Genomic DNA, 43,135 nt, shown 5'->3' with positions numbered 1-43,135 from the left:
TCTCCACCCCGTTATAGGTGACCTTCGACCCCGGATCCATCACCAACCCGGCCCGCGACGCCACCATCGTCAACTTCACCTTCGGCGTGAAGCCACCCCGGAACTGCACGTACACCAACACCAGAATCACCGCACACACCAGCAGCACGGCGTAGGTGATCAATCTGTACGGCGGGGTGCGGGCAGAATTGAACTGCACAGGCGACGACATGGCCTCTACACCGTAAGTCGGACAGGCGAACCCCACAATTCCTACGGCGCGTGACATACACCTCGCTGGGGGAGAGCGCGCCCCGCGCTTATCCGGCGGTGCGCTCGCGGTGCTTGCAGCCCGGCCAGCAACAGGGCCGTCGCTTGCCTTCCTCCAGCTCCTCCTGGGTTCGGCGGATGCGGCGCTTTCGGGTCGTCTCTTGTTTGGCGTCTTCCACCCAACAGATGAACTCGTTGCGCGCCAAGGGCGTGATGTCTTTCCACGCAGCCAGTGCCGTGGAATTGGCGGTCAGCGCTTCGCACAAATCGGCGGGCAGCTGGTGGACGACCCCGCCGGGCATTCGCTCGTTGCTCACGGAGCTAGGGTAAGGCGACCCGGCCGCGGGAGGCAGCAGTGAGCGAACACGAAATACGGATGATCGTCTTGTCGACCGACGACCTGGACGAATCGATACGGTTCTACAGCGAGACCCTCGGGATGCCGCTGAAGTTTCGCGACGGAGCCCATTTTGCGGCCCTCGACGGCGGCCCGGTCACCGTCGCGCTCGCGACAGCGGTCGACCATCCCATACACGGCCAAGTCGTGGTCGGTATCAAGACCGCTGACGTCGACGCCGCGGCGAAGGCTGTCGAGGCCAGCGGTGGTGGCATCGTGCAAGGCCCCTACAACGATGCACACGAACGGCGCGCCGTGGTCTACGACAACAAGGGCAACGGCTTGGTTTTCTATAGCCCGTTGCCGCGCTGAAAGCTGTGCCGCAACACCGACATTCGGTCTGAGGCATACCGGCTCGCTTCGAGTGGTGCCTCCCGCGCGATGCGCATGTGAGCGACGTGGCCATGGCCGTGGGCTCGAAGAACCGCTCTTGGTGGGCGAAGGGGGACTTGAACCCCCACGTCCCGAAGGACACTGGCACCTGAAGCCAGCGCGTCTGCCATTCCGCCACTCGCCCGGACGAACAACCGATGGACCATACCACTCTAATGGCCCTGCGCCGCAATCGCCTCGGAGGCTTCCGCGGGCCGTTCCCGCCCGAAGCACGCCTCCGGCCCAGGCCTCTGACCTGCATCGATGCGATTCTCAGAATTCCGTAGGTGCCGCAGCGTCGCGGTGTCCCGATAACATGCTGGGGTGATACGACACGCGGGCGGCTCGTTTGCCTCGCGCCCGCGACACACCACGACAACTGCGGGCGAGCGCTGAAAGATGGGTAGCCAAAAGGGGCTCGTTCAGCGCATCGAGCGCAAGCTCGAGGCGACGGTCGACAACGCGTTCGCCCGGGTATTCGGGGGATCGATCGTCCCCCAAGAGGTTGAAGCTCTATTGCGCCGGGAAGCCGAGGACGGTGTCCGCGCACTCCAGGGAAACCGCCTTTTGGCGCCCAACGAATACATCATTACCCTCGGTATGCACGACTTTGAGAAGGTGGGCGCTGATCCGGATCTCACGTCGAGCGCCTTCGCGAGGTACTTGACCGACTATATCTATGAACAGGGGTGGCAAACGTATGGTGATGTCGTCGTCCGGTTCGAGCGGTCGTCGAGCTTGCATACCGGCCAGTACCGCGCCCGCGGTGCTGTCAACCCCGACGTCGAGCCCCGCCCGACGGTCAACCATCCGCTCCGGCCACAATCAAATCACGCGTTCGGCGCAGAACGAGGAGTAGCAGCAATGACTGACAATTCGAGCCACCGCGGGGGTCAGGGGCAAGGTCGGCCCGGCGACGAGTACTACGACGACCGCTACGGGCGTCCGCAAGACGATCCGCGCGGCCCCGAACCGCAGGGCGGACCGGGCCCCCAGGGCGGCTACCCACCCGAGCAAGGCGGCTACCCACCCCAGGGCGGCTACCCACCGCCTCGCCATCCCGAGCAGGGCGGCTACCAAGGCCAAGGTGGCTACCCAGAGCAGGGCGGTTACCAGGACCAGCGCGGCGGCTACCCCGAGCAGGGTGGCTACCCGGACCAGGGTGGCTACCCGGGCCAGCGGGGCGGCTACCCCGAGCAGGGCGGCTATCAGGACCAGCGCGGCTATCAACCGCCCGGGTACCAGGAGCCGGGGCGCGGCTACCCCGACCAAGGGCAGGGCGGCTACCCGCCGCCGCCATATGAGCAGCGACCGCCTGCTGCGCCCGGCGGATACGGCGGAGAGGGATACGACCAGGGCTATCGCCCGGGCGGCGGCTACGGCGGTCCCGCCGGTGGTCAGCCCGCCGGCGGCCAGCCGGGCTACGGCGGCTACGGCGACTACGGTCGTGGGCCGGCCCGCCCGGACGAGGCTGGCTACGCCCCACCGGCCCCGCCCGAGCAGCCGCGGCCGGCCTACCCCGAGCAGGGCGGCGGTTACGACCAGGGTTATCAGCAGGGCGGGGGATACGGCCAGCAGGAGTACGGCGCCGGCGACTACACCCAATACGCCGAAAGCGTTCCCGGCGGGGGCTATGGGCCCCAAGGCGGCGGATACCCCGAAACCGCCCACCGCGACTACGAATACCAGGGGCCCGAATACGGCCAGCCGGCCGAGTACGGTCAGCCGGCCGACTACGGCCAGCCGGCGGGCGGCGGCTACGGCGGTTACGGGCAGGGCGGCTACGGAGCCGCCGGAACGTCGGTGACCCTGCAGCTCGACGACGGCAGCGGCCGCACCTACCAGCTGCGCGAGGGCTCTAATATCATCGGCCGCGGCCAGGACGCCCAGTTCCGGTTGCCCGACACCGGTGTGTCGCGCCGCCACCTGGAGATCCGCTGGGATGGGCAGGTCGCGCTGCTTTCCGACCTCAACTCCACGAACGGCACCACCGTCAACAACGCACCGGTCCAGGAGTGGCAACTGGCCGACGGCGACGTGATCCGGTTGGGCCACTCGGAGATCATCGTTCGCATTCACTGAACGCACGACCTTAAAGCTGCCGTGGCTGCGCCCCGCGTCGACCACCGTCAAAGTATCGTGACGTTGCTGTGCTCGGAGTCACGGGCGCGACAGGTGCGGCGCCAGGACGGAAAGGACGCCAGATGCAGGGACTAGTACTGCAGCTGACGCGTGCCGGATTTTTGATGTTGTTATGGGTCTTCATCTGGTCCGTCTTGCGGATATTGCGGACCGATATCTACGCACCCACCGGCGCCGTCATGGTTCGGCGCGGCCTGGCCTTGCGCGGCACGCTGCTGCCCGCGCGCCAGGAACGCGACGCCGCGCGCTACCTGGTGGTGACCGAGGGGGCGCTTACGGGCGCCCGCATCACGCTCAGCGGGCAGCCGGTGTTGATCGGACGCGCTGACGACTCGACGCTGGTGCTGACCGACGACTACGCCTCGACACGGCACGCCCGGCTATCCCAGCGCGGCTCGGAATGGTACGTCGAGGATCTAGGATCGACCAACGGCACTTACCTTGACAGGGCGAAGGTGACGACTGCGGTACGGGTCCCCATAGGAACGCCGATTCGGATCGGCAAGACGGCAATCGAGCTGCGCCCGTGACCCGCGCCGACGACGATGGTGCCGGCCCGGCAGGTTTTCGGGCCGGGATCAAGGAGTGGCGCTCGTGACCCTGGTCCTGCGATATGCCGCCCGCAGCGATCGCGGCCTGGTGCGCGCCAACAATGAAGACTCCGTCTACGCCGGCGCACGGCTATTGGCCTTGGCCGACGGCATGGGAGGTCACGCCGCCGGCGAGGTGGCGTCCCAGTTGGTGATCGCCGCGCTGGCCCACCTCGACGATGACGAGCCCGGCGGCGACCTGCTCACCAAGCTCGACGCGGCGGTGCGCGCCGGCAACTCCGCAATCGCCGCGCAGGTCGAGATGGAGCCCGACCTCGAGGGGATGGGCACCACACTGACGGCAATCCTGTTCGACGGCAACAGGATTGGGTTGGTGCACATCGGCGACTCGCGGGGCTACCTGTTGCGCGATGGCGAGCTGACCCAGATCACCAAGGACGACACGTTCGTCCAAACCTTGGTCGACGAAGGGCGGATTACGCGCGAAGAGGCGCATAGCCATCCGCAGCGTTCACTGATCATGCGGGCGCTGACCGGCCACGAGGTGGAGCCCACCCTGACCATGCGCGAGGCGCGCGCCGGCGATCGCTACCTGCTCTGCTCCGACGGGCTGTCGGACCCGGTGAGCGACGAAACCATCCTGGAGGCCTTGCAGATCCCCGATGTATCCGAGGCTGCCTATCGCCTGATCGAGTTGGCGCTGCGCGGAGGCGGCCCGGACAACGTCACCGTGGTGGTCGCCGACGTCGTCGATTACGACTACGGCCAGACCCAACCTATCCTCGCCGGCGCCGTGTCCGGTGACGACGACCAGCTGACGCTGCCCAACACCTCCGCCGGCCGCGCTTCGGCCATCAGGCCCCGTGATGATGTCGCCAAACGCGTTCCGCCACAAGAGGAGACACCGCGACAGTCGCGATGGTCGCGACGGCGGATGGCGGTCGTTGTCACGCTGGTGGTGCTGCTGGTGCTCGCCGGGCTGGGCATCGGCCGAGCCATCATCCGCAGCAACTACTACGTCGCCGAATACAACGGCATGGTGTCCATCCTGCGCGGAATCCAGGGGTCGCTGCTGGGCATGTCCCTGCACGAGCCCTATCTGATCGGCTGCCTGAACGCCCGCAACGAGCTATCACTGATCAGCTCCAGCCAGACCGGCGGTCACCTCGACTGCCGGCTGATGCAACTGCAGGATCTGCGCGCTCCCGAACGCGCCCAGGTTCAGGCCGGCCTTCCGGCCGGCACCCTGGATGACGCCATCGGGCAGTTGCGCCAACTGTCGGCCAACTCCCTACTGCCGCCATGTCCGCCGCCCCGCGCCACCTCGCCGCCCGGCCCCCAGACCCCGTCGACCACCGGCGGGACAACGGAACCCAACGTCACAGCGCCCCCGAGCTCGTCCAGCGCCACCCCGCCAGCCACCAGTTCGACCAGTGCCCCCGCAAGCACCACTCCCGCAGCGCCGGCGACCACGTCGCCCACCACTTCCCAGACGGTGACTGCGCTCCCGCCACCCCCACCGCAGCCGGGCATCGACTGCCGGGCGGTTGCATGACGACACAACTGCAGCCGCCGGTCGCGGTCACGCCTCCGCTGCCCACCCGGCGCAACGCCGAACTGCTGTTGCTGTGCTTCGCCGCACTCATCACCGTCGCGGCCTTACTCATCGTCGAAGCCAACCAGCAGCGCGGCGTGCGGTGGAACCTGGTCAGCTACGGGCTGATCTTCCTGACCGTATTCGGCGCCGCACACCTGGCCATCCGGCGTTTCGCCCCCTACACCGACCCGCTGTTGCTGCCAATTGTGGCTCTGCTCAACGGGCTTGGTTTGGTGATGATCCATCGGCTCGACCTCGTCAACAACGAACTGAGCGGCCGCCGTCATCCCAGCGCCACCCAGCAGCTGCTGTGGACCGTCGTCGGGGTGACCGCCTTCGCGCTGGTGGTCACCTTTTTGAAGGACCATCGCCAACTTGCCCGCTACGGCTACATCTGCGGGGTAGCGGGCCTGCTTTTCTTGGCGATCCCCGCGCTGCTGCCCGCCTCGCTGTCCGAGCAGAACGGCGCCAAAATCTGGATTCGCTTGCCCGGCTTCTCAATTCAGCCCGCCGAATTCTCTAAGATCTTGTTGCTGGTCTTCTTTTCGGCGGTGCTGATCGCCAAACGCGGATTGTTCACCAGCGTGGGCAAACATTTCATGGGCATGACCCTGCCCCGGCCGCGAGACCTCGCGCCGCTACTGGCGGCGTGGGTGATCTCGATCGGCGTGATGATCTTTGAAAAGGACCTTGGCACTTCACTGTTGCTTTACGCGTCGTTCCTGGTGGTCGTCTACCTCGCCACCCAACGCTTCAGCTGGGTCGTCATCGGGTTGGCGCTGTTCGCCGCAGGAAGCGTTGCCGCGTACTTCATTTTCGACCACGTCCGCCTCCGTGTGCAGATGTGGTGGGACCCGTTCTCCGATCCCGACGGCGGCGGCTATCAACTGGTGCAGGCCATGTTCAGCTTCGCCACCGGCGGCATCTTCGGCACCGGCCTCGGCAACGGCCAGCCCGACACCGTGCCGGCGGCCTCGACCGACTTCATCATCGCCGCGTTCGGCGAAGAACTCGGATTGGTCGGCCTGGCAAGCATTTTGATGCTCTACACCATCGTCATCGTCCGCGGCCTGCGCACTGCGATCGCGACGCGGGAAAGCTTCGGCAAGCTGCTGGCCGCCGGCCTGGCGTCGACCCTGGCGATCCAATTGTTCATCGTTGTCGGCGGCGTGACCCGCCTGATTCCGCTGACCGGATTGACCACACCGTGGATGTCTTACGGCGGGTCGTCACTGCTGGCGAACTACGTGTTGCTGGCTATCCTGGCGCGCATTTCGCACAGTGCCCGGCGGCCTTTGCGCACCCGGCCGCGTAAGACGTCGCCCATCGCGGCGGCCAGCACCGAGGTGATTGAGCGGGTATGAACGCCTCTCTCCGCCGGATCTCGGTGACCGTGATGGCGTTGATAGTGCTGCTTCTGCTCAACGCCACTATGACGCAGGTCTTTGCCGCTGACGGCCTGCGTGCCGACCCGCGCAACCAGCGGGTCCTGCTCGATGAGTATTCGCGCCAGCGAGGCCAGATCGTCGCGGGCGGCCAGCTGCTGGCCTACTCGGTGGCCACCGACAGCCATTTCCGTTTCCTGCGGGTCTATCCCAGCCCCGCGGTGTACGCGCCGGTGACCGGCTTCTACTCGCTGCGCTACTCCAGCTCTGGCCTGGAGCGCGCCGAGGACCCGCTGTTGAACGGGTCCGACGAGCGGCTGTTCGGGCGGCGGTTGGCCGATTTCTTCACCGGTCGCGATCCGCGCGGCGGCAACGTCGACACCACGATCGTTCCGCGGGTCCAGCAGGCCGGCTGGGACGCGATGCAACAGGGCTGCGGCGGCCCGTGCAAGGGCGCTGTCGTGGCCCTGGAGCCGTCCACCGGCAAGATCCTGGCCATGGTGTCGTCGCCGTCGTATGACCCCAATCTGCTGGCGTCGCACGACCCCGAGGTGCAGGCGCAGGCCTGGCAGCGGTGGCGCGACGACCCGGACAACCCGCTGACCAACCGCGCCATCTCCGAGACCTATCCGCCGGGTTCGACGTTCAAGGTGGTCACCACCGCGGCGGCGCTGCAGGCCGGCGCGACCGAGACCGAGCAGCTGACCGCGGCGGCCTCCATTCCGCTGCCCGGCAGCACCGCAACGCTGCAGAACTACGGCGGCACGCCATGCAGCAACGAGCCGACGGTGTCGCTCAGCGAGGCGTTCGCCAAGTCCTGTAACACCGCTTTCGTCCAGCTGGGCATCCTCACCGGAGCCGACGCGGTGCGCGCCATGGCGCACTCGTTCGGGCTGGACAGCACACCCAGCGTGATTCCGCTGCAGGTCGCGGAGTCGACCGTCGGGATCATCCCGGACGCCGCCGCACTGGGGATGTCGAGCATCGGTCAGAAGGACGTGGCGCTGACACCGCTGGAAAACGCGCAGATCGCCGCGACCATCGCCAATGGCGGGGTGACGATGCAGCCCTACCTAGTCGACAGCCTCAAGGGACCGGACCTGTCCAACATCAGCACCGCCGTGCCCTACCAACAGCGCCGCGCGGTGTCCCCGCAGGTCGCCGCTAAGCTAACAGAGCTGATGGTTGGCGCCGAGAAGGTCGCGCAGCAGAAAGGGGCCATTCCCGGCGTGCAGATCGCATCCAAGACCGGTACAGCAGAGCATGGCACCGACCCGCGCAACACTCCGCCGCACGCGTGGTACATCGCGTTCGCGCCCGCGCAGGCGCCGAAGGTTGCCGTGGCCGTGCTGGTGGAGAACGGCGGCGACCGGCTGTCCGCGACCGGCGGCGCCCTCGCCGCGCCGATCGGGCGGGCCGTGATCGAGGCCGCGCTACAGGGAGGACCATGAGCCCGCGAGTTGGTGTGACGCTGTCTGGCAGGTACCGCCTGCAGCGCCTGATCGCCACCGGTGGCATGGGTCAAGTGTGGGAGGCGGTGGACAGCCGGCTGGGCCGGCGCGTCGCGGTCAAGGTGCTCAAGCAGGAGTTCTCCCAGGACCCCGAGTTCATCGAACGGTTCCGCGCTGAGGCGCGCACCACCGCGATGCTGAACCACCCGGGAATCGCGCAGGTGCATGACTACGGCGAAAGCCAGCTGGACGGGGAGGGACGCACCGCGTACCTGGTGATGGAGCTGGTCAACGGCGAACCGCTGAACTCGGTGCTCAAACGCACCGGCCGGCTATCGCTGCGCCACGCCCTGGACATGCTCGAGCAGACCGGCCGGGCCCTTCAGGTGGCGCACGCCGCCGGCTTGGTGCACCGCGACGTCAAACCGGGCAACATCTTGATCACGCCGACCGGCCAGGTGAAGATCACCGACTTCGGTATCGCCAAGGCCGTCGACGCCGCGCCGGTGACCCAGACCGGGATGGTGATGGGCACCGCCCAGTACATCGCCCCGGAACAGGCGTTGGGCCATGACGCCACTCCCTCCAGCGACGTCTACTCGCTGGGAGTGGTTGGGTACGAAGTGGTTTCGGGTAAGAGGCCGTTCACCGGTGACGGCGCCTTGACGGTGGCGATGAAGCACATCAAGGAGCCCCCGCCGCCGCTGCCCGCCGAGCTGCCGCCCAACGTGCGCGAACTCATCGAGATCACGCTGGTCAAGAATCCGCAGATGCGCTACCGCAGCGGCGGGCCGTTCGCCGACGCCGTCGCCGCCGTGCGGGCCGGCCGCCGGCCGCCGCGACCCAGCCAGTCGCCCCCGCCCGGCCGGGCCTCGCCGGCGGCCATTCCGTCCAGCCCCCAGGCCCGGGCGCCGGTCGCGCCCAGCCGAACCACCGCGGCCCGCCGCTCCCGGCCGGCGACGGGCGGTTCCCGCGCCCCGGCCCGGCGGACCTTCTCGTCGGGTCAGCGCGCGCTGCTGTGGGCCGCCGGGGTGCTCGGAGCGCTGGCGATCATCATCGCGGTGCTCATCGTGATCAATTCCCGCGCGGACACCGAGCAGCCGGCGCCCCCGACGGTCACCGATACCGGCACCCCGCCGGCGACGGCGCCGCCGGCCAGCAAGACGCCCAGCGGAGCCGCGCCCGGGTTGCGGCTTGATTGGACGGATGGCGGGGCCATAGGGAATTCTGGACTTCAGAGCAGGCCGCCCGAACCCAGCTGGGTGAATCCCCTGACGCCCAGCCCCTCGCCGGCCCCACACGAGATACCGCGATGACCACCCCGCAGCACCTGTCCGACCGCTATGAACTCGGCGAAATCCTCGGTTTCGGGGGTATGTCCGAGGTTCATCTGGCCCGCGACGTCCGATTGCATCGTGACGTTGCGGTCAAGGTGCTGCGCGCTGACCTGGCCCGTGATCCCAGCTTCTATCTACGCTTCCGCCGCGAGGCGCAAAACGCCGCGGCCCTCAATCACCCGTCGATCGTCGCGGTGTACGACACGGGCGAGGCGGAAACCCCCACCGGTCCGCTGCCCTACATCGTCATGGAGTACGTCGAGGGCGTCACCCTGCGCGACATCGTGCACAACGACGGCCCGCTCCCGCCCCGGCGGGCCATCGAGATCATCGCCGACGCCTGCCAGGCGCTGAACTTCAGCCACCAGGCCGGCATCATCCACCGCGACGTCAAGCCGGCCAACATCATGATCAGCAACACCAACGCGGTGAAGGTGATGGACTTCGGGATCGCGCGCGCGATCGCGGACAGCGGCAACAGCGTCACCCAGACGGCGGCGGTAATCGGGACCGCCCAGTATCTGTCGCCGGAGCAGGCTCGCGGCGATCCGGTCGACGCCCGCTCGGATGTGTATTCGCTGGGCTGTGTCCTGTACGAAATCATCACGGGCGAACCACCTTTCACCGGCGATTCACCCGTCGCGGTGGCTTACCAGCACGTGCGCGAAGACCCGATCCCGCCGTCGAAGCGGCATGAGGGCATCTCCGCCGACCTTGATGCCGTCGTGCTCAAGGCGCTGGCCAAGAATCCGGACAACCGCTACCAGACCGCCGCGGAGATGCGCGCCGACCTGGTTCGGGTGCACAACGGTCAGACCCCCGAGGCGCCCAAGGTGTTCACCGACGCCGAGCGCAGCTCGCTGCTGTCGTCCGCGTCGCCGAACCTGGGGGGTTCGCGCACCGACCCGCTGCCACGCCAGCGCCTTGACGCGACGGACGGCGATCGCGCCGGTAGTTCGATCGGTCGCTGGGTGGTCGCGGTCGCCGTGCTCGCGGTGCTCACGATCGTCGTCGTCATCGCCTTCAACACGTTCGGCGGCACCACCCGCGACGTACAGGTGCCCGACATGCGCGGCCAAGTGTCCGCCGATGCCATTGCGGCACTGCAGAATCGGGGCTTCAAGACGCGCACCCTGCAGAAGCCCGACTCGACGGTTCCGCCCGACCACGTCATCAGCACCGACCCGGGTGCCAACGCTTCGGTGAGCGCCGGCGACGAGATCACCATCAACGTCTCCACCGGACCCGAGCAGCGCGAGGTGCCCGACGTCTCCTCACTGAGCTACAACGACGCCGTCAGCAAGCTCAAAGGAGCCGGGTTCAGCAAGTTCAAACAGGCCAACTCGCCGTCGAGCCCGGAAATGTTGGGCAAGGTGATCGGGACCAACCCGCCGGCCAACCAGACGTCGGCGATCACCAACGTGATTACCGTCATCGTCGGCTCCGGGCCGGAGACCAGGCAGATTCCCGACGTGGCGGGCCAGACCGTCGACATCGCGCAAAAGAACCTGACCGTCTACGGCTTCAGCAAGTTCAGCCAGGCGCAGGTGGACAGCATGCGCCCGGCCGGTGAGGTGATCGGCACGAATCCGCCCAAGGGCCAAACGGTTCCGGTGGATTCGGTGATCGAGCTGCAGGTGTCGAAAGGCAACCAATTCGTCATGCCCGACCTGTCCGGCATGTTCTGGACGGATGCCGAACCGCGGTTGCGCGCGCTGGGTTGGACCGGGTTCCTGGACAAGGGGCCCGACATCGACGCCGGTGGTTCCCAGTCCCACCGTGTGGTGTATCAGAGCCCGCCGGCGGGTTCCGCGGTCAACCGGGACGGGGTCATCACGCTGAAGTTCGGTCAGTAACCGGCGGCGCTGCGCCCGTCTCCGAAGCCGGAACATACGGTCGGACCGCGGCGCGGACCTCGTTCTCCAGCCGGCGGACCAGCGTGTCGTTGCGCGTCCACCCGCAAAAGGTCAGCCAGTTCGCCAGCATGCGATGGCCGCCTTCGGTCAGGATCGACTCGGGGTGGAACTGGACCCCGTGAATCGGCAATTCGGTGTGCCGCACGCCCATGATGACGCCGCTGCGGGTGCGGGCGGTGACCTCCAGCGCCGCCGGCAGCGACTCCGGCAGGATCGTCAGCGAGTGGTATCGGGTCGCCGTGAAGGGATCCGGAAGTCCTTGCAGCACACCGACGTTGGTGTGGAAGACGCTGCTCGTCTTGCCGTGCAGCAACTCCGGGGCGCGGTCCACGGTGGCGCCGAATGCGACGCCGATGGCCTGGTGCCCCAGGCAGACTCCCAGCAGCGGAGTGCGCTCGCCGGCACAGGCGCGGACCAGGCCGATCGACGAACCCGCGCGTTCCGGCGTGCCCGGTCCCGGGCTGAGCAGGACGCCGTCGAACTGCGTCGCGATGGCCGCCTCATCGGACAGCCGCTCGTCGTCGTTGCGCCACACGTCGGCCCCGACGCCGAGCTGGCCGAGGTACTGCACCAGGTTGAACACGAAGCTGTCGTAGTTGTCGACAACCAGGATCCGCATCGTGTCAGGTTACCGTCCGGCCGTCGGCGGGGACGCCGCTCAGTACCCCAGCGGGCCGGCGGGCTGCGCGAAGTGCGTGCGCACGGGTTCGGAATGGCCGACGATCTGCACGTCCGGCTTGACCTCTTCGTGGTAGCCGAGGCCGAATCGGACGACGTACTGCTTATAGAGGGTCACCATCGGAGCGGCGGCCAGAGCGGCCTGCATGGCCGCCGCGTTGCCGATCGCGGTGATCGTGTAGGGCGGGCTGTAGGTGCGCCCGTTGAGCAGGAGCGTATTGCCCACACAGCGCGGCACCGAGGTTGCGATGATCCGCTGGTCCTGCATCTGGATCGCCTCCGCGCCGGCGCTCCACAGCGCGTTGATGACGGCCTGGATGTCTTGCTGGTGCACGACCAGATCGTCGGGCGACGCATCGCGCGGAAAGCGGCCGTTGGCGTCGCGCTGCGCGTCCTGCAGGGTGACCACGAGGCCCGGGCCGTGGACGGGGTCGAGTCCCGCCTCGGCGGCCAGCTCGGCGGACCGGCGCACCATCGCCGCCAGCGCGGTATTCGCGGAGCGGCCGTGGGTCGAATCTATCTTGCGGACCAGTTCGTCGCGTTCGGCGCTCAGGCGATTCACCGATGCCTGCGCCTCGCGGACCAGATCGACCAGACGCGGCGCGTCGCTGCGGCGGATCTCGGCGCCGCCGGACACCCCGTGCGTGGCGGCGAGCAGCAACCCGGCCAGCAGGCAAACCAGCGGGACGCCGAAGCGCCAGGGCGAGCGGCGCCTGTCCATCATCGACTCTCCATTTTCCTGGTCTGCGGGCCAGGTGAGTTAGTCTCGTAGCCGAGCTATTCGTGCAGCTGCCATCGTTATCGTCGCATCCCGCCCCGCACAAAGCGTTGTTGAGTCAACCCAGAGCTATCACCCGAGGAAATCATGCCCAAGTCCAAGGTCCGCAAGAAGAACGACTTCACCGTCAGCGCGGTCAGCCGCACGCCGGTCAAGGTGAAGGTCGGACCGTCCAGCGTGTGGTTCGTGTGTCTGTTTGTCGGCCTCATGTTGATCGGGCTCGTCTGGTTGATGGTCTTTCAATTGGCTGCCGTCGGAAGCCAGGCGCCGGCGGCGCTGAACTGGATGGCCCAACTCGGCCCGTGGAACTATGCCATCGCGTTCGCTTTCATGATCACCGGCTTGTTGCTCACCATGCGCTGGCACTGACCAAGATCAAAACCGTAATGAATTCATCTTGCGCTCGGTTTTTAACTGGCCCAGCAACGTTGCGAACACCCAATCACACGCGTGTGATTTATCCCCACTGTTGATAGCGCTTGTGGATAACTGCATAGGCAGTGGTGGGAGGGGTTAGATAGCGCATGCAGCAAACACAATGGGAGCCGCGCGCGACGGCAATCGCTGGTTGTGGGGTCGCCGGCGTTTTAATGGCTATCGCAGGTGTGACCCTGGTCACAGACCCGCCGGGCCGCATTCTCGCAGGGATTGCCGCAGCGGGTCTGATCTTGTTTGCGGGGCTGACCTGGCGCGCGCGCCCGAAGCTGGCAATCACCCCCGACGGCCTGGTGCTGCGGGGCTGGTTCCGGACGCAGCTATTGCAGCGCTCCGACATCAAGATCATCCGGATCAGCGAGTTCCGCCGCCACGGCCGTAACGTCCGGTTGCTCGAGGTGGAGACGGTCGAGGGGGGGCTGACGATCTTGTCGCGTTGGGACCTCGGGACGAACCCGTTGGAGGTGCTCGACGTGCTAACGGACTTCGGCTACACGGGGCGCAACCGGGCCTGACCGCCGCCTTTAGGAGATCGTGATCGACTCGATGACGACCGGGTCGGTGGGCCGGTCGTTGGCGTCGGTCGCCGTCGTCGCGATCGCGTCGACGACCTTCTGGGAATCGGGGTCGGTCACCTCGCCGAAGATCGTGTGGCGCCTGTTCAGGTGCGGGGTCTGGGCCACCGTGATGAAGAACTGCGAGCCGTTGGTGCCCGGGCCCGCGTTCGCCATCGCCAGCAGGTACGGCTTGTCGAATTGCAGCTCGGGGTGGAACTCGTCGGCGAACTTGTAGCCCGGACCGCCGCGGCCGGTGCCGGTCGGATCGCCGCCCTGGATCATGAAGCCCTTGATTATCCGGTGAAAGACCGCGCCGTCGTAGAACGGGCCGGAGGGACCACCCGATGCATTTTGGGTCGAGTACTCCTTGGTGCCCTGCGCCAAGCCAACGAAGTTGGCGACAGTCTTGGGCGCGTGGTTTCCGAACAGGGCAACCTTGATGTCCCCGCGGTTGGTGTGCAGCGTTGCGGTGGCGGTCTGAAAGGGGCTGTTAGTCACGGCAGCCAAGTCTGCCATCACGCGTGGGCGCGCCCGCAGCGGGTGTCACTCGCCAGCGGCCGGGCGCCGTAAAGACTGGGTCCACCCGATAGTCCCTTGCGCGTTGCATTGGTGGCAGGCTGATGAGGCATCGGACGGGCGGCACAGAAAGGCGGCAGATGAGCGCGAAGACGGACAACCGACTGACCCCGCGGGCGCGACTGACCCGAGGCCTGGCCTATACGGCGTTGGGGCCCGTGGACGTCGCACGGGGAGTGGTCGGGCTCGGTGCGCACTCCGCGCAGTCGACCGCCTCGGAGCTTCGTCGCCGGTACCGGGAGGGCCGGCTGGCCCGGGAGCTGGCCGCGGCGCAGGAGACGCTCGCGCAGGAGCTGGCCGCCGCGCAGGAGGTGGTCACCAATCTGCCCCAGGCGCTGCAGGACGCGCGCCGCAAGCAACACCGCTCCAGGCGCCCGTTCATCATCGCGGGTGCCGTCGCCGTCGTGCTGGGCGGTGGCGCCGCCGCATTCAGCATCGTCCGGCGGTCAATGCGTTCCGATCGTGAGGAGTCGTCGCCCCGGCCGCCGAGCGTCGAGGTGCAGCCGCGGCCGTAGAGCCTGCGCCGAGATTGCCGCGTGGGCTGTACTTCCGGTTCCATCACAACCGTGGCGGCTATCCCGATGAAAAGTTTGTGGAGCCTAGGGGAATCGAACCCCTGACACCCGCCTTGCAAAGGCGGTGCTCTACCAACTGAGCTAAGGCCCCTCGTCGTTACTGGGTGTGTCGACCACGGCCACGTGCCAGACCTCGACCCCGCGTCGTGACCGCACCACCGCTGCCGCGACAGCGATCAGCGCCAATGGCAACGCGAGCCTCACGCAACGTCTTGACGGGCACATGGTTGTGGGCCTGGGAGGACTCGAACCTCCGACCTCTTCGTTATCAGCGAAGCGCTCTAACCGCCTGAGCTACAGGCCCGCAGTCGCGTAGGGCCGAGCGACGAGATTACCGCACTCGCCGCCCGACCCCCAAAACCGGGTGATCCGCGCTAGTCGCGGTCCGCGAGTGTGACTTCGATGCCGCCGATCAGATCGGTGGTCAGGTTGTAGACGAACGCGGCGATGGTGGCCATCGCGGTCAGCAGCACGATGTTGACCAAGCCGATCAGCACGGCGCCGCCGAAGATGGTGCCGCTGGAGACCAGTTCGCCGCTGCTGCCGCTGGTGTTGTTCAGCAGGTCGCCGACGTTGCTGTTGAGCTTGGCCCACACACCCATGCCGCCCAGCACGAGATACAGGAACGCCACGGCGATCATCCACACGAAGAACAACGCCACCGACAGCAGCAGCGACACCTTCAGCGTGCTCCACGGGTCGATCCGGCGGATCTGCATGCTGGCCCGAACCGGGCCGCGGGTGCGCCGCGAGATCTGAACCCGGTTCTCGCGTGCGTCCCGAATTTCTCGGCTGTCGGACCTGTCGGACGTTGTCGAACGGCTCGACCCCGTCGTGCTCGCCGTCTCCGGGGGGCGGTCGGGCGTGGCCTTGCGCTGCGGGGGCCGCGGGAGCGGGCCGGACAAGTCCGGTAATTCGCTGGCGTAGGCCTCGGCGGGCGGGCCGTCGCCGCGCGACGGCGGCGGGTCGAATTCGTACGGCGGCTTCTTGGGATGCGCGGGCGCGCCGGCGCCGGCTCCCGGTGCGGAGTTGCCTGAGATGAAGCGGTTCAGCCGGGCGTCGGCGCCGCTGGCTGGGGCGGGCGGCCGCATCTCGCCGTGTGGTTCGGCGGGGTGATGAGGCGCAGGCCGAGGTCCGCCCCGAGGCCAGGATGGCGCATCCCCGGCATCCTGAAGGCGGCCGGTCTGTGGCGGCGTCGCGCGGTGCGCACCGGCACGCTCGGCCGAACCATCCCCATTAGGGCTGTCGCCCGTCTTGGGGGCGCCCGGCTCGTTCGGTGAGGTCACCCCGACTCCTTAGATCTCCTACCACGGCCGCCTGCGGGGTGGCAGTCGCATTATGTGTGATCGGGCCGAGTCTATGCCCGGCTGATACCCGAACCCTTCGAGGACCGTCTGGCTGAGTGTATTGCCCAGCTCCTAGCCTTCCGAATCCCCAGCACCATCGGCCTCCGCCACGGCTTCTTCGGCGGCTTCCTCGGCGTTGCGCGCGATGGCTAACAGTGTGTCTCCCTCACCGAGGTTCATCAACCGCACGCCCTTGGTCTGCCGCCCCGCCTTGCGGACCTGGCGCGCGGCCGTGCGGATCACGCCACCGCCCGACGTGATGGCGTACAACTCGCTGTCGTCGTCGACGATCAGCGCCCCGACCAACCTGCCGCGTCGACGGTCGTACATGACGGTCAGCACGCCCTTGCCGCCGCGGCCCTGCACCGGGTACTCCTCGATCGCGGTGCGCTTTGCGTAGCCCCCGGAGGTGGCGACCAGCAGATAGGTGCCTTCCTGAATCACGTTGAGCGACAACAGATAATCGTCGGCGTTGAACCGCATCCCTTGCACACCGGAGGTGGCCCGGCCCATCGGGCGCAGCACGTCGTCGGTCGCCGAGAACCGGATGGACTGGCCGTTGGCCGACACCAGCAACAGGTCTTCGTCCGACGAGCACAGCACCGCCCCGACCAGCTCGTCGCCGTCACGCAGGTTGACCGCCACGATGCCGCCGGACCGGTTGGAGTCGAAGTCGGTCAGCTTGGTCTTCTTGACCAACCCGTTACGGGTGGCCAGCACCAGATACGGCGCATCCTCGTAGCTCTTGATCTGGATCACCTGGGCAATCCGCTCCTCGGGCTGGAAGGCCAGCAGGTTGGCGACGTGCTGGCCCCGCGCGATCCGCGACGCCTCGGGTAGTTCGTACGCCTTGGCCCGGTATACCCGGCCCTGGGTGGTGAAGAACAGGATCCAATCGTGGGTCGAGGACACGAAGAAGTGCGCGACGATGTCGTCCTGCTTGAGCCCGGCGCCCTGCACGCCCTTGCCGCCGCGTTTCTGGCTGCGGTACAGGTCGGTCTTGGTGCGTTTGGCGTAGCCGGTTTCGGTGATGGTGACGACGACGTCCTCGCGGGCGATCAGGTCCTCGTCGCTGACGTCGCCGTCGGCGGCGATGATCCGGGTGCGACGGTCGTCGCCGTGCTTGTCGACGATCTCCTTGAGCTCTTCGCGCACGATCGCGCGCTGCCGTTCAGGCTTGGCCAGGATGTCTTCCAGGTCGGCGATCTCGGCCTCGATCTTGGCCAGATCGTCGACGATGCGCTGACGTTCCAGGGCCGCCAACCGGCGCAGCTGCATGTCCAAGATGGCCTGGGACTGGATCTCGTCGATGTCCAGCAGCTCGATCAGGCCGGCGCGCGCGATGTCGACGGTTTCCGACGCCCGGATCAGGGCGATGACCTCGTCGAGCGCGTCGAGCGCCTTGACCAGGCCGCGCAGGATGTGGGCGCGTTCGTTGGCCTTGCGCAGCCGGTAGGTGGTGCGCCGCACGATGACGTCGAGCTGGTGGTCGACGTAGTGGCGAAGCATCTGGTCGAGTCGCAGGGTGCGCGGCACCCCGTCGACGATGGCCAGCATGTTGGCCCCGAAGCTGGTCTGCAGCTGGGTGTGCTTGTAGAGGTTGTTGAGCACCACCTTGGCCACTGCGTCCCGCTTGAGCTCGACGACGATTCGCACGCCGACGCGGTCGCTGCCCTGGTCTTCGACGTTGGAAATGCCGTTGAGCTTGCCGTCGCGGACCTGCTCGGCGATCGAGGTGATGAAGTTGTCGTGGTTGACCTGATAGGGCAACTCGGTGATCACCAAAGAGGTTCTGCCCCTTGCCTCTTCGACCTCCACCACGCCGCGCATGCGGATGGAGCCGCGCCCGGTCTTGTAGGCGTCTTGGATGCCCTGGCTTCCGACGATCAGCCCGGAGGTGGGGAAGTCGGGCCCCTTCACCCGCTGCATGACGGCAGCGAGCGTGGCTTCTTCGTCGGCCTCGTGGTTGTCGAGGCACCAGAACACCGCCTCGGCCAGCTCGCGTAGGTTGTGCGGCGGGATGTTGGTCGCCATGCCGACCGCGATGCCGCCGGAGCCGTTGGCCAGCAGGTTGGGGAACCGGCTGGGCAGCACCGTGGGTTCCTGCACCCGGCCGTCGTAGTTCGGGATGAAATCGACTGTCTCCTCGTCGATTTCGCGCAGCATCTCCATCGCCAGCGGGGTCAGCCGCGCCTCGGTGTTGTGGCTCACGAAGCCGTTGGTCAGGAAGGCGTGGTCTTCGGTGTCGACGCGGAGGCTGTACACCGGCTGCACGCCGGCTTCAGTCACAGAGGCGACTTTGGCGTAGTAGAACCGACCGTCCGTGAGGTCGGTCGCGATGGCACGGACGTCAGGATCGGCGATGTGTGCCAGGATCTCGGCGCCGCGGGTGCGCCAGCGTTGGATGCAGTCGACGCTGTGGCGGTTCAGCCAATCTCGGTCGGTCCACCGGCCACCCGCGTGCTTACGAATGAATCCCGCCAGTCCCGGAACGTGGTCGTCGTCGCGTCCGGCGCACGTCGGCATCGAACGCAGGATCTTCGCCAGCTTGGCTTGCTTCGCGCCACCGAAACCGACCTGCACCGCGAACAATTCGGCCTGCGCGCGGTTGGTGATGACGACCTTATACTCACCTACCGCGAAACGATAACGCCTCGAGATGACACCGAATTCAAGCAACATCTGCTGAACGTCGGCGGCCAGCTGCTCACTACGCGTCGAGTAAGAAATTTGGATTGTGTTGCGCGGCAATGCAGAGCATGAGCCATCGCCTTCGAACAATGCCTGAAGGAAAGCTCGCTTCACCGCGGCCGGGGATTGCCACAGCCACTCGGGAACCGCTTTGGCCGCCGATCGTTGCCCACATAGGTCACCGAGCCGTGTCTTCTTCAGTTGAGTGAGATTGTGAACATCTAGCTCATGCAGCATCGAGCCAGACGCGATCGTGCGAGACGACACGTAGCGTCGGCCCCCGACGATGGCGTCATAGGCGCCGAGGACAATGTCGAAGTAGTCGCGGTCGCAGTTGTTGAATCCGGCACATGTCTCGGAGACAAAGCCCTCGCTGATGAACGCGCCCACCAGAAGCGCTTCCAGGACGTCGCGCCAGTCCGCTGGACCCAATTCCACCGGCGGTGTGCGCTGCAAGATGACATGGTCGCCGGGACGGACCTCTTCGATCAGCTTCCACAACAATGTGGGCACGCCGCCGACGTCGACCAGGCACAGCAAGGGGTGGTTCGGCGTGCCGGTGACTTCATAGCCTTCGGCGGTGCGGACTTTGTACGTTTGGTGATCGCCCGAGTGGAACAGTCGATTGGCGACGACGGGGTTGCCATGCCGGTCCAGGACCTTCAGTTCGACCGCATTGTCCGAATTGGCCTGCGCGCCCGGAACCACGTCGCTGATTCGCACCGATTGCCCAAAGGGTAACCGCACCAACGCATCTCCGGTGGTGCAGTACCTCATCGCGGCCGGTGGGTCGTTGCCCGGTGAGCCGAAGTTGCCCTGCCCGTCGACGAGCGGATACCGCAGCGACCACGGCTGCGCCATGCGCACCAACGTGTCGTAGATCGAGGCGTCGCCGTGCGGGTGGTAGTTACCCATCGTCTCGGCGACCGACCGCGCCGACTTGGCGTGGCTGCGGTCCGGGCGGAACCCGGAGTCGTACATCGCATACAGCACGCGGCGGTGTACCGGCTTGAGGCCGTCACGCACCTCGGGCAGCGCGCGGCCGACGATCACGCTCATCGCGTAATCGATGTAGCTGCGCTGCATCTCGTGCTGAATGTCAACCGGTTCGATCCGGTCGCCGGCTTCGCCACCCGGCGGCAGCGTGGTGTCAGTCATCTAGTCCTCTTTGTCTAGGCGTGTGCACTCGTCAGACATCCAGGAAACGAACGTCCTTGGCATTACGCGTAATAAAGCTTCGGCGCGCCTCGACGTCCTCACCCATCAGGATGGAGAACAATTCGTCCGCGGCCGCGGCATCGTCGAGGGTGATTTGGCGCAGTACCCGCACCGAAGGATCCATGGTGGTTTCCCACAACTCCTTGGCGTCCATCTCACCCAGACCCTTGTAGCGCTGGATGCCGTCTTCCTTGTTGATCTTCCGGCCGGCCTTCAAGCCCGCCTCCAGCAGGCCGTCGCGCTCGCGATCGGAGTAGGCGAACTCGGGATCGCTGCGCTGCCACTTCAACTTGTAGAGCGGCGGCTGCGCCAGGAACACGTGGCCGTTTTCGATCAGCGGCCGCATGAACCGGAACAGCAGCGTCAACAGCAGCGTCGAAATGTGTTGGCCGTCAACGTCGGCGTCGGCCATCAGCACTATCTTGTGATACCGCAGCTTGGTGATGTCGAACTCGTCGTGGATCCCGGTGCCCAGCGCGGTGATGATCGCCTGGACTTCGGTGTTCTTCAATACGCGGTCGATGCGCGCCTTCTCGACGTTGATGATCTTGCCCCGCAACGGCAGGATGGCCTGAAACATCGAGTCGCGGCCGCTCTTGGCCGAGCCGCCGGCCGAATCGCCCTCCACCACATATAGTTCCGACTTACGCGGGTCGGTGGAGCGGCAGTCGGCGAGCTTGCCTGGCAGCCCGCCCAGGTCGGTGGCGCTCTTGCGGCGCACCAGCTCCCGCGCCTTACGCGCCGCGATTCGCGCCTGCGCGGACGAAACCGCCTTGTTAACAACCACTTTGGCGTCAGCCGGATTGGCCTCGAACCAGTGCGTGAGCTGCTCGTTGCAGATCTTCTGCACGAACGACTTGACCTCGGTGTTGCCGAGCTTGGTCTTGGTCTGGCCCTCGAATTGCGGTTCGCCGACCTTGACGGAGATGACCGCCGCCAGGCCTTCGCGGATGTCGTCACCGGTGAGGTTGGGGTCTTTGTCCTTCAGCAGCTTCTTGTCTTTCGCGTACTTGTTGACCACCGACGTCAACGCGCTGCGGAAGCCCTCTTCGTGGGTGCCGCCCTCATGGGTGTTGATGGTGTTGGCGAAGGTGTGCACCGACTCCGAGTAGCCGGCGTTCCACTGCATCGCGATTTCGACTTCGTGGCCGGGCCCCTTGCCGGAAAAGTCCACGATGCTGCTGTGGATCGGGCTCTTGGTGCGGTTGATGTGCTTGACGAAGTCCACCAATCCGCCCGGATAGTGGAACGTGCGGCGCTTGACCTTGTGGTGCCCGGTCGATTCGGCCGCCTTTTCCCCCGCGGACTTGGGCGCCTCGGCGGTATCGCTGACCACCTCGTCGACGACCTCTTCGTCACTCACCCGCTCGTCAGTGAAGTTGATCGTCAAACCCTTGTTCAGGAAGGCCATCTCCTGCAGCCGGCGCGCCACCGTCTCGAAGTCGTATTCGGTGGTCTCGAAGATGTCGGGATCGGCCCAGAACCTGACCCGCGTCCCCGTCTTCTTGGTGGCTTCGCCTTGTTTGAGGGTGCCCGGCACGGCGTGGTCGTAGAACTGCGACCACTCATACCCGTCCCGGGAGATGTCGACCTCGAGCCGGGTCGATAGCGCGTTGACCACCGACACGCCCACACCGTGCAACCCGCCACTGACGTTGTAGCCGCTGTTCTCGCCGCCGAACTTGCCGCCGGCGTGCAGCTGGGTCATCACCACGTCGATGGTGGGGATGCCGGTGGAGTGGGTCGCGACCGGGATGCCGCGCCCGTTGTCGGTGACCTCGACACCGCCGTCCTCGAGCAAGCGCACATCGACCTGGTTGGCGTAACCGGCCATCGCCTCGTCCACGGCGTTGTCGACGACCTCCCAGATGAGGTGGTGAAGACCGCGTTCACCGGTGGACCCGATGTACATCCCGGGGCGTTTGCGGACGGCCTCCAGGCCCTCCAGGACGGTGATCTGCGCGGCTCCGTATTCGTCTTGTGATTTCTTCTTTTGGGCAGCCACAGTCGGGATGCTCTCCTTGGGGTTGCATGCGAGCGGTCCAGTCACCGCAGCAGTCGTCCCTCCACTCTACCGTGATCGGGGGTTAGGACCGATTTTCTGGGCGCGTTTCTGCCTATCTGACCGCGCCGTGTGCTCAATATCTTCCATCGCGGCGCGTCCCGACGTTTGCCGAGCTGGTCCGTTTCGTCCTGGTGGCTCTCAGACGCTTGTTAGCCGAGTCCCAACTGGGGATGATCGCGGGCTTTTCAGCGCCTCAACCATAGGTGTCGCGCGGGCCGCGGCCGGCGATGTGGCGCGGCCCCTTGCGCCACGACGGCGCGGCCGGTCCGGTGATTTTCAGCGAGGTCACCACGCCGTTGCCGACGGCGGCGGCGATCTTGGCCAACAGTTGGCTCTGCATCATCCGCAGCTGAGTGGCCCAGGCCGTCGATTCGGCCGCCACGCTCAGCACCCCGTCTTTCAGCGCGGTGGGGGTCGCGTGATCGGCGATCTGGTGGCCGACCACCGACGGCCAGTGACCCAACACGGTCCCTTCGGCGACGTGCGCCGACCAACCGCGTTTTTTCGCCAGGTCGCGCGCCAACCTGCCCAGCGGTTGCGGGTCACGCACGTCGGGCCCCGGACCCGACCAGCTTCGCCGCTGCCCCGCAACACGGCGCGCACCGGGCGGCATACTCCGCCCCCGGCCGGCGTCCTTGCCCTGCGCGCGGGCCGCGGCGCGCGCCTCCTCGAGGGTCCGTCGCACCAGATCGATACCGCTCAACCCGCCCAGTTTATCGGGGTCTTTCCCGTCGCCGGGGCCCGTCATGACAGCACCACCGACACCCGGCCGGCTTCGTCGTCGTCACGCAAATCGATGTGCACCCGTCTAGCGTCCCAGTCGGCCGGAATGTCTTCCGGCACCGCCGCGGTCACCAGCACCTGTTCGGCCGATTCCGCAACCGTGGCCAACGCGCGCCGGCGCGTGGCGTCGAGTTCGGCGAACACGTCGTCAAGCAACAGCACGGGCTCGCCGCCGTCTGACCGCAACAGCTCATATGCCGCTAGCCGCAGCGCTACCGCAAAAGACCACGATTCCCCATGGCTCGCAAAGCCTTTCGAGGGTTGATCGCCGAGCCGCAGCTCCAGGTCGTCGCGATGCGGGCCGACCAGACACATCCCGCGCTCCAATTCCGCGTCGCGGCGTGCCGACAGGGCGGCCAGTAGAGCGGCCTCCAGAAACGAGCGGTCGGCGCCGTCGAAACCTTCCGCGCTTTCGGAACCCAAGCTGGCCCGATAGGCGATCGACGCCGGGCGCGATCCCGGCGCCAGCAGCTGGTAGGCCTTCTCCACCTCCGGCGCCAACTGGTTCACCAGATCGAGGCGGGCGGCCATCAATTCGGCGCCGTGCTCGGCCAGTCGGCTGTCCCACACGTCGAGGGTGTCCAGGGCGCCCCGATCGCCTCGGTACCGGGCCCCCGAAACCGACTTCAACAATGCCGTGCGCTGCCGCAAAACCTTGTCGTAATCGGCGCGCACGCCGGCAACCGCGGGCCGGCGGACCGTCGCCAGCTCATCGAGGTAACGCCGCCGGTCGGACGGGTCCCCGCGCACCAGGGCCAGGTCTTCGGGGGCGAACAAAACCGCACGCAACACGCCTACCACCTCGCGCGTGCTGCGCACGGGCGCACGATTCAGCCGGACCTTGTTGGCCCGCCCCGCGGCGATCTCCAGGTCGATCGCACACTCCCTGCCCTCGTTGACGACGATCGTGGACACCACCGCGCGGGCGGACCCGGCTCGGATCAACGGCTGGTCGGTGCCGACTCGGTGTGATCCCAACGTCGTCGAATACCACAGTGCCTCAATCAAATTCGTCTTCCCGAAGCCGTTTGGACCGACGAACACCGTCCGGCCCGGTTGCAATTCGAGGTCGGCGAGTGCCCAGGACCGGAAATCGCGCAGTCCCAAATGCCGGACGTACACCTACCCGGGCAACCGAACGGGCATCAGCAGGTACACGTAGTCCGTCGGCGACGCGGAAAACGGGCCATCGCCGGTCGGCAGGCTGTCATCGTCGAGCGCCGGGCGCAGGAGCGCCGGCTTGCCCGGGGTGGTGAAGCCGAACGACACCCGCTCCGAATGGACCGACGCGAGTCCGTCCGTGAGATAGGTCGGGTTGAACGCAATCGTCAACGGTTCGCCGACAAAATCGACCGGAAGGTCTTCTTCGGCTCGACCCACATCGTCGGCGCCGGCGGACAGCCGCAGCATGCCGTCACCGAATTCCATCCGTACCTGCGCCCCCCGGTCGGCCACCAGCGCGACCAACTTGATGGCCTCGGTCAGCTCGGCCACGTTGATGGTGGCCACGGCGGTGTGCTCGGCGGGCAACAACTGACGAAACTTGGGAAACTCCGCGTCGAGCAGGCGGGTGGTGCTGCGCTTGCCGTTGCCGCTGATCCCGAGGAGCCCTTCTTTTCCGACCCCCGAACCGGCGCCCAACGACAACCGCACCTCGGAGCCGTCCGCGCCGGCCTTCGCGGCCTCAGCCAACGTCCTGGCGGGTACGAGCACTGCGGCCTCGATATCGGGTGACAACGCCGACCATGTCAGCTCGCGAACCGCCAGACGGAACCTGTCGGTGGCGGCCAAAACCACGGTGTCACCCGAAATCTCGACGCGGATGCCGGTCAACATGGGCAACGTGTCGTCGCGCCCGGCCGCGATCGCCACCTGGCTGATCGCCTCGGCGAACAGATCCGCCGGCAGCGTGCCGGTGCCTTCCGGCAAGGCGGGAAGCGTCGGGTAATCCTCAACCGGCATCGTCGGCAGCGAAAACCTGGCATTTCCGCAGGTCAGTGCGACCCTGTTGCCGTCGACATAGAAGTCAACGGGCTTGTTGGGCAACGCCCGGGTGATGTCGGACAACAACCGCCCCGACACCAAAACACTTCCAGGAGAAGCGATTTCGGCCGCTACCTGGGCCTCGGCGGAAACCTCGTAATCGAATCCGGAGATCGTCAGGCCGCCGTCGTCCGAGCCGGACAACAAAACTCCGGACAGGACCGGCACCGCGGGCCTGGTCGGCAGATTCTTCGCCACCCACGACACCGCGTCGGCGAAAGACTCTCGCATCAGACGAAACTTCAAGTCGAGGCCAGCTGTTGTCGTCGCCGCGTCCATAGCGTCCCTTTACCTGCCGAGTGATCGAAATAGGTGTGGCTAGCCGCCCGTCGCTAGCACGGGCCCCCGCAACGAACGTCGGTGACACGTACTGCGCCACGACGCCGCAACGGCAGTCGAAGAACAACCGTAGATCTTCTGCGGCCATCTTGAAAGCTAATCGCCGAGGCCGACAAACCGCGTCGACGACGGGTTTCACCCCGCCCGCGCAACGACCGTCCCCAACGCTGTACTTCAAAGAAGAACCAACGGAGATAGCTCAGTAACAGTAATAAGTGCTGTGCATTCTGGGGACAGCGGGGACTTGGCGCAGCTAGGGGAGTGGGCCGGGTTGTGGATGACACCGTTGACAACTGTGTGGGCCTGGGGGAGGCGGTGGGGATGGGGCAGGGATGTGCACGCACACTCGATCCCTGCACCGGTTTGTCGCCGCGTTGTACACAGTTCCGCGCACAGCGCCCAGCTGTGACGGGTGTGACAGGGGTGTGGGAAGTTTTTTGAAAAAAAGTGATTCGAAGGCCGGAAAATCAGCGCTTGGACCGCTGGCGGATGCGGGTGGTGAGTTCCTTGACGTGATCGAACACCTCACGGCGCTCGGCCATCTCGGACAAGATCTTTCGTTGGGCGTACATCACCGTGGTGTGGTCGCGGCCGAACGCCTGACCGATCTTGGGCAGTGACAGATCGGTCAACTCGCGGCACAGATACATCGCGATCTGGCGGGACTGCGCCAGCGCGCGGGTCTTGCCGGGGCCGCGCAACTCTTCCACGGTCGTGTCGAAGTACTCGGCGGTCGCGGCCATGATGGTCGCCGCGCTGATCTGCATAGTGCTGGCGTCAGCGATCAAATCGCGAAGCACGATCTCGGCGAGCGATTTGTCGATCGGTGTCTTGTTCAATGACGCGAACGCGGTCACCCGGATGAGTGCGCCTTCGAGCTCGCGGATATTGCGTTCAATGCTGCTGGCGATGAGCTCGAGGACGTCGTCGGGCACCGCCAGTCGCTCCATTTGCGCTTTCTTGCGCAGGATGGCGATGCGCGTTTCCAGCTCGGGGGGCTGCACGTCGGTGATCAGTCCCCACTCGAACCGGGTCCTCAGTCGGTCTTCGAGCGTGGCGAGCTGTTTCGGGGGCCGGTCGGATGAGATGACGATCTGCTTGTTGGCGTTGTGCAGGGTGTTAAAGGTATGGAAAAACTCTTCCTGGATACCTTCCTTGCCCTCGATGAACTGAATGTCATCCACCAGCAGCACGTCGACATCGCGGTAGCTGCGTTTGAAGGCGACCTTGCGGTCGTCGCGCAGGGAGTTGATGAAGTCGTTGGTGAATTCCTCGGTGGAAACGTACTTGACCCGCATACCGGGGAACAGTCGCTGGGCGTAGTTCCCGGCGGCATGCAACAGGTGCGTCTTGCCCAGGCCGGACTCGCCCCAGATGAAAAGCGGGTTGTAAGCGCGCGCCGGGGCCTCGGCGATGGCCAGCGCCGCGGCATGGGCGAACCGGTTGGAGGCGCCGATGACGAAGGTGTCGAAGGTGTAGCGGCGGTTGAGGCTGGTGCCGCCGGCGGCGGCCGGGTCCGCGGCATGCGGACGCTCGGTGAAGTAGTTGGGCCAACTGTGCTCGGCGCCGGCCGCGGCCTCACCGTTTTCGTATCCCTCGTCGCCATCAGCTGACGGGTCCAAGGTGTCGTCTTCGGTCAGGGCGTCGGCGGGGGCGAACGTGTCGCGCTGGGCGAAGCCGCCGTCGTCGACGTCCTCGGAGGGTGGCGCGATGCGAACCCCGAGCTGGATCTGCTGCCCGAGCCGGCGGCTGAGCGCGTCGGTGATCGGTGCGCGCAGGTGCCGTTCGATCTCGTTTTGGACGAAGCTGCTCGGCACCGAGAGCAGCGCAAACCCCTCGACAATGGTGAGCGGCTGCACCAGGTTCAGCCACGCCCTTTGCTGAGGGGTCAGCGGCGTGACGAGTGTGGTGCGGTTGGCGGCCATGCCGTCTGGGGGAGCCTCGCCGTTGAGCTCGGAGACGACGGCATTCCACACTGTCGTAAAACCTGAACCGGGGTCATCGGTCAACGACGTATCTCCCTGGTCCGACCTCGAGGTGTAACCACGCTTGGCGATAAAGCAACTGTCCACATACTTATACACAGGTGTGGACAGGATGATCGTAAACGAGCCACAGCCTACCGGCGACGGCTCGCGATCTCCGTGCTGGTGACAACCCGTGCAGGTCGCCTAGACAGCTAGTTGATCCGCCATCCTCGCTTTGTCGTCGAGCGCCGTTCCACGCTGAAACGGCATTGCCCGAAGCTAACAGTTTTCCGTGCGGCTGCCAACCGTTCTGCTGCATTCCAATCGGCTTCTTTAGGGTTCGTTGGGGCTGTTTGCCTTTCGCTTCCGACATCGTGCCGCAGCGCCGCCGCCGAGAGCGCATATTTTCGCCGAAGTGTGAGTTGGCTCCGTTGGGGCAGACCAAGTTTGACCCAGCGAAGGCTCATCAGTACCCTCAAACAGTCGCCCGAAAGTCGGCGATACGGCTGCGACCGAGGCTTAGGCGCCTGGGGACCGCGCCGGCCAGCAGCAGGACTCACCTCCGGACGACCCGCGGAAGCGCGAGCGGCCGGACGCCATGCCAGAGACAACGAGGAGAACGCCGTGGCCAAGGGCAAGCGGACATTCCAGCCGAACAACCGGCGCCGAGCCCGCGTGCACGGCTTCCGGTTGCGGATGCGTACCCGCGCCGGGCGCTCGATCGTGTCCACCCGGCGCCGCAAGGGCCGCCGCGCGTTGACTGCCTGATCGCAACGTCAGGTCTTTCGGCGGTGCTTCCCGCACGCAACCGCATGAGGCGGTCAACGGAATTTGACGCCACGGTGAAGTACGGGTCGCGCACGGCGCAGCCCGACGTCGTCGTGCATGTGCGGCGAGCGAGCGAAGGCTGCGACGCCGGCGGTCCGCGGGTCGGATTGATCATCGCCAAGTCGGTGGGATCGGCAGTGGAACGCCACGGGGTGGCGCGCCGGTTGCGCCATGTCGTCCGAACGATGCTCAGCGATCTGGATGGCTCCGATCGGGTGGTGATCCGGGCCCTGCCGAGTAGCCGGCAGGCGTCGTCGGTCCGGCTCGAGGAGCAGCTGCGGCGCGGCTTGCGCCGGGCGTTTCAGTCGGCGGAGACCCGCCGGTGAGTCCGTCGGCGCGGGCGCGCGCGGTAATCGGTGGCGCGGGCGCGGCCGCCGCTCGAGGACTGATCTTCCTGATTCAGCTGTATCGGCACATGGTGTCGCCGCTGCGACCGGCGACGTGCCGCTTCGTTCCAACCTGTAGCCAGTACGCCGTCGACGCTCTCACCGAGTACGGCGTAATTCGCGGAAGCTGGCTGTCCGCGGTCAGGCTCGCCAAGTGCGGTCCGTGGCATCGGGGAGGATGGGATCCGATACCGGACCGACACGGATGCCGGATGGACGCCGACGGCGCCGGCGACACGCGTGGCCACGCGGCCAAGCAACGGGAGAGTGAGTCTTTTGTTTGATTTTTTCAGCCTCGACGTCATCTACTACCCGGTGTCGTGGATCATGTGGGTTTGGTACAAGCTGTTCGCATCCGTGCTGGGGCCGTCGAACTTCTTCGCCTGGGCCCTATCGGTGATGTTTCTGGTCTTCACCCTGCGGGCGCTGCTGTACAAGCCGTTCGTCCGGCAGATCCGCACGACCCGGCAGATGCAGGAGTTGCAGCCGCAGATCAAGGCGCTGCAAAAGAAGTACGGCAAGGACCGCCAGCGCATGGCGCTCGAGATGCAGAAGCTGCAACGCGAGCACGGCTTCAACCCCATCCTGGGCTGCCTGCCGATGCTGGCGCAGATCCCGGTGTTCCTCGGGCTCTATCACGTGCTGCGGTCGTTCAACCGCACAACCGGAGGATTCGGCCAGCCGCACCTGTCGGTGATCCAAAACCGAATGACGGGCAACTACGTCTTCACGCCGGCCGACGTCGCGCACTTCCTGGACGCGAACCTCTTCGGCGCCCCGATCGGCGCGTTCATGACGCAGCACTCCGGGTTGGATGCGTTCACTCACTTCAGCCGGCCCGCGGTGATCGCGGTGGGTGCGCCGGTGATGATCCTGGCCGGTGTGGCGACCTACTTCAACAGCCGCGCGTCGGTGGCCCGGCAGAGCGCGGAAGCGGCCGCCAACCCGCAGACCGCGATGATGAACAAGCTTGCGCTGTACGTGTTTCCGCTCGGGGTCGTGGTCGGCGGCCCGTTCCTTCCGCTCGCGATCATCTTGTACTGGTTCGCCAACAACATCTGGACGTTCGGGCAGCAGCACTACGTATTCGGGATGATCGAGAAAGAAGAAGAGGCCAAGCGGCAGGAGGCGATTGAGCGCCGGGCCGCCAACGCGCCGGCGCCCGGCGCCAAACCCAAGCGCAACCCGAAGACAGCACCCGCGGCCGGGAACGGTTCGTCGACCGCCGGCGGTACGGACAGCGAGTCCACGGCCGGCTCGGCCGGCTTGGCCGGGTCCGATGGGTCCGACAGTGATGTGGCCGGGGCGAAAACCGGCAAGGCGCAACCGGAGACCCCTGACTCGGCCGGACGCAACAGCATCGCGACCAACCGCACCCCGCGGCCGGGGGCGCGCCCCAAGAGGCGCAAACGCTGACAGGGCCCAGCTTGAGCCGGGTCGCATCGGTTGAGCGACCAACGGACAGGGACCCGCGGATAAGGGAAGGAAAAGACATGACAGAAGCCGACACCACCGAACGCGACTTCGATGCCGACCTGTCGGCAGAGGAAGCCCCGGAGGACGCGGCGGCGCCCGACGCCGACGCCGACGCCGAGGCCGGCGGGGACCAGGTTGACGACGTGGAGGATCGACTGGTCGCCGAGGGCGAGATCGCCGGGGATTATCTCGAAGAGCTGTTGGACCTGCTGGACTTCGACGGTGACATCGACCTGGACGTCGAGGGCGACCGCGCCGTCGTGAGCATCGACGGCAGCGACGACCTGAACAAGTTGGTCGGGCGCGGGGGAGAGGTGCTCGACGCGCTGCAGGAGCTCACCCGGCTGGCGGTGCACCAGAAGACCGGTGTGCGCAGCCGGTTGATGCTCGACATCGCTAGCTGGCGGCGGCGGCGCCGCGAGGAATTGGCGGCGTTGGGCGATAAGGTCGCGCGGCGAGTGCTGAGCACCGGCGATCGCGAAGAGCTGTCGCCGATGACCCCCTTCGAGCGCAAGATCGTCCATGACGCCGTCGCGGCGGTGCCGGGCGTGCACAGCGAGAGCGAGGGCGCGGAGCCGTCGCGCCGAGTCGTCGTCCTACTCGACTAGCGGTGCAAGTCACAGCCGTGTAATTCGCGGGCCCACCGGCCGGAGAGATCGAGGATGTTTCACGTGAAACAGCGCCGAGAGATGTTTCACGTGAAACACGAGCGCACGGTGGAGCGCTCGGCCGCACCTGAACCGGTGGAATTCGGCGACGCGGTGTCCGCCGTGTTTGGGTCGCGGCTCGACATCGCTCGGCGCTATGCCGGGCTGCTCGCTGGGCCCGGCGTGGAGCGCGGACTGCTGGGCCCGCATGAGGTGGACCGATTATGGGAACGCCATCTGCTTAACAGCGCGGTCGTGGGCGAGCTTCTCGAGCCGGGCGAACGGGTGATCGATATCGGCAGCGGCGCCGGCTTACCCGGCATACCGTTGGCGATCGCGCGGCCCGACCTCGAGGTGGTGCTCCTCGAGCCGCTCTTGCGCCGCAGCGAGTTTCTCAACGAGGCGGTCGCCGAACTAGGGTTGGCGGTCGAGGTGGTGCGCGGCCGCGCCGAGGAACCCGACGTGCGACGCCGGTTCGGCGACAGGGACGCGGCGGTCTCGCGAGCGGTGGCGGCGCTGGACAAGTTGACGAAGTGGAGTATGCCGTTGCTACGGCGAGGCGGGCGAATGGTCGCGATCAAGGGGGAGCGCGCTCCCGACGAAGTGGAAGCACACCGGCGTGTGATGGAGGCATTGGGCGCCGTTGATGTCAGGGTGGTGACATGTGGCGCGAACTATTTGCGTCCGCCCGCAACCGTGGTGTTAGCGCGGCGTGGAAGCCGGGCGCGTCAGCGGCCGGCCCGTCAAGCAGACAGGGGGACACCATGAGTTCTCCGCACGACCCGCCCTCGGGATTCCCGCCGACCGTTGCGCACACCTCGGCCCCCGCGGTGGCGCCGCCGGCGCCATCCGCGCCCTCCGAGGACGGGGACGCCGTCGGGAATGTTTCACGTGAAACGTCCGCCGAGTGCGACACCCCGATCGGTGCGGCCGCCGAGCGGGCGATGCGTGTACTGCACACCACCTACACCCCACTGCGCCGCCCCCGCCACCGACGCGTCCTCACCGTGGCGAACCAGAAAGGCGGCGTCGGAAAGACGACCACCGCCGTCAACCTCGCCGCCGCGCTGGCGGTGCAAGGACTGAAGACCCTCGTCCTCGACCTCGACCCCCAAGGCAATGCGAGCACCGCGCTCGGCATCCAAGACCGGCAAGCGGGCACGCCCTCCTCATACGAGGTCCTCATCGGGGAGGTCTCGCTGCGCGACGCGTTACGGGTCAGCCCGCACAGCCCACGGTTGTTCTGCGTACCGGCGACCATCGACCTCGCGGGCGCCGAGATCGAATTGGTCAGCATGGTCGCGCGCGAGAACCGGCTGCGCACCGCCTTGGCCGAACTGGACCAGTTCGACTTCGACTACGTCTTTGTCGACTGCCCACCGTCACTCGGCCTGCTGACCATCAACGCGCTCGTGGCCGCGCCCGAGGTGATGATCCCGATCCAGTGCGAGTACTACGCGCTTGAAGGGGTGTCACAGCTGATGCGCAACATCGAGATGGTGAAGGCGCACCTGAATCCGCAACTCGAGGTGACCACGGTGATCCTCACCATGTACGACGGGCGGACCAAGCTTGCCGACCAGGTGGCCGAGGAGGTGCGCCGTTATTTCGGAACCAAGGTGCTGCGCACCGTGATCCCGCGCAGCGTGAAGGTGTCGGAAGCGCCGGGCTACAGCATGACGATCATCGATTACGACCCCGGCTCGCGTGGGGCGATGAGCTATCTCGACGCGAGCCGCGAACTCGCCGAGCGCGATTGACCACCACCGCTGAAGGGACGACCATGACGCAGCCATTACGCAAGAAAGGCGGCCTCGGCCGGGGCCTGGCTTCGCTGATCCCGACCGGCCCGGCGGAGGCGGACTCGGGGCCCGCGACGCTCGGGCCGCGGATGGGGGACGCCGCCGCAGACGTCCTGATCGGGGGACCGGCCACGGGCGCCGCCGCGGTGGGCGCGGTCTACCGCGAGATCCCGCCGGCCGACATCGAGCGCAACCCACGCCAGCCACGCCAGGTGTTCGACGAGGAGGCGCTGTCCGAGCTGGTGCACTCGATCCGCGAGTTCGGGCTGCTGCAGCCGATCGTCGTGCGGGCGGTGTCCGGATCGGCGAGCGGCGCGCGGTACCAGATCGTGATGGGGGAGCGGCGTTGGCGGGCCGCCCAGCAGGCGGGCCTGGCCACCATCCCGGCGATCGTGCGCGAGACCGGCGACGACAACCTGCTGCGCGACGCCTTGCTCGAGAACATCCATCGGGTCCAGCTGAACCCATTGGAAGAGGCGGCGGCTTACCAGCAGCTGCTCGACGAGTTCGGCGTCACCCACGACGAACTGGCGTCCCGGATCGGGCGATCGCGCCCGCTGATCTCCAACATGATCCGGTTGCTGAAGCTACCCATCCCGGTGCAGCGCCGCGTGGCGGCCGGGGTGCTGTCCGCGGGGCACGCGCGCGCGCTGCTGTCGCTCGAGGCGGGCCCAGAGGCGCAGGAGGAGCTGGCCAGCCGGATCGTCGCGGAGGGCCTGTCGGTGCGCGCCACGGAGGAGGCGGTCACGTTAGCCAACCGCGGCGACGCGGCCACGCCGGCACCGCAGCGCCGCAAGCCGATCCAGATGCCCGGTCTTCAAGACGTTGCTGAGCGGCTGTCGAACACCTTCGATACGCGGGTGACGGTGAGCCTCGGCAAACGCAAGGGTCGCATCGTGGTCGAGTTCGGCTCGGTGGACGACCTCCAGCGAATCGTCGACGTGATGACCCCGCCCAAGGCGTGACCGTCCATACCGTGTAATTACGTCACTGTGACGCCGCGCCCCGCGCGCGGGCCGCAACCCGACCCTGCCATGACGGAGTTCCCGTGTGCCTCAAACCATTTCGGTCATTACTCGAGCGTTACCCCGGCCCGTCGACCGGTTCGGCCCGCCGACCCACGTGGCGCGTCAAACACTGGTCTGATGGCGACCACCTCTCCTATCCTGGAGGGGTTGCTGGTGGTCCGATACTTTGACGGCTGCAGTACCGCACGGAAGCCAGGAGGCTAGTGTCCGCTCGAATCACGCCGCTGCGGCTCGAGGGTTTCGAGCAGCTTCCCAAGCATGCGCGCCGCTGCGTCTTCTGGGAGGTCGATCCCGCGACCCTCGGTAACCAGGACCACCTCGCCGACCCCGAATTCGAGAAAGAAGCGTGGCTGTCGATGGTCATGCTGGAGTGGGGCTCCTGCGGTCAGGTCGCGCTCGCCGTCCCGGATGACGAGCGCAGTCATATCGAGCAGCAGTGCTTGGGGTACGTGCTGTACGCACCGCCGCGGGCGGTTCCACGGGCGCAGCGTTTTCCCACCGCGCCGGTTTCGGCCGATGCGGTGCTCCTGACGTCGATGAATATCGAGCCCGGGCAGACCGCCGAGGATCTACCGCACGGGCTGATCGCGCGGGTGATCGACGAGATGGTGAGGCGCGGCGTCCGCGCGTTGGAAGCGTTCGGCCGCACACCTGCCGCGTCCGAGTTGCAGGATCCGCGTGCGGTGGCACCGGATGTGCGGCCGGTGTTGGAGGCGCTGGGGGATTGCTCGGTCGAACACTGCATCATCGACGCCGAGTTTTTAAGGGACGTGGGATTCGTTGTGGTGGCACCGCATACGTACTTCCCGCGGCTGCGGCTGGAGCTGGACAAGGGTCTTGGCTGGAAGGCCGAAGTCGAGGCGGCGCTGGAGCGGCTACTGGCCAACGCTCAGCTGGAACAGCCGGTCGGGGCGGGGTCTTCGGTGGGGCAATGCGCTGAAAATCAGCCAGGACGGTTAGGAACCGCCCAGCCGGGTGGTCCGCTCCACCGACAATTCGTGGGCCAGCAGCTCGGCGAACGTGAAAGTGCCAGTGGGCCGGTCGTTCTTACCGAGTAGATAGAGTCGCTTGACCGCGGCGAGGATGCCCTCGGCGATGGCGTCCCGGGTCTGGGTCGAGATCAGCATCGCCCGATCGTGCGGGTTGGTGATGTAGCCAACGTCGACCTGAACGGTCGGCATCCGGGTCAGTCGCAGCAGGTCCCACGTTCGGCCATGCGTCCGGCAATCACGTAAACCGGTGCGCGCCACCACTTCTCGCTGAATGAAGTCGGCGAGATTACGTCCGATGGTGGACACCGATCCGTGCGAGTTGCCGAAGTGGAACGAGGCCACGCCGTTGGCCGATGGGCTGCGCTGGGATTCGCAGCGCAGGCTGATCATCAGGTCGGCGCCTACGTTGTTGGCCGTCGCCGCACGTTCGGCGTCCGACGGGCTGCGATGGGTGGGCCGCGACAGGAAGGTCTCCATGCCGATGGCGGTCATCCGTCCCTCGAGCCGACTCCCCAAGTCCCACAAGATGTCCGCTTCGCTGATCGGTCCGGCCGGACCGTGGGCGATCAAGCCGTGGTCGTCGCCCCCGCGGCCCGGATCGATGATGATGCGCTTGCCCGACAGTTTGGGACCCGATCGGCGGACCAGCTCCTCCTCGCGGATGGCGTGCGGCGAGCCGCCCGTCACCCGCGAACTCAGAAAGTACAACGAGCGCAAGGTTTCTGGGCCGCAGATACCGTCGGCGGCCAGCCCGTATTCGCGTTGATACGACATCAACGCGTTGTGAGTCTGCAGACCGAAGTAGCCGTCGACCAGGCCGGTGTAGAAGCCGAGGTCCTGCAGCCGCGCCTGGAGGGTGGCCACGTCGTCGCCGTAAAGCGGAGCCCCGAACTGGTGATACAGGGTGCGCGCGCCGAGGCGATACGATGCCTCCTTCAACGCACGGTAGGTGGCCTCGCCGACGATGCCGTCCACGAGCAGCCCGCGATTCTGCTGGAAAGCGCGCACCGCGTGGTCGAGCTCGGCATCGAAGACCTCGGGGGCCATGTGCTGACCGGTCGCCAGGTCATCCTCGGCATTGTCCAGCAGCCCCACCGCGGCCAGCGTTGCCCGGATCTCGGTCACAGCAGCGCCGCGGTCCCCATAGCGCAGCGCGCCGCCGTCTTCACGGCGCGGATCCGACATACCAAGGGCCCTCCGGTAAAAGGCTGATACGGGCAGCAGCTAACGGTTATTGTCGCAGACGCTTCTCAATTTCCGGAAAACCCCAGGCTAAGCGCGGGGCACGGCGTGGCGAGGTGCGGAAGGCTCAGCTGAGGTTGGGAACCGCATCGGACAGCTCGCGCAGCAGCGCGGCCTTGCCCTTGGCGCCGACGATCCGCTTCACCGGTTGGCCGTCCTTGAACAGGATCATGGTGGGAATCGACACCACCTGAAAATCGCGCGCCGTTTCCGGGTTGGCGTCCACGTCCAGCTTGGCGACGGTCAGCTGCTCGCCGCGCTCGCTGGCGATTTCCTCGAGCACCGGCGCGACCATCTTGCACGGCCCGCACCAAGTGGCCCAAAAGTCAACCAGCACAGGCTTGTTGCTAGACAGCACATCCGTCGAGAACGATGCGTCGGAGACTTCTATTGTGGCGCCAGGCTTTTCGGCGTTCGTCATCGTGGTGCTCCAATCAATGTGTCGGTATCTGCGGCGTTTCCATGGGCCGCGCCGTCGGCGGGCGCCTCTGATTCGTGCTCGGCCAGCCACCGCTCGGCGTCGATGGCCGCGGCGCAGCCGCTGCCCGCGGCGGTGACCGCTTGCCGGTAGCTGCGGTCCACCAGATCACCGGCCGCGAACACGCCGTCCACCGAGGTGCTTGTGGTGCGTCCCTTCACAAGTACGTAGCCGTCGGAGTCGACGTCGACGACATCGCGCACCAGCGCCGAGCGCGGCTCGTGGCCGATCGCGACGAAGACACCGGTCACCGCGAGGGTCGATTCTTCGCCAGTTATGGTGTCGCGCAACCGCAATCCGGTCACCGTGGTGTCGCCCTCGACGGCGACGGGGACGGCGTTGGTGACGAACTTGATCTTGTCGTTGTTGCGGGCGCGGTTCAGCATGATCTTGGATGCCCGGAACTCGTCGCGCCGGTGCACCAGCGTCACGGTGCTGCCGAAGCGGGTCAGGAACAGGGCCTCCTCCATCGCGGAGTCACCGCCGCCGATGACGGCGATGTCCTGGTCGCGGAAGAAAAACCCGTCGCAGGTGGCGCAGGCGCTCACCCCTCGGCCCAGCAACTCCTGTTCGCCCGGGACCTGCAGGTAGCGTGCCGCGGCACCCATGGCCAGGATGACGGCCCGCGCGCGGTGGGTCTCACCGTCGGCGGTGACGACCGACTTGACCGGTCCCTCCAGGGACACCGACTCGACGTCTTCCATCCGCAGATCGGCGCCGAACCGCAGCGCCTGCTCGCGCATCTCCTCCATCAATTCCGGGCCGGTGATGCCGTCACGGAAGCCGGGGTAGTTCTCCACCTCGGTCGTGGTCATCAACGCACCACCGAACGAGGTGCCCTCGAAAACCAGGGGCGCGAGCTGCGCGCGGGCCGTGTAGAGCGCCGCGGTGTACCCGGCGGGGCCGGAACCGATGATAATGACGTCGTGGACGGGGTCGTGGACGGAACTGGCGGCAGTCATGCAGACCTTTCAGGTGCGGAAGCTACGTCGTTGAACGCCAGCGTAGGCGCGGGTGTTCCCGTGTTGTTGGCACCACACTAGGGGCACGGGCGGCGACCCGCCGCGCCCGGCTACGCCGCGCTTGCGATCGCCGCTGGGGCACGGGCGGCGACCTGCCGCGCCCGGCTACGCCGCGCTTGCGATCGCCGTTAGGGCCGCGGGACCTGCGTGCTGGCCAGCAACCCGGTGTCCGCGGCGCTGCAATTGAGTGCCACCGCGAAGGCTGCCAGGCTGTCGGGCGTGTCGCCGGCCAGCACCAGCAGCACGCCGGGGCGGGCATTGATGTCGATCGGCCGCGCGCCCAGCACCTGCGCGGATGCCGGATAGCCCAGGCCAGTCAGACAGGAGGCGCGCCGCGCGGCGTCGCCGAGCGGTCCATAGTCGGGTGGGTGGTTGAGCAGCGCGTCGATCTCGCCCTGCGACAGCGGAATCGCCATCGGCGGCGTCGACACCGTGATGTGCTCGGCGGTGGCCGGGGTGCTGGGCGTGGGGCCGGGCGCGGTGAGCAGCGCCGTGGTGCCCAGGCCGATGGCTGCGAGCACCGCGCCCACGCCGGCCAAGGCCGCGACCAGCCGGGCGGGTCGCAAACGCGGCCGGGCCGAGTGGGCGGCGCCCCTTTTGTTCGCCGACCCCAGCGCCGCGAAGACGCGGGCGGTGACATCGGGCGGGACGTCCGGCGCCGAGGCCGGGTCGGCGCCGAGCGTGGCGACGTCGCAGCGTACCTGGTTCAGCGCGCGCAGGATCTTCTCCGCCTCGGGGTCTTCCCGGACCCGCTTGCGCACGCGGGCGGCGGAGTCGTCGTCGAGCAGGCCGGCCTGCAGGTCAGCGAGGAGCTCGACTGTCAGGGGCGGGTCCGCGTCGGAATGATCCGCGGAGTCGTTGTCGGCTTCACCCATCCGCCCCAGTGTCCGTCATGCGCACATCGATGGCCACGCGCGGCACGGCATCGGCGTCTCACGGGGTGTGGCCGGCGGGCCGGTCGGCGCCGGCGTTGAGGTAGCCGAGCAGCTCGGCGAGGCGAACCCGGGCGCGCGAACAGCGGCTCTTGACCGTGCCCTCTGCGACGCCGAGCAGCGCGGCGGTGTCGGCGACCGAGTAACCCTGCATGTCGACGGCGACCACCGCGGCCCGCTGCTCGACGGGAAGGCGCATCAGGGCCCGCTGCACCAGGATCGCCGTCTCGACCTGGACGGTGCGATCGGCGATCGGGTAGACGTCCTCCAGCGGGGCGGTCGGATGGGCCTTGGTGCGACGCAGTCGGTCCAGGCAGGCGTTGAACACGATGCGGTGCAGCCAGCTGCCCACGGCGGCGTCGTGCCGAAACGAACCCGCCCCGCGGTGTGCCGAGAGCATGGCGTCCTGCAGCGCGTCTTCGGCGTCTTCGCGGGAGCGGGTCGTGAGACGGGCCAGCCGGTGCAGCTGTCGTTGATGGCGGTGAAACAGCTCGCCGAAGGCGTCGCGATCGCCGGCGACATGGGCCGCCAGCAGCTCGGCGTCGCTGCGTTCGCGCCGGCCGTTTCTCCCGAAATCTATGCCCCCGAACCCCACGGCCGGACAGTAACCAATCGGTGGTCGGGCGGCACTTCACCAACGCACGGATCTGTGAGCGTCCTCAGGAGGCGGCCTGAACCGTGATCTCCGAGATGTTGGCCTGGCTCTTGCCGCTGGTGGTACCCAGGGTGGAGATCCACACCAGCAGGTTCGACGTGGGGGCGCCGGCCCTGATCGGGATGACGTTGTGGCCGGGCTTGAGCGGGAAGGCCGCGGCCAGCACGGTGGTGTCGTTCAGCGATCCCGGCGACGCCGTCGACGCCGAGCGAATCTCGACCTTGGTTCCAGTGCTCGTCGTGTCGATGGCCACCTGACCCACCACGGTGGGTTTGGGCAGCTGCAGCATCAACCCTTCGCCCTGCTTGAACGAGGGGAACGGCACTGCGTCGGTGTAGACCTCGCTCGACCAGGAGGTGGAGGGGTCGCCGTCGATCGTCTGCCCGGCCTGGCCCGCGTTGTCGGCGTCACCGTCGGGGGAGTAGACGGATGCCTTGGTGGGTTTGACGACGCTGCCGGCGGCCGCGGGGCTGGGGGCCGAGGACGTGGCCGACGAGGACGGCCCGTTGAGGCCGAGCTCGTCCTTGTTCAGGCCGCCGCCGACGTCGCCGAAGATCTTGCTCACCACTGACGCCAGCACCAGCAGGGCCACCACGATCACCGCAAGGCCCGCGCCGACACCGATGAGCAGGTTGCGCCGCCTGCGGGCGAACGTCGCGTACTCCTGACCGTCCGACGCCCGGGAGGCGGGCGGTGGCGGCGAGTCGTCGATCGGACCGAGGATCTCGGTACGGTCGGCCACCGCCGTCGCCTGCTGAAGCAGATTCAAAAGCGTTGAGGCGCTGCGTATTCCGCCGTTCTCCTGAACCGCGCGAACGGCGACCGCGGAAATCTGGAAGGGGATGTCGCGGTGCACGGCCATGGGTTCGACGGGGTTGCCCGTGGCGTCCCGCTCGGCGTGCGCCAAGCCGCTGCGTATCCCTGACTCCGGCAGCGGCCACCGATTGACCAGCAGGGCATAGAGCGCCGCGCCGATCCCGCGGATGTCGCCCTGCGGGTTCGCGTCGGGCATCGTCGCGGGGTAGGCCAGCACGACGTCCCCCTCGATGCTGACGCGCACCCGGCTGGGGTGGTCGATCGACAAGGCGACGCCGGCGCGGTGAGCAGCCTCGGCGGCCGCGGCCAGCGACTGCATCGCCCGCACGGCGCCGACGGGCGACGGCGAGGTGTCGGCCACCTCCTGAAGCGAGCCGCCGCGGATCCATTCCGCGACCACCAGGCCGCCGGAGCCGGTGTGGACCACGTCGAGCACCCGGGCGATCCCGGGCTTGTCGACCCGGCTGAGCCGCAAGGTGCGGGCCAGGACCTCCTGCAGCACCTCGTCGGGCAGGGCGCCGTCCGGATCGACGAAGGTCAGGGCCACCTGCCGGTCCAGTTTGGTGTCCAGCGCCTGCCAGAACTGCAGGGGAGGGGCGCCGCCGTGGAACACCAGCAGCCGATAGCGGCCGCCGGCTATCCGCGCGCCGGGAACCAGGTGGACATCCTCGGGAGGCGCTGCGGGTTCACCGCCGCGCTCGCGGGGTGCGTCGAACGGGATGGGACCGCGGGCGGCGTCGGTCGACAGATCGCCGTTCAGCCGGTCGGAGGGGCGGGGTGGTGGCGCTTCGGGCACGTGCCCGCGCGGGATGTCGGGCTGGAAGTCGTCGGCAACCGGCCTTGCTGGGTCGGGGGGCAACTCGGCGCCTGACCCCACGCCGGCTCCAGCGCTGGATGCGCTCTCCACTGGGCGGTCGGTCACCTCCGGTCCTTTCGCTATCCGGGCGCTGGCTACCCGCTCCGGAGGCCTGCGCCGGATCGGCTCCTGGACCGCATTTACCCCCGGCGGGGACGAATTCCTCTGCTCAGGGTACGTGACGCGGGGCCGCTGAGACGATCCCTCCCGGGCAGCCGGTTTGCGGGAAGCTATCGGCGGGCTCGTGGCCAGCCCGCGGCCCGAGATGCGGCGCAGTACCGCGTCCAGCGCCGCCCGTGCCTCAGGGACCTGCGCGCGGACCATGACCGCGGCCATGATCGGCAACATGATCGTCGCCAGCACCAAGAGCCGCAGCAGCGAGCCGGCCCCGCCGTGGGCCGCGGTGAGCCCGCCGAGCCCCAGCAGCCGATCGGCGACGTGGGCAACCAGGCCGGCGAGCATCGACGCGACGATCGTCACCAAGATCGTCCGCAGCCCGCCCACGTCGATCAGCTGGCCGCCCCTGGGCAGCAGCGTGCGGCGCAGCAGGTAATAGCCGACGATCGCGCCGGCCAGGAAGCCGATGCCGTTGGCCAGCCCGAGGAGGCCGGCGACCAGCTTGGGGTCGCCGGTGAGGTGCGGCGCCAGCACCGAGCCGACGATCTTGACGGCGGTGATGACGAGGATGATCACGATCGGTGTCCAGGGCTGCTCGCGGGCGTAGAACACCCGCAGCTGCAACAGCACCAGCCCATACGGGATCAGGGTGAACGCGGACAACGCGATCGAAGCGCCCAGGTAGCCGGCGTCGACCTCGCCGAAATTGCCGTAGGCGAACAGCGCGCTGCCGATCGCCGGGCCGCCCACGGTCATGAACGCCACGATCGGGATCAGGGCGATCAGCGTCAGCCGGGTGGCCAGCGACAGGTCGCCGAGCACAGCCGGGGTGTCGTCGGCGGCGGCGTCGCGGCTGAGCCGCGGCATCACCACGGTCAGCACCGTCACCCCGATCATGCCGAACGGCAGCTGCAGCACTAGCCAGGTGTAGTTGTAGATCGCGGGGCCCGAGGCGGCCGCCGTGCTGGCGATCTGGTTGCCGACGACCAGGCCGAGCTGGCTGATCAGCACGTAGAGCACCATCGCGCCGGCCATCGTGCCGAACCGCTTGAGGCGCTGGTCGATTCCCCACAGCGGCCGCAGGCTGACGCGCTGGCGCCGCAGCGCGATCAGCAGCATGCCGGTCTGCGCGAAGACGCCCAGCGTGGTGCCGATGCCGAGCACCAGCAGCTTGGCGTTGCCCATCCGGACCGGGTCGACCGACAGCTCGCCGGGGACGGCCAGATACACGCCCAGGGTGGCGAGTGCGACGAGGTTGTTGACGACGGGCGCCCACGCCGTCGGCCCAAACACGTTGCGGGTGTTCAGGATTGCCATGAACACCGAGGTGAGCCCGTAGGCGAGCACCTGCGGCAGCAGCAGGTAGGCGAACGCGGTGGTGAGTGGCTCGTTGACCTGGGGTGCGCGGCCCAGCATCAGCCGCACCAGCAGCGGTGCGGCCAGCACCGACAGCGCCGTGACGAACAGCAGCATGGTCGTCGTCAGCGTGACCAGCCGGCGCACGAACGCCGCGCCGCCGTCGGGGTCGCTTTGCTCGGCGCGGGCCAGCACCGGCACGAAGATCGCGGTGAACGTCGCCTCCAGGACCAGCGCCGCGACCAGGTTGGGTAGCTGGTTGGCCACCGAGAAGGCGCTCGACAGCGCCGCACCCAGGATCGCGGCCAGCAGGACGATCCGGGCGAAACCGGTGATGCGGCTGACCAGCGTGGCGAACGCCATCGCCCACGACCGCGAGACCAGCGCGGCGTCGGACAGCTCGGCTCGCCGGCGAGCCAGCTCGGGCACCGGGGGCAGCGGACCGGTCGGGGGACCGGGGCGCGACGGTCGTGCCGGCGAGGGCTGGGGGTGCGTCGGCCGGTAGACGTGGTTCATACGCGGTGCTTGTGCTCGACCCGATCGTCGATCTCGTCGCGCAGGTCGGTGGGTTTGGGGTGCGGCGGGTCGGGGCGGTCGAGGTCGGCGCGGTCAGGCTGGCCGCGGAACCGGTGCCACAGCCGCCGCCCGGCCAGCACCACCAGCACCGCCGCGGCGGTCATGGTGATCGCGAACAGCACCTTGCCGTAGGCGTTGGAATGCACCGACAGGCGCACCGGATCGCCCAGCCGCATGCCGTCCGGGGTGCGCAGGGTCACGTCGACGGCGACCCGCTGGGTGAAGTTCACTTCGATCGGCACCCGCAGCGGCAGGTACCCCGGCGGCAGTTCGATCTCGCCGACGTCGGTGACGTTCATCCCGGGCGGCGCGTCGACCTGTAGCCGCACCCGGATCGGCACCGCGAGGCCGTTGTGCAGCGCCAGCGGGAGGGGGCTGTGCTCGGTGGCCAGGGTGTAGGAGCCGCCCGGGTTGACGATCGTCACCGCGCCGAACAGGTCGGTGATCGTCTTGCTCACCACGGCCAGGCGCTGCTGGG

At 67.3% G+C, this 43,135-nt stretch carries 36 protein-coding genes, 3 tRNA genes and 3 pseudogenes; 20 read left to right on the top strand and 22 right to left on the bottom strand.

Annotation, left to right across the window (positions count from 1 at the left end; genetic code table 11):
• A pseudogene (locus tag A5764_RS23260) lies at window positions 1-211 on the bottom strand (MCE-family protein MCE1A); the annotation flags it as partial.
• Window positions 212-299: 88 nt separating this feature from the next.
• Window positions 300-551 (bottom strand): YdeI/OmpD-associated family protein, encoded by a 252-nt coding sequence (locus A5764_RS23255; protein ID WP_369807361.1) that lies wholly within the window; start codon window positions 549-551, stop codon window positions 300-302.
• Window positions 552-604: 53 nt separating this feature from the next.
• Between A5764_RS23255 and A5764_RS23250 the strand changes: the two genes are divergently transcribed.
• Window positions 605-958: a VOC family protein gene (locus tag A5764_RS23250; protein WP_067117853.1), complete on the top strand. Its 354-nt coding sequence runs from the start codon at window positions 605-607 to the stop codon at window positions 956-958.
• Window positions 959-1,077: 119 nt separating this feature from the next.
• On the opposite strand, the gene A5764_RS23245 is transcribed toward A5764_RS23250, so the two are convergent.
• Window positions 1,078-1,163 (bottom strand) — tRNA-Leu (locus tag A5764_RS23245).
• Window positions 1,164-1,417: 254 nt separating this feature from the next.
• Here A5764_RS23245 and A5764_RS23240 point away from each other — a divergent pair.
• From A5764_RS23240 to pknB, 7 genes are all read left to right on the top strand, one after another.
• Window positions 1,418-3,100, top strand: coding sequence for a DUF3662 and FHA domain-containing protein (locus A5764_RS23240; protein ID WP_067117850.1), 1,683 nt, complete (start codon window positions 1,418-1,420; stop codon window positions 3,098-3,100).
• Window positions 3,101-3,222: 122 nt separating this feature from the next.
• Complete coding sequence (locus tag A5764_RS23235; protein ID WP_067117847.1) at window positions 3,223-3,690, top strand: FHA domain-containing protein; 468 nt, start codon at window positions 3,223-3,225, stop codon at window positions 3,688-3,690.
• 64 nt (window positions 3,691-3,754) lie between these two features.
• Window positions 3,755-5,266: a PP2C family serine/threonine-protein phosphatase gene (locus A5764_RS23230; protein WP_067117868.1), complete on the top strand. Its 1,512-nt coding sequence runs from the start codon at window positions 3,755-3,757 to the stop codon at window positions 5,264-5,266.
• Window positions 5,263-6,672, top strand: coding sequence for an FtsW/RodA/SpoVE family cell cycle protein (locus A5764_RS23225; protein WP_067117844.1), 1,410 nt, complete (start codon window positions 5,263-5,265; stop codon window positions 6,670-6,672). Before A5764_RS23230 ends, A5764_RS23225 begins: the two co-directional genes overlap by 4 nt.
• Window positions 6,669-8,144 carry a D,D-transpeptidase PbpA gene (gene pbpA, locus A5764_RS23220; RefSeq protein ID WP_067117841.1) on the top strand — a complete coding sequence of 492 codons (1,476 nt, stop codon included), beginning with the start codon at window positions 6,669-6,671 and terminating at the stop codon, window positions 8,142-8,144. Before A5764_RS23225 ends, pbpA begins: the two co-directional genes overlap by 4 nt.
• Window positions 8,141-9,460 (top strand): serine/threonine-protein kinase, encoded by a 1,320-nt coding sequence (locus A5764_RS23215; protein WP_067117838.1) that lies wholly within the window; start codon window positions 8,141-8,143, stop codon window positions 9,458-9,460. Before pbpA ends, A5764_RS23215 begins: the two co-directional genes overlap by 4 nt.
• Window positions 9,457-11,337, top strand: coding sequence for a Stk1 family PASTA domain-containing Ser/Thr kinase (gene pknB, locus A5764_RS23210; RefSeq protein WP_067117835.1), 1,881 nt, complete (start codon window positions 9,457-9,459; stop codon window positions 11,335-11,337). Before A5764_RS23215 ends, pknB begins: the two co-directional genes overlap by 4 nt.
• Here the strand turns inward: pknB and A5764_RS23205 are convergent.
• Together A5764_RS23205 and A5764_RS23200 are read right to left on the bottom strand one after the other, a co-directional pair.
• Window positions 11,315-12,016, bottom strand: a complete 702-nt coding sequence (locus A5764_RS23205) for an aminodeoxychorismate/anthranilate synthase component II (protein WP_067117832.1) — start codon at window positions 12,014-12,016, stop codon at window positions 11,315-11,317. The two genes, pknB and A5764_RS23205, sit on opposite strands and share 23 nt — an antisense overlap.
• Window positions 12,017-12,055: 39 nt before the next feature.
• The gene (locus A5764_RS23200) at window positions 12,056-12,799 is read right to left on the bottom strand and encodes a DUF881 domain-containing protein (protein WP_067117829.1); all 744 of its coding nucleotides are present in this window, start codon (window positions 12,797-12,799) and stop codon (window positions 12,056-12,058) included.
• A gap of 141 nt (window positions 12,800-12,940) precedes the next feature.
• Between A5764_RS23200 and crgA the strand changes: the two genes are divergently transcribed.
• Together crgA and A5764_RS23190 are read left to right on the top strand one after the other, a co-directional pair.
• Entirely contained in the window at window positions 12,941-13,222 is a 282-nt protein-coding gene (gene crgA / locus A5764_RS23195) for a cell division protein CrgA (protein ID WP_066917062.1), read from the top strand.
• Between the two features lie 155 nt (window positions 13,223-13,377).
• Window positions 13,378-13,803, top strand: a complete 426-nt coding sequence (locus A5764_RS23190; RefSeq protein WP_067117826.1) for a PH domain-containing protein — start codon at window positions 13,378-13,380, stop codon at window positions 13,801-13,803.
• Window positions 13,804-13,812: 9 nt separating this feature from the next.
• On the opposite strand, the gene A5764_RS23185 is transcribed toward A5764_RS23190, so the two are convergent.
• Window positions 13,813-14,361: a peptidylprolyl isomerase gene (locus A5764_RS23185; RefSeq protein WP_067117823.1), complete on the bottom strand. Its 549-nt coding sequence runs from the start codon at window positions 14,359-14,361 to the stop codon at window positions 13,813-13,815.
• 140 nt (window positions 14,362-14,501) lie between these two features.
• Between A5764_RS23185 and cwsA the strand changes: the two genes are divergently transcribed.
• Window positions 14,502-14,936 carry a cell wall synthesis protein CwsA gene (gene cwsA / locus A5764_RS23180; RefSeq protein WP_067117820.1) on the top strand — a complete coding sequence of 145 codons (435 nt, stop codon included), beginning with the start codon at window positions 14,502-14,504 and terminating at the stop codon, window positions 14,934-14,936.
• A 78-nt stretch (window positions 14,937-15,014) separates the two neighbouring features.
• Here the strand turns inward: cwsA and A5764_RS23175 are convergent.
• The 9 genes from A5764_RS23175 to dnaA all read right to left on the bottom strand — a co-directional run bounded on the left by A5764_RS23175 (window position 15,015) and on the right by dnaA (window position 27,490).
• A tRNA-Ala gene (locus tag A5764_RS23175) sits at window positions 15,015-15,087 on the bottom strand.
• 139 nt (window positions 15,088-15,226) lie between these two features.
• Window positions 15,227-15,300 (bottom strand) — tRNA-Ile (locus A5764_RS23170).
• Window positions 15,301-15,370: 70 nt separating this feature from the next.
• The gene (locus A5764_RS23165) at window positions 15,371-16,282 is read right to left on the bottom strand and encodes a DUF3566 domain-containing protein (RefSeq protein WP_067117817.1); all 912 of its coding nucleotides are present in this window, start codon (window positions 16,280-16,282) and stop codon (window positions 15,371-15,373) included.
• A gap of 132 nt (window positions 16,283-16,414) precedes the next feature.
• Window positions 16,415-20,191, bottom strand: coding sequence for an intein-containing DNA gyrase subunit A (gene gyrA, locus A5764_RS23160; RefSeq protein ID WP_067117814.1), 3,777 nt, complete (start codon window positions 20,189-20,191; stop codon window positions 16,415-16,417).
• A 31-nt stretch (window positions 20,192-20,222) separates the two neighbouring features.
• Window positions 20,223-22,256, bottom strand: coding sequence for a DNA topoisomerase (ATP-hydrolyzing) subunit B (gene gyrB / locus A5764_RS23155; protein WP_067117812.1), 2,034 nt, complete (start codon window positions 22,254-22,256; stop codon window positions 20,223-20,225).
• Window positions 22,257-22,509: 253 nt separating this feature from the next.
• Window positions 22,510-23,064 (bottom strand): DUF721 family protein, encoded by a 555-nt coding sequence (locus A5764_RS23150; RefSeq protein ID WP_067117809.1) that lies wholly within the window; start codon window positions 23,062-23,064, stop codon window positions 22,510-22,512.
• Window positions 23,061-24,221, bottom strand: coding sequence for a DNA replication/repair protein RecF (gene recF / locus A5764_RS23145; RefSeq protein ID WP_067117806.1), 1,161 nt, complete (start codon window positions 24,219-24,221; stop codon window positions 23,061-23,063). The genes A5764_RS23150 and recF overlap by 4 nt, the downstream gene beginning before the upstream one ends.
• Complete coding sequence (dnaN, locus tag A5764_RS23140) at window positions 24,222-25,421, bottom strand: DNA polymerase III subunit beta (protein WP_067117803.1); 1,200 nt, start codon at window positions 25,419-25,421, stop codon at window positions 24,222-24,224.
• A 527-nt stretch (window positions 25,422-25,948) separates the two neighbouring features.
• Complete coding sequence (dnaA, locus tag A5764_RS23135) at window positions 25,949-27,490, bottom strand: chromosomal replication initiator protein DnaA (protein WP_067117800.1); 1,542 nt, start codon at window positions 27,488-27,490, stop codon at window positions 25,949-25,951.
• Between the two features lie 582 nt (window positions 27,491-28,072).
• Here dnaA and rpmH point away from each other — a divergent pair.
• The 9 genes and pseudogenes from rpmH to A5764_RS27800 form a co-directional block, all read left to right on the top strand.
• On the top strand, window positions 28,073-28,216 hold the full coding sequence (gene rpmH / locus A5764_RS27810) for a 50S ribosomal protein L34 (RefSeq protein WP_082951858.1): 144 nt from the start codon (window positions 28,073-28,075) through the stop codon (window positions 28,214-28,216).
• Window positions 28,217-28,239: 23 nt separating this feature from the next.
• On the top strand, window positions 28,240-28,602 hold the full coding sequence (gene rnpA, locus A5764_RS23130) for a ribonuclease P protein component (protein WP_067117798.1): 363 nt from the start codon (window positions 28,240-28,242) through the stop codon (window positions 28,600-28,602).
• The gene (gene yidD / locus A5764_RS27805) at window positions 28,599-28,946 is read left to right on the top strand and encodes a membrane protein insertion efficiency factor YidD (RefSeq protein WP_082951857.1); all 348 of its coding nucleotides are present in this window, start codon (window positions 28,599-28,601) and stop codon (window positions 28,944-28,946) included. The genes rnpA and yidD overlap by 4 nt, the downstream gene beginning before the upstream one ends.
• The gene (yidC, locus tag A5764_RS23125; RefSeq protein ID WP_067117795.1) at window positions 28,930-30,078 is read left to right on the top strand and encodes a membrane protein insertase YidC; all 1,149 of its coding nucleotides are present in this window, start codon (window positions 28,930-28,932) and stop codon (window positions 30,076-30,078) included. Before yidD ends, yidC begins: the two co-directional genes overlap by 17 nt.
• Before the next feature lie 77 nt (window positions 30,079-30,155).
• Window positions 30,156-30,746: a R3H domain-containing nucleic acid-binding protein gene (locus tag A5764_RS23120; protein WP_067117793.1), complete on the top strand. Its 591-nt coding sequence runs from the start codon at window positions 30,156-30,158 to the stop codon at window positions 30,744-30,746.
• Between the two features lie 81 nt (window positions 30,747-30,827).
• Window positions 30,828-31,553, top strand: a complete 726-nt coding sequence (gene rsmG / locus A5764_RS23115; RefSeq protein ID WP_067117865.1) for a 16S rRNA (guanine(527)-N(7))-methyltransferase RsmG — start codon at window positions 30,828-30,830, stop codon at window positions 31,551-31,553.
• On the top strand, window positions 31,550-32,545 hold the full coding sequence (locus A5764_RS23110) for a ParA family protein (RefSeq protein ID WP_082951856.1): 996 nt from the start codon (window positions 31,550-31,552) through the stop codon (window positions 32,543-32,545). The genes rsmG and A5764_RS23110 overlap by 4 nt, the downstream gene beginning before the upstream one ends.
• Window positions 32,546-32,568: 23 nt before the next feature.
• Window positions 32,569-33,552, top strand: coding sequence for a ParB/RepB/Spo0J family partition protein (locus tag A5764_RS23105; RefSeq protein ID WP_067117790.1), 984 nt, complete (start codon window positions 32,569-32,571; stop codon window positions 33,550-33,552).
• A 266-nt stretch (window positions 33,553-33,818) separates the two neighbouring features.
• Window positions 33,819-34,544, top strand: a pseudogene (locus tag A5764_RS27800) (acetyltransferase); the annotation flags it as partial.
• Between the two features lie 27 nt (window positions 34,545-34,571).
• Here the strand turns inward: A5764_RS27800 and A5764_RS23090 are convergent.
• The 7 genes and pseudogenes from A5764_RS23090 to A5764_RS23060 form a co-directional block, all read right to left on the bottom strand.
• A complete protein-coding gene (locus A5764_RS23090) occupies window positions 34,572-35,792 on the bottom strand; it encodes an N-acetylmuramoyl-L-alanine amidase (RefSeq protein ID WP_067117780.1) in 1,221 nt (406 codons plus the stop codon).
• A gap of 124 nt (window positions 35,793-35,916) precedes the next feature.
• Window positions 35,917-36,270, bottom strand: coding sequence for a thioredoxin (trxA, locus tag A5764_RS23085; RefSeq protein WP_067117777.1), 354 nt, complete (start codon window positions 36,268-36,270; stop codon window positions 35,917-35,919).
• Window positions 36,267-37,289, bottom strand: a complete 1,023-nt coding sequence (trxB, locus tag A5764_RS23080; protein WP_067117775.1) for a thioredoxin-disulfide reductase — start codon at window positions 37,287-37,289, stop codon at window positions 36,267-36,269. The genes trxA and trxB overlap by 4 nt, the downstream gene beginning before the upstream one ends.
• Before the next feature lie 188 nt (window positions 37,290-37,477).
• Window positions 37,478-38,224 carry a hypothetical protein gene (locus A5764_RS23075; RefSeq protein WP_067117772.1) on the bottom strand — a complete coding sequence of 249 codons (747 nt, stop codon included), beginning with the start codon at window positions 38,222-38,224 and terminating at the stop codon, window positions 37,478-37,480.
• A 58-nt stretch (window positions 38,225-38,282) separates the two neighbouring features.
• Entirely contained in the window at window positions 38,283-38,861 is a 579-nt protein-coding gene (sigM, locus tag A5764_RS23070) for an RNA polymerase sigma factor SigM (protein WP_067117859.1), read from the bottom strand.
• Window positions 38,862-38,940: 79 nt separating this feature from the next.
• A complete protein-coding gene (gene murJ / locus A5764_RS23065; protein ID WP_067117769.1) occupies window positions 38,941-42,597 on the bottom strand; it encodes a murein biosynthesis integral membrane protein MurJ in 3,657 nt (1,218 codons plus the stop codon).
• Window positions 42,594-43,135 (bottom strand): annotated as a pseudogene (locus A5764_RS23060) (hypothetical protein); the annotation flags it as partial. The gene murJ and the pseudogene A5764_RS23060, both read right to left, overlap by 4 nt.

The sequence above is a fragment of the Mycobacterium sp. 852002-51057_SCH5723018 genome, assembly GCF_001667035.1.
Lineage (GTDB): Bacteria > Actinomycetota > Actinomycetes > Mycobacteriales > Mycobacteriaceae > Mycobacterium.
The sequence above is the reverse complement of the archived record's forward strand: the minus strand, read 5'-3'. Positions and strand labels throughout refer to the sequence as shown.

Excerpts from the sequence above, each read along its gene's own strand:
- A5764_RS23255 (WP_369807361.1), bottom strand. The coding sequence starts at position 551 with ATGCCCGGCGGGGTCGTCCACCAGCTGCCCGCCGATTTGTGCGAAGCG.
- A5764_RS23240 (WP_067117850.1), top strand. The coding sequence starts at position 1,418 with ATGGGTAGCCAAAAGGGGCTCGTTCAGCGCATCGAGCGCAAGCTCGAG.
- A5764_RS23235 (WP_067117847.1), top strand. The coding sequence starts at position 3,223 with ATGCAGGGACTAGTACTGCAGCTGACGCGTGCCGGATTTTTGATGTTG.
- A5764_RS23225 (WP_067117844.1), top strand. The coding sequence starts at position 5,263 with ATGACGACACAACTGCAGCCGCCGGTCGCGGTCACGCCTCCGCTGCCC.
- pbpA (WP_067117841.1), top strand. The coding sequence starts at position 6,669 with ATGAACGCCTCTCTCCGCCGGATCTCGGTGACCGTGATGGCGTTGATA.
- A5764_RS23215 (WP_067117838.1), top strand. The coding sequence starts at position 8,141 with ATGAGCCCGCGAGTTGGTGTGACGCTGTCTGGCAGGTACCGCCTGCAG.
- pknB (WP_067117835.1), top strand. The coding sequence starts at position 9,457 with ATGACCACCCCGCAGCACCTGTCCGACCGCTATGAACTCGGCGAAATC.
- A5764_RS23205 (WP_067117832.1), bottom strand. The coding sequence starts at position 12,016 with ATGCGGATCCTGGTTGTCGACAACTACGACAGCTTCGTGTTCAACCTG.
- A5764_RS23200 (WP_067117829.1), bottom strand. The coding sequence starts at position 12,799 with ATGATGGACAGGCGCCGCTCGCCCTGGCGCTTCGGCGTCCCGCTGGTT.
- crgA (WP_066917062.1), top strand. The coding sequence starts at position 12,941 with ATGCCCAAGTCCAAGGTCCGCAAGAAGAACGACTTCACCGTCAGCGCG.
- A5764_RS23190 (WP_067117826.1), top strand. The coding sequence starts at position 13,378 with ATGCAGCAAACACAATGGGAGCCGCGCGCGACGGCAATCGCTGGTTGT.
- A5764_RS23185 (WP_067117823.1), bottom strand. The coding sequence starts at position 14,361 with ATGGCAGACTTGGCTGCCGTGACTAACAGCCCCTTTCAGACCGCCACC.
- cwsA (WP_067117820.1), top strand. The coding sequence starts at position 14,502 with ATGAGCGCGAAGACGGACAACCGACTGACCCCGCGGGCGCGACTGACC.
- gyrA (WP_067117814.1), bottom strand. The coding sequence starts at position 20,191 with ATGACTGACACCACGCTGCCGCCGGGTGGCGAAGCCGGCGACCGGATC.
- A5764_RS23150 (WP_067117809.1), bottom strand. The coding sequence starts at position 23,064 with ATGACGGGCCCCGGCGACGGGAAAGACCCCGATAAACTGGGCGGGTTG.
- dnaN (WP_067117803.1), bottom strand. The coding sequence starts at position 25,421 with ATGGACGCGGCGACGACAACAGCTGGCCTCGACTTGAAGTTTCGTCTG.
- A5764_RS23120 (WP_067117793.1), top strand. The coding sequence starts at position 30,156 with ATGACAGAAGCCGACACCACCGAACGCGACTTCGATGCCGACCTGTCG.
- rsmG (WP_067117865.1), top strand. The coding sequence starts at position 30,828 with ATGTTTCACGTGAAACACGAGCGCACGGTGGAGCGCTCGGCCGCACCT.
- A5764_RS23110 (WP_082951856.1), top strand. The coding sequence starts at position 31,550 with ATGAGTTCTCCGCACGACCCGCCCTCGGGATTCCCGCCGACCGTTGCG.
- A5764_RS23105 (WP_067117790.1), top strand. The coding sequence starts at position 32,569 with ATGACGCAGCCATTACGCAAGAAAGGCGGCCTCGGCCGGGGCCTGGCT.
- A5764_RS23090 (WP_067117780.1), bottom strand. The coding sequence starts at position 35,792 with ATGTCGGATCCGCGCCGTGAAGACGGCGGCGCGCTGCGCTATGGGGAC.
- trxA (WP_067117777.1), bottom strand. The coding sequence starts at position 36,270 with ATGACGAACGCCGAAAAGCCTGGCGCCACAATAGAAGTCTCCGACGCA.
- trxB (WP_067117775.1), bottom strand. The coding sequence starts at position 37,289 with ATGACTGCCGCCAGTTCCGTCCACGACCCCGTCCACGACGTCATTATC.
- A5764_RS23075 (WP_067117772.1), bottom strand. The coding sequence starts at position 38,224 with ATGGGTGAAGCCGACAACGACTCCGCGGATCATTCCGACGCGGACCCG.
- murJ (WP_067117769.1), bottom strand. The coding sequence starts at position 42,597 with ATGAACCACGTCTACCGGCCGACGCACCCCCAGCCCTCGCCGGCACGA.